Genomic DNA, 57,671 nt, shown 5'->3' on the forward strand with positions numbered 1-57,671 from the left:
AGGAGCTGGTTTAGATTTTGCAGGTTTTCCATATATTTTACGCTTTTTTAAATAACCTGCTTCCACCAGTTCATTTCTGATTTCTTCTATTTCTTCAACAGAATCGGCATTTCCAATAAAAACAGAAATGGATTCCAAATAATCAATATCGATAGTGGTTTCATCCAGTTGTATTGCTTTCTCTTTTATAGCTGTTTTAGATTTACCATATTTTTTAAAATAATTTTGTGCGTTCTTAGAAGGAGAAATTTTTTTATCTAAAGGGATGGTTATTTCGTTGCCATTATAATAGTTTATTAGGGTGACTTTGCTGTCACCTGTATTAAACAGATGAAGGTTGGCCGTAAGCAGTTCACCAAATAACCTGTATTCCTCTGAATTTTCAGCTTTCAGAAGATCTTCTGAAAGGCGTTGCTTTTTTAAATATAATTTATCCAGATTATTTTTTACAGCTTTTTCTAAATCAGTACTCTTCTGTCTGATTCGATTGGAAGAAGTCCTGTGAGAGTAAAAGAATTCAATGGCACTGGATATTTCACAGAAATTTTCTGTTTCATAAATTCCTTCTAATGACATAATTGGAATCGCATGAAATTCAACAGGAATATGATTTTTATCAAGATAAACCACTGGAGATAAATTTCCATTCAACAAATTTCCGGTAAGCTGTGATAAGTTTTGGTATACCGTCTTTGAAGTCTGTCTGGCTTCTTCTATGTTATATGGAATTTCAGATGAAATTTCCAAACCCTGTGTAAGCTGTTCTGCTATGATGGGACTTATACCCTGTATACCGTTAAGCAATGATTTAGCCAGTTTGCCTGGTGTGCACTGACAAAGCCGTTCTATCTCTTCCAGCGTGATCTGACTGAAAGGAATTTTGTCCTGTGAAGGTGGATATTCATAAAGTTTCCCAGGAAGAATCTGCCTGATTCTGTTGACATCAATAGAGATTCGTTTAATACTGTCTATAATTTTGTTGCTTTCTACATCTACAAGGATAATGTTACTATGCTTACCCATTATTTCTATAATAAGTTTTTTGTTTACATTGAAACCAAGTTCGTTAACGGTCTCAAAGGGTATTTCTACAATTCTTTCACAATCCTTCTGAGTAATTTCAGTGATACGTCCTCCCTGAATGTGTTTACGTAATAGCATACAGAAAGTCATTGGAGCTGGTGGATTGGGAACGGATTCTGTAATCAGATTAATCCGGGCATTACTGCTGTTACAAGAAAGATACAGTTTAAAATTTCCTTCTTTTGAATGAATATGAAAGACTAGTTCATCGTTTTCCGGCTGGTATACTTTTTCCAGTTTACCCCCCGAAAGTTTTTTATTCAATTCATGGGTTACCGCATGAACTGCTATGCCGTCAAAAGCCATATGAATACCTCGTTTTCTTATTTATGAAGCAATATTGCATATTAATATAGTTTTTTATTTTCTAAATATTGTTTAGCAATACGGCCTGTTTTATTGTATAATTAATACCAGTGGACTGTCTAAAGAATTACTGGCTCACTAATGTAGTATAAAGTATACATGCGGATAAATCAACTGAGGAGAAGAATGCCCATGATAAAAAGTATGACAGGCTTCGGCAGAAGCGAATATAGTGATGGAAAAAGGAACATAATCGTAGAAATAAAATCTGTAAATCACAGATATGGTGACATAAATATTAAAATGCCCAGACGTTATTCTTTCGCAGAGGATAAGGTAAAGAATACTGTAAAAGATATTGCAAGGCGTGGAAAAATAGATGTATCTATTATTGTGGAGAATGTTACAGAGGATGATACTACTGTTAAATTGAACAGTATGGTAGCCAGACAGTATTATGATAATTTAAAGGCTTTACAGTCAGAGTTTAACTTAAGCGGTGACATTACACTTCAGTTCCTGGCCACATTGCCAGATGTAATGAAGTCTGTGCCTGATGTGGAAGATGAAGAGGAAATTTGTAAAAGTCTTTTGGTACCAGTCAAAGCAGCAGCTCAGAAGTTAGATGAAATGCGTATTGTTGAGGGAAGTAAGCTGGCTGAAGATTTAATTATGAGGGGCGGACTGATCAGAGATCTGGTTAAGAGTATTGAAGACCGGTCTCCACAGGTTACCGTGGCATATACAGAAAAGCTAAGAGAAAGAATTAAAGAACTAATCGGGAACAATGTGATAATTCCCGAAGACAGGATTTTAGTTGAAGCAGCAATATTTGCAGATAAGTGCAGCATTACAGAAGAACTGGTAAGACTGGACAGCCATACGATACAACTTTCCAGTATTATCACAAAAAGTAATCAGCCAGATGGAAAGAAACTGGACTTCCTGGTGCAGGAAATGAACCGGGAGGCTAACACCATAGGTTCTAAAGCCAATGATATAGAAATTACGAATCTCATGCTGGAGATAAAAAGTGAAATAGAAAAAATCAGAGAACAGGTACAAAATATAGAGTAATTCCATTATTCATATTGAATATAAGACTTGTTTATGTTATAATATTCATTCCAATATAAATGATAAGGAAGGAAGCTAAATGGATAAAGGACGATTATTTGTTGTTTCCGGGCCATCTGGAGCAGGAAAAGGTACTATATGCCAAAAACTAGTGGAAGACACAAATATTGAACTGTCTGTGTCCATGACCACCAGAAATCCCAGATCTTTTGAAAAAGATGGTATAAACTACTATTTTGTTACGAAAGAAGAGTTTCAAAAAACAATAGCAGAGGATGGACTGTTGGAGTATGCAGAAGTTTATGGCAACTACTATGGGACACCGAAAGAAATGGTTATGCAGAAATTGAATGAAGGCAAAGATGTTATACTGGAGATTGATATTCAGGGTGCAATGAACGTAAAACAAGCATATCCAAAAGGAGTATTTATCTTTATTTTGCCTCCATCCATGGCAGAACTTCGTAAGAGGATTACAGGGAGGGGTTCTGAAACAGAGGATGCAATAAATATGAGATTAGGAGAGACCTTAAAGGAAGTTTCCTATATAGATAAGTATGATTATTGTGTTGTTAATGGAGAACTTTCGGAGGCGGTAGAGAGAGTCAGAGCGATTGTTAAGGCTGAACATTCCAGAGTTTCTGAAAGTATACTTCACTTGATAAAAAAGTATGAGGAGGAGATATAAATGTTATATCCATCAATTAATGAAATAAGAAAGAAAGCTGACAGCAGATATACGCTGGTGATTTTAGCAGCAAAGAGAGCCAGGGACATTATTGACGGTAAGCCAAAACTTACACAGGCTCTTACGGAAAAGCCCGTATCCATTGCGGCAAATGAAATTGCAGAGGATTTGATTACTTATACTAGAAATAATTAATTTAAAGCGAGTTTTACTCGCTTTTTTCTTTTGTCCTGTAAATAAATCTATAAAGCATATTAATTTAACCAGCTCTCCTGATTAAAATAAAGGAGTGTTTATGGAGGACCGTTTTATTGTTTTAAAATTTAAGGGCGAAGTCAGAAAGATCATTCCTCAGGAAATTGTTTTTGTTGAACAGAATTTGAGAAAAGTTTTGTTTCATTTGAATTCTGAGGTTTGTGGTACCTACGGAAAAATTGAAAATTATGTAGAGCATTTACCACGAGAATTTTACCAATGTAATAAAAGCTATGTGATTAATCTTGATAAGGTAGTTAAGATGGGAAATCAGGTTATATATTTTTCAGATGGAAAAGATATAAGAATAGGAAGACAGAGTTTTCATGGGGCAAAAAAAGCATTTTTAAAGTTTGCATCACAGTCTGAATCATAAGATATTACAAATAAGTTTTGGCTTGGAGAGCAGGCGGAATTAATATACTGCAACAAAAAACTTTATATTTAGTAAAGTTTTTTGTTGCAAATACTGTGTTTTTATAGTATAGTATTTGATGGTTATTTGTGTAAACAACATTGTCACAATAAAGTTTGCATAAACCAATAAAATTTTATTATTTTGCACACCGGATGACTTGAAAACAGGTGCCGTAATGGTTGTTTCCAAGGTAAATCCCGGTGGAAGTAAAACCAGGAGGAAAAAACAATGGCAGTAATTTCAATGAAACAATTACTAGAAGCAGGTGTACATTTTGGGCACCAGACAAGAAGATGGAACCCTAAGATGGCTCCTTACATTTTTACAGAAAGAAACGGAATCTATATTATTGACCTTCAGAAGACAGTAAGAAAAATCGATGAAGCTTATGAATTTATGAAGGAAGTAGGAGCATCCGGAAAGCCCGTTTTATTTGTAGGAACAAAAAAACAGGCACAGGCTGCAATTGCTGATGAAGCAAAGAGATGCGGCATGTATTTCGTAAACGAAAGATGGCTTGGCGGAATGCTTACAAACCACAAAACAATTGCTGGAAGAATTAAGAGATTATATGAAATTCAGGAAATGGAAACTAATGGAACTTTTGAAAAGCTTTCAAAGAAGGAAGTTGGTAAGCTTAAGCTTGAATTAGAAAAACTTGAAAAGTTCTTAGGCGGTATCAAGGAAATGAAGGGGATGCCTGGCGCATTATTCATCGTTGACCCTAAGAAGGAAAGAATTGCAGTTAAAGAAGCAAGAATTCTTGGAATTCCTATCATCGGTATTGTAGATACAAACTGCGATCCAGACGATGTTGACTATATTATCCCTGCAAATGATGATGCTATCAGAGCTGTAAAGCTGATCGCAGGAAGAATGGCAGATGCTATTATTGAAGCTAACCAGGGCGAAAGCTTTGATGAAGGCGTAGCAGCTGTTGAAGAAGAAACAGCTCCAACTTCTATTGAAGAAGTAGTTGCTGCAGAAGAAGCATAAAAGATTAATTTGAATTGTGAATTGGATTCGTGCAGTTTTTTCTGCACGAATCTGTCAGATTTGAGGAGGAAATACAGATGGCTGTAACAGCACAGATGGTAAAAGAACTGCGTGAAATGACAGGCGCAGGAATGATGGATTGCAAGAAGGTTTTAGTAGAAGCTGATGGAGATATGGATAAGGCAGTAGACCTTTTAAGAGAAAAGGGACTTGCTAAAGCTGCTAAAAAGGCTGGCAGAGTTGCTGCAGAAGGTCTTGTAAAGTTTGCTTTTTCAGGAGATGCAAAAAAAGCTGCTATTATTGAAGTAAATTCAGAAACAGATTTTGTTGCGAAGAATGATGAGTTTGTTGAATTCGTATCAAAATTAGCTGATATGGCATTAGAAACTGCGGATGATTCACTGGAAAACTTTATGGCTCTTTCCTATGACAATGAAGGCACTGTTCAGGATGCCCTTAACAATAAGATAGCTAAAATCGGTGAAAATATGAACGTTAGAAGATTTCACAAGATGGAAGCTCCAGGATGTGTTTATGTTGGATACAGTCATGGCGGCGGCAAGATTGGTGTAGTAGTAGGTCTTGAGACAGAAGCTTCCGCAGAAGAAGTTGCTGTTGTTGGTAAAGACGTAGCTATGCAGGTTGCATCCATGAATCCTCAGTTTGTTGATGAAACTGCTATCAGTGAAGAACATCTTGAACATGAAAAAAATATTTTAGTTCAGCAGGCTCTTGCAGAAGGAAAACCAGCAGACATCGTAGACAAGATGGTAATGGGAAGACTGAAGAAGGAACTTAAAGAAACTTGTCTTGTGGAACAGAAATTCGTTAAGAACGGAGATCTTTCTGTAAAGCAGTATGTTGATGAAGTTGCAAAACAAATTGGTAAATCAATCAAGGTTGTTTCAATGGTAAGATTTGAAGTTGGCGAAGGCATCGAAAAGAAAGAAGAAGACTTTGCTGCAGAAGTTGCAGCACAACTTGGTAACTAATTAAATCAATTAAACAACGATATGAATATTAAAGGCTGCCGGGAATTTCCCGGCAGCCTTTTTGTGCATTGTATAGTTGTAGATTTTATAATAAAATTAAGAAAAGCAGCCAGCAAAAAATAACTTAAAGAACGTAATATGCTTTATCTTAATAAAAATATTGTTTACAAATATATCCACAGGGTAGATATTAATAGTAAAAACAAGAAAGGTCGTAAAAGAAAATGAAGCTGAGTTTTAATGATATGTTATATGCTTTTTCTTATGCTTTAGATTGTGTAGAACATGAAATGCTGGGCGTTACTACGAACCATGGTAAACGTGTGGCATATTTATGTATTTTAATGGGGAAATATCTGAATCTGCCAGAGTCCCAGTTGATTGATCTGGGGGCATGTGCCGTGTTACATGACAATGCATTAACGGAGTACATTCAGTCTGAGTATATTAAAGGAATTAATATTTACGAAGAAAAACAATATTTTAATAAAGGGACACACTGTATGATGGGGGAAAGAAACCTGAAGAAACTTCCCCTGTGCAGGGAAGCTCAAAATGCTATTATGTACCATCATGAAAATGCTGATGGAAGTGGACCTTTTGGAAAAACGGCGGAAGAGACTCCATTGTTTGCACAGTTTATACATATGGCTGATCAGATAGATGCCAATTGGGACTTAAGCATGATTAGTGAAGAAAAGTATGAGAAGCTTATGCAGTTTATTGCTGAAAATAAAAGCATTCTTTTTCCGAAAAATGTGTGGACACGTTTCAGGGGGCCATCAACTATAAAGAAATAGCTAACCTTCAAGATGAAAAAATAGAGGGATTTTTAGGGGCATCTCTTAAAAATACGGAGAGGGATTATTCAGAAAGGGAAATAAAAGATTTTGGTGAATTTTTTGCAAACATTATAGATTATAAATCTAAATTTACTAGAAAACATTCTTTGGGTATTGCAGAAAAAGCTGCCTATATGGCAAAATATTATGGCTACGATGATATGGATGTGGCAAAAATGTTTTTGACCGGAGCCGTTCATGATATTGGCAAATTAGTTGTTGATAAAGATATTCTGGAAAAACCCGATAAGCTTACAGAACAGGAATACAAACATATTCAGAACCATGCGTATTATACATATGAAATCTTACGAAAAGTGAAAGGTCTGGAAGATATAACAAAGTGGGCTGCCCATCATCATGAAAAACTGAATGGGAAGGGGTATCCTTTTGGAAAAACTGCTGACCAGCTGGGATTCAATGAACGTCTTATGGCTTGCCTGGATGTTTATCAGGCCCTGACAGAAGAACGTCCTTATAAAAAAGGATTCTCCCACGAAAAATCTATGGAGATTTTAAGGAAGATGGTGGAAGACGGGAGCTTAGATGGCAGCATTGTTGAAGATATTGGAAAAGTTTATGGTAATTGTTCAATAAAAAATTCTTAAAATAGGTGAACCATAAAATAGTTTATGGTATAATGTTGAGGATATCGGTAAGGTATCCTCAATTTTTATACAAGGAGAAAAATATGGAGCCTAAATATAAAAGAGTTCTTATAAAAGTAAGTGGGGAAGCACTTGCGGGACCAGATAAATTTGGCATATCCGATGAAATGTTACTTGGAGTTGCCGCACAGGTAAAAGAGATTCATGATTTGGGAGTTCAGATTGCTATTGTAGTCGGAGGCGGAAACTTTTGGAGAGGCAGAACTGGTCAGAGCATAGACAGAGCAACTGCTGATTATATGGGAATGCTGGCAACCACAATGAATGCGATGGCACTTCAGGATGCTTTTGAAAAACAGGGATTGCCTGTTGTGGTGCAGACAGCTATTGCGATGACACAAATAGCAGAACCGTATAACAGAAAGAAAGCAATCAAATATTTAGAGGAAAACAATATTGTTATTTTTGGAACGGGAACGGGAAGCCCTTTCTTTTCAACAGATACGACATCTGCTCTAAGGGCTGCTGAAATAGATGCAGATGTGATTCTTTTAGCCAAAAAGGTTGATGCAGTATATTCTGCAGATCCTGAAAAGGATCCCAATGCAGTAAAATATGAACAGCTCACTCACAAAGAAGTTGTTGAAAAAGAACTTGGAGTGATGGATATTACAGCCGCTACCCTGTGTATGGAAAATAATATTGCCATACATGTATTTGGTGTAGCAGAAAAGGGAAACATGTTAAAAGCCGTAAATGGTGAAAAAATAGGCACGATTGTAAAATAAAGTTTAAAAGAGTGTAGGAGGAGAATGAATTATGAGTATGAATGTGCAGGAAGTCCTTGAACAGAAAATGTCTAAAACTATTTCTGTTTTAAAGGAAGAGTTAAACACAGTGAGAGCAGGAAGAGCCAACCCAGCCTTATTGGATAAGGTTATGGTAGATTATTATGGAAGCCCAACACCGCTTAAGAATCTAGCCAATATCTCTGCTCCAGAACCAAGAACTTTATTAATTACACCTTTTGATCAAAAATCAATTTCGGATGTTGAAAAGGCTATCAATAATGCTAATCTTGGAATGGCACCTTCAAACGACGGGAAAGTGATAAGACTGGCAGTACCGCAGCTTACAGAAGAAAGAAGAAAAGAATTGTCCAAATCTGTAAAGAAGTATGGTGAAGATGCAAAAGTTGCTGTAAGAAACGAGAGAAGAGATGCCAACGAGGAACTGAAGAAACTGGAAAAATCAGGCGAAATAACAGAAGATGACTTAAAGAAACAGCTGGATCAGATTCAGAAGAAAATTGATAAAGCAGTGAAAGATATTGATGATATCATTGCTGCAAAAGAGAAAGAAATCTTAGAAGTTTAATATGATTTTACGGCGGATATGGCTGATGTCAGCCATGTCCGTTTTTAAAGAAAAGGGTAATCAGATGTTAGATATGGACAGAATCCCAAGACATGTTGCTATAGTCATGGATGGTAATGGCAGGTGGGCCGCAAAAAATAATGTACCCAGAATGGCGGGACACAATGCAGGCATGAAAGCAATGAAAGAAATTGTAAAAAGATCGTCAACTCTTGGAGTAGAACATCTTACCGTTTATGCATTTTCTACGGAGAACTGGAAACGTTCATTTGACGAAGTAAACGGCATTTTTAAACTTATTATTATTTATGTGGATAAAGAATTGAAAGAACTCCACAAAAACAATGTAAAAGTAAAAATATTGGGTGATTATTCAAAATTACCAAAAGAATCTGTAGAAAGACTGAATAAAGCTTTGAAAACTACAGAAAACAATACTGGTCTGCAGTTTAATATTGCATTAAATTATGGCAGCAGGGATGAAATTACAAAGGCTGTAACTTTAATAGGAGAGAAAATAAAGGCAGGGGTAATGGAACCTCAGGACATTACAGAGGATACCATCAGCCGCCATTTATATACAGGAGAACTCTTTAACAATATTCCAGACCCTGATTTAGTAATCAGAACCAGTGGAGAAAAGAGACTCTCTAACTATCTGCTTTGGCAGATTGCGTACAGTGAATTCGTATACACTGATGTACTATGGCCTGATTTTTCACCACAAGTATTTGAAAAGTGTATAGAAGAATACCAAAGCAGAGACAGGCGCTTTGGCGGGAGGTAAATAGTGAAAACAAGAGTATTATCAGGGTTGATTATGCTGCCCTTTGGTATATTGGTCATTTTAGGAGGCAGAGTACTGCTGCTTGCCTGTTTTGCAATAGGCATTATGAGTGTCAGGGAATTTTTCAACGGATTTAAATCCATGGATGTTAAGCCCGCTTATACACTGGCATATATCAGTGCACTGGCATTATACGGGATTAATTTGTTTACCACGGAATCCAGATGGTATATGTTATGGTTCTTTGGTGTAGTTCTTTTAAGTCTTTTGTATTTATTTAAGATGGACGAACGAAAACTTGAAGATGGTATGGCAACTATTACAGGTATCTTTTATACGATTTTCTTCTCTTTCCATGTTGCTTTAGTGGATCAGACCGGGGAGTACGGCATTCTGGTATGGCTTATATTCCTGACCGCTTTCGGAACGGATGTTATGGCCTATTTTACTGGTTATGCTTTTGGAAAACACAAGCTTTGCCCTTCAATCAGCCCGAAGAAGACTATAGAAGGTTCCGTTGGCGGTATTTTGGGAAGTGTAATCTTATGCGGCATATTTGGATATTATATGATTCCAAGACTGATAATACATTGTATTATCATAGGTGTTCTGGGAGGCGTGGTTTCTCAGTTTGGAGATTTAACGGCGTCAATTTTCAAAAGGAAGATGGGAATAAAAGACTATGGCAATCTGATTCCAGGTCATGGTGGTATACTAGACCGGTTTGACAGTGTATTATTTACAGCACCAATGGTATATTACTATATAGTATTAGTTTTATAGGGGACAGACAATGAAAAGAATCGCGATTTTAGGAAGTACTGGATCCATAGGAACACAGGCATTGGATATAATTGACAGGAACCGTAATCTGTTAAAGGTTACGGTACTTTCATGCGCAAGTAATATCCAGTTGCTTTGCCAGCAAATTGAGAAGTTTTCACCAGAAATGGTTATAGTGGATAAAGAAGATGATGCATTGCATCTAGCGGGGAAATATCGTAATCTTGAAATGTTTTATGGCATGGAAGGCCTTATAACGGCAGCGGAGTCCCAGTATGATTTGCTGCTCAATTCCCTTGTAGGAATGAGGGGACTTATACCTACATATCATGCTGTTTGCCAAGGAAGAGACATTGCACTGGCTAATAAAGAAACCCTTGTAGCAGGGGGAGAAATTGTAATGGATATGGCAGAAAAAAATCATGTTAAAATGCTGCCGGTAGATAGTGAACATAGTGCAATTTTTCAGTGTTTACAAGGAAATAAAAAGGAGCAGCTTAAAAAGATTTATCTGACAGCCTCCGGAGGTCCCTTCAGGGGCTATAACCTTGAACAGCTGGAAAGTGTGTCTTTAGAGCAAGCTCTGAAACATCCAAACTGGAGTATGGGCAGTAAAGTAACCATTGATTCTGCCACCATGATGAATAAAGGGCTTGAAGTAATAGAAGCAAAATGGCTCTTTGATGTTCCTGTATCTAAAATACAGATTGCCGTTCATCCTCAGAGTGTCATACATTCTATGGTGGAATATGCAGATAATTCTATTATAGCCCAGCTGGGGGCCCCGGATATGAGGGTACCCATCAGTTATGCTTTTGGTTATCCTGACAGAATTGAAAATACTTTTGAACCACTGGATTTATTTGGGTTAGGTTCACATCTGACTTTTGAAAAACCGGATGTAAAGGTTTTTAAAAATATAGCCATTGCATATGAAGCAGCAGAAAAAGGAGGAACCTATCCGGCTTTAATGAATGGAGCTAATGAAGCTTTAGTCCAATTGTTTTTAGAAAAAAAGATTAAATTCACAGATATTCAGAATACTATAGAAAGAATAATGAATGCACATGTGCCAACATATAATTTGGGGTTAGAAGATATTTTAGAAGCTGATAAAGCTGCTAGAAAAATGGTATATGAGCTGTTGAAATGAGGGGGTAGTAATTATGACGATTGTTTATGCATTGATAATGTTCTGCATATTGGTACTTGTACATGAGGGCGGACATTTTATTGCAGCAAAAGCAGTAGGTGTTAAGGTAAACGAATTTGCAGTAGGAATGGGACCTGTACTGCTTAAGAAAATAAAGGGAGAAACTCAGTATTCAGTGCGACTCTTTCCCATAGGCGGGTTCTGCGCCATGGAAGGAGAAGATGATGAATCGGAGGATGAACGCGCTTTTGGAAAAAGACCCATTTGGGCAAAAGCTATCATTATAGTTGCCGGTTCCTTTATGAATCTGATTTTAGCCATTGTTGTCCTGGCATGCATTGTATTTTATATTGGAATGCCTACGACGACTGTCAATGGATTTAGTGATGTGAGTCCTGCCAGAGAAGCAGGTCTGCTTTCAGGAGATAAAATCGTAAGTATCGAGCAGCATCAGGTAAAAAGCTGGAATGATATAACGGATGCTATTTCAAAGGAAAAAGGTGAAAAGATTACTATTGGCATTGACAGAAATGGCAAAGACCTGAGTTTTAGTATGGATTTGGCAAAGGAAGAAGGCACAGGCAGAAAGATAGTTGGCATATTGCCTGAAGTGTCCAGAAATCCGTTCACAGCTCTTGAAAAAGGGGCAGAATCCACCTGGATTATGACGGTTAAAATGGTAGAGGTAATAGGACAACTGGTAACAGGAGAAGTATCCACAAAAGAACTGACTGGCCCTATTGGTATAACTGTAGCAGTAAGTGATTCGGTGCGATATGGATTTATATATGTGGCAAATCTTGCTGCATTAATAAGCTTAAATCTGGCTATTGTAAATATGCTCCCATTTCCAGCTCTTGACGGTGGCCGTTTAGTATTTTTATTTATCCGTAAAATCACAGGAAGGGCCATAACGGATGATATAGAGGCAAAAGTGCATTTTGTAGGGATTATGTTGCTGTTTGCTCTGATGATTTATGTCACATGGCAGGATATTGGCAGATTTATTTTAAATTAAAAGCAGAAATATGAGGCAGAGGAAGATTTTTCTCTGTCTTTTGAATATGGAGGATATATGAAAAAAAGTGTAAGGTGCGGTGATGTTATTATCGGCGGAGGAACCCCCATATCTATTCAGTCAATGACAAATGTAGATACCAGGGATGTAAAAAAAGTAACGGACCAAATCAAGGCTCTTGAAGAGGCGGGCTGTGATATAGTCAGACTGGCAATCCCTGATATGGAGGCAGCTGAAGCATTGCTGCAAATAAAAAAGAATATAAAGATCCCCCTGGTAGCAGATATTCATTTTGATTACAGACTAGCCATTGCTGCCATAAAAAATGGGGCAGATAAAGTAAGAATAAATCCAGGAAATATCGGAAATGAAGAACGGGTGAAAGCTGTGGTGGAAGCAGCAAAGGAAAGAAAAATCCCTATTCGGGTAGGGGTTAATTCAGGATCCCTTGAAAAGGACATTTTACAAAAGAATGGAGGGGTAACGGCAGAGGGCCTGACAGAAAGTGCATTACGGCATGTGGCAATGCTTGAACAAATGGATTTTGATGATATTGTTATTTCACTTAAATCCTCAGACGTCAGACTGAACTATGAAGCCCATAAGCTGATATCTGAACAGACAGACCATCCTCTCCACATAGGTATAACGGAATCTGGAACGGTAAACAGTGGTAAACTTAAATCTGCCATTGGAATAGGAGGACTTCTGCTTGCTGGAATCGGTGATACCATGAGAGTTTCCTTAACCGGAGATCCTGTGAAAGAAGTTTATTTTGCAAGAGATATATTAAAGTCTATAGGAATAAGACCTTCTGGTATTAATCTTGTTTCATGTCCCACTTGCGGCAGGACCAGAGTTGATTTAGAAAAGATTGCCCTGCAGGTAGAAGAGGCTATTGGTAAAATTGGAGCAAAGAGGGAAGCCAGAGGGTTACCTCCTATAACTGTAGCGGTCATGGGGTGTGCGGTCAACGGACCAGGAGAGGCCAGGGAGGCTGATTTTGGAGTAGCTGGGGGAGATGGAAGAGGAATCTTGTTTGCTAAAGGTGAAATCATTAAAACTGTTTCTGAAGATAAAATTGTTGAAGAATTGGTCAAACTGATAGAAATGGCTGACAAAAAATAATTGGAGGACAAAGGCTGATGAAAACATATAAAGCAACACATATGGTAAAAATGGAAGATTTGAATCATCATCAAAGTTTATATGCGGGCAGAGGGATTGAATGGATGGTGGAAGCAGCTTTTATCGCTGCTGCTCTGGAACATGGAGAAAGGCATGGACTCCTTTACAGAAATACCCACCAGTTCAGCTTTAATAAATCTGTAGAACCAGGAGAAATAATCAGCTATTGCAGTATGCTGGTAAGGACAGGGACCACAAGTCTTACCATGAGAGTAGCCCTTATCTCTGAAGTAACAGGTGAACTGTGTGCAGAGGGATACGTTACTTTTGTTACAGTAAAACCTCATACGCATGAAAAGATAGAGCATGGGATAAAACTTGACGAAACTCATGACCAGAATGAACTGGCATGGAGGTCTAAAGCCCAGTCCTTTTTCCACAACCCGGAAAAGCCTAAATTTTAAACGTTGAGTTACTTTTCCACATACTTGGATAAAATTGTATACAATTTTATCCAGTGAGCCATGTGGATAAATAAAAAGCGTCCAAGCCTTGAAAATACCTAATTGTGGATGGATGAGATTTATTTGCGCCGAGTTATCCACAATAGGAGAGAATACTGTACAGGTATAGGGATCAAAAGCAAGTGTACAAAATCGTGGATTAGGTTTATAATATATATGGCTGTTTTACAGTATATAGAGGAAAAAATAAATTACGAACAAGGAAAACATTACATAATGAAAAATCTGATAGAAGGGATTATCAATTGGAGTAAGCTTGGAGATCATCCAAGAGAAAGTTATAAATTTTCATTGGGAAGAGCTCAGATGTCACAGGAAAGTGCAGCACTTATCCTAGATATCGAGCTCAATTTTGTTATGCCCTTTGAAGATACAGAGAAAATAAAGGCCATAGTATTAAACCAGATACAGGGCTTAAAAGAAGTGAAGCTGATTTTCAGATATAAAGATCTGGTGCAGACCCAGGAGGAAATCATAAAACTTTGCATCGACCATATGATTGATGAAGTCAATGGTGAATATGCAAGGAGTACAAAAACCATATTTTCAGAAGAATCCGTTCTAAAGGATGGGGTTCTGACGGTATATGCTCTAGGGGCAGTAGTTGTAAAAGACCTTAATGACAGAGTGGCTCAATTATTTGAACGTATATTGAAAAGAGATTTTGGGCTGGAAGTTAAGGTGGTTTTTGAGAACCATAAAGATGAATACGAAAAACTGGCAAACCAGAAAAAGAATATGGAAAAGCTGGAAGAAAAGCAGATTCTTGAGGAACAGAAAAAAGCTGCAACGCTGGTAGCTTCAAGGCCAGCAGCTGTATCCCATTCCAATAATGAAAGCGGATTTTCGGGAAATAGCAGTGGAAACAACGGTAATAAATGGCAAAAACGCAGAAAGGAAGAACCAGTAGTAGGAAATAAAATACTGGGAAATCCTATTAATACCATGCCCGTGAAGCTTTCCAGTGTAACTCAGGATAGTGGAGCGGTAACTGTAGAGGGAATTCTTTTCCGAAAAGACAGCAGAACCATTAAAAATGAAAAAAAATTAGTAACCTTACTGATAACGGATAAAAGTACTTCCCTTTGCATTAAAGCCTTTACTTCTGAAAATAAATGGAACGAAATAGATGAACATCTGAAAAATGGGAACTTTGTTAAAATCAGGGGAAATGCTGAGTGGGATACCTATGAAAACATTGTGGTAGTAATGGCTCAGGATATTGAGAAAGGCGAAATTAAAAAGAGAAAAGATACATGTGACAGAAAAAGAGTGGAACTTCATGCCCATTCTAAAATGAGCGCCATGGACGGACTTAATGAAATAAAGGACATGGTAAGAATCCATGAAGAATGGGGACATAAAGCTATGGCTCTTACAGATCATGGTGTGGTACAGGGATTTCCAGAAGCGTCCCATTCTTTAAGCAAGGGTTCAGAAATGAAAATCATATATGGTATGGAGGGATATGTATTTGATGACAGAGACTGTATCAATGCCGACGGTACTATAGATTACAAGAAAAAGCCAACCAATCATATCATTATTCTTGTAAAGACTCAGGAAGGTTTAAAAAATCTATATAAATTAGTGTCTATTTCACATCTAGACTATTTTTATAAAAGACCCAGAATTCCTAAATCTGTTTTAACATCACACAGAGACGGTTTGATTATTGGGTCTGCCTGTGAAGCAGGAGAAGTGTTCAGAGCCGTTCTTGAGAACAAGAGTGAAGAGGAGATAGAATACTTTGTAAATTATTATGACTATCTTGAAATACAGCCCATTATCAATAACCAGTTTCTCATTGACAAAGGTACAGTAAAAGATAAAGAAGGACTGAGAGACTTAAACAGGCAGATTATAGCTTTAGGCAAAAAATATAATAAACCTGTGGTTGCCACTACGGATGCACACTATCAGGAACCTGAGGCAGCGCTATACAGAAATATTCTTATGGCTGGTCAGGGTTATAAGGATGGAGGAGGACAAGGGCTGTACCTGAGAACAACTCAGGAAATGCTGGAGGAATTTGAATATCTTGGCAGGGAAATGGCAGAGAAGGTGGTTATAGATAATCCAAATATGATTGCAGATATGATTGATGTAATAAGGCCGGTGCCAAAGGAGAAATATCCCCCTAAGATTGAAAATGCGGAAGAAACCTTGAAGACTAAATGTTATGAGCGGGCATGGAGCATCTATGGCAACCCGTTGCCTCCTGAAATTCAGGAAAGGCTTGATGCTGAGCTTGTGCCCATTATCCGTGAAGGTTATGCTGTCATGTATATCGCTGCAGAAATGCTGGTGCAGAAATCTTTAAGCGATGGATATCTGGTTGGTTCCAGAGGGTCTGTGGGATCCTCTTTTGCAGCCACAATGGCGGGTATTACAGAAGTTAACCCATTGCCACCACATTACATATGCCCAAACTGCAAATATCTGGAATGGGGAGATAATAAAGAGTATGACTGTGGTGTTGACATGGAAGACAAAGACTGTCCAAAATGTGGGACAAGGCTGAAAAAGGATGGATTTTCTATACCGTTTCAAACATTCCTGGGGTTTGAAGCAGATAAGGAACCTGATATCGACCTTAACTTCGCAGGGGAATACCAGCCTGTTGCACATAGGTACGTAGATGAAATATTTGGAGCAAAAAATGTTTATAAGGCGGGGACCATAGGCACTGTAGCTACAAAAACAGCGTTTGGTTTTGTCATGAAATATTTTGAAGAGCGGCAGATTCCTGTGAATAAATATGAGGTAGAACGTCTGGCGGAGTGCTGCACAGGAGTGCGAAGGACCACAGGACAGCATCCCGGAGGTATTATAATCGTACCGGATGATCACGAAATTTATGAATTCTGCCCAGTCCAGCACCCAGCTAACGATGTGAATTCTGATTTTATTACCACACATTTTGATTATCACTCCATTGACCAGAATCTTTTAAAACTGGATATACTGGGACACGATGTACCGTCCATGATCAGGCATCTTCAGGATATGACTGGTCTGGACCCACTGACCCAGGTGCCTTTGTCGGACCATAAGGTCAATAGTATATTTAACGGTATTGAGGGGCTTGACATAAAAGATCCAGACTACAGGTTCGTACATGGAAGTTATGGAATACCTGAATTTGGAACCAAGTTCACCAGACAGATGCTGGACGATACTCATCCTACCAGATTTGCTGATTATGTGCGAATCTCAGGTTTTTCACATGGTACAGATGTTTGGATTAATAATGCTCAGGAGTGGATTAAATCCGGACAGACTACTATTAAAGATGCCATTTCTACTCGAGATGACATCATGAACTACCTGATATTGAAGGGACTTCCAAAGAAAAGTGCTTTTACAATTATGGAAAAGGTAAGAAAGGGCAAAGGGGTAACAGACGAGGATGTTGCTTTAATGCAGGAAAACGATGTGCCGGAATGGTATATCGAATCCTGCAGAAGAATTAAGTATATGTTCCCAAGGGCTCATGCGGTGGCTTACGTTATGATGTCTTACAGAATTGCGTATTTCAAAGTCTACTATCCTGCAGAGTTTTATGCCACATATTTTACTACCAAAGTAAGTGAATTTGATGCAGATACCATTTTAAAAGGGTCAGCAGCAGTTCTTGAAAAAATGGATGGAATTCTGGCAAAAGGGAAAAATGCCACCAAGAAGGAAGAAGATGAAGTTATCGTACTTGAAGTAGCCTATGAAATGTATGCCAGAGGCTATGAATTTATGGAGGCTCAACTGGGTCTGTCTCATGCTACAAAGTTTTATGTTAAAGATGGGAAGGTTCTGCTGCCATTTGTGGCTTTAGGCGGAGTAGGAGAAAATGCTGCCAGAGCTATTGTAGAAGAATATGAAAAACAGCCTTTTGAGACTATAGATGAAATCAGAGAAAGGGCCAAAGCCAATAAGACTGCTATAGAAGCGTTGAGAGACCATGGGGTGTTAAAGGGACTTCCAGAATCGGATCAGCTTTGCTTGTTTTAATTAAAATGCAATACCCATACAAATGAAGTATTACGGTGTTTTGTGAATTATCACAAAAAATATATAGAAATTTGTTGAGTAATCTGATAAACTTTATATAATGCACATTTAAATATGTAGAATAGTAGGAAACGTAGGAGGAAGAAAAATGGTGCAAGCAAGAATTTGGAACAAAGAAGAAACTTTAGAACGGGAGCAGTTTAGAGAGATACAGCTAAAAAGGCTAAAAGCCACTGTAGAGCGTGTATATAATAATGTCCCTCATTATAAAGCTAAATTTCGTGAAAGAGGCATTCTTCCTGGAGATATAAATACACTGGAAGACTTAAAAAAGCTGCCATTTACTGTAAAAGCTGATTTTAGAGATACATATCCCTGTGGGCTGTTTTCAGTGCCGAAAAAGGAACTGGTCAGATTCCATGCCTCTTCCGGAACTACAGGAAAGCCTACAGTAGTAGGATACACGAGAAATGATATGTCCCTGTGGAGAGAAATGGTAGCCAGGATTGTTACTATGGCAGGGGTTACGGAAGAGGATACTGCACAGATTTCTTTTGGATATGGTTTGTTTACAGGAGCGTTAGGACTTAATCAGGGTCTTGAAGAAGTAGGAGCAGCAGTCATACCAATGTCTAGCGGAAACACGAAAAAGCAGATTATGATGATGCAGGATATGGAAACTACAGCATTAATCAGTACCCCTTCTTATGCACTTCACATGGCTGAAATAGCTAAAGAAATTGGTATTGATCCAGCCAAAGATTTACATTTAAAATGGGGATTGTTTGGGGGAGAAGGTTCTACTGAGGCAATGAGAAAAGAACTGAATGACACCTGGGGTTTATTTTCTACCGAAAATTATGGCATGAGTGAACTGATGGGGCCGGGAGTTGCGGGAGAATGCCAGGCTCTTTGTGGAATGCATATTAACGAAGACCATTTCCTCCCTGAAATTATTAATCCTGAAACGGGAGAAGTCTTAGGCGAAGGAGAGGTCGGAGAACTGGTTATTACTACCATAAGTAAAGAAGGTTTACCGATTATAAGATACAGAACAAAGGATATTACTTCCCTTAGTTATGATAAGTGCCAATGTGGGAGAACCACAGTGAGAATGGCAAAGATTCAGGGGCGCTCTGATGATATGCTTATTCTTGGAGGAGTAAATGTATTTCCGTCACAAATAGAAGAAGTACTGATCAGTACCAAGGGTATCGGGCCCCATTATCAAATTAAAGTGTTTAAAAAAGGTTATCTTGATAAGATAGAAGTTGTTGTTGAACTGGCAGATGCAGATTTCTTAGATTCCTTTGGAAAGCTTGAAAACCTGAATAAATTAATAAAAAACCGGTTAAAAACAGTTCTTGGGCTGGATGCTAAAGTAACACTGGTACAACCAAGAACTTTAGAGAGATTTGAAGGCAAAGCCAAAAGGGTTATTGATTTGAGAAAAGAGGAGGCTAAGTAAATGGCTATTAAGCAATTATCTATTTTGATTCCCAATGAAAAAGGAGCCTTAGCTGAAGTAACGGAGGCGTTTTGTGATGCTGATATCGATGTAAGGGCTATATCTGTTTCAGATACAACAGAATATGGTATTCTGAGGACAGTTGTGGACGATACAGAAAGGGCAGTTAAATGCCTGGAAGAAAGAGGTATTGTTGCTAAGAAAAGTGATATATTAGCCTTAAACCCAGAAGATAAGAAGGGCAGTCTGACTGAAATATTTAAACTACTGGGTCAAAATGGAATAAATATTGATTATGTATATTCTTTCGTTGTTAGAAAGAATGAGGCACAATATTTTGTACTTAAGGTAGATGATTTAGCCAAGGCTGAAACTTTACTGGAAGAAAAGGGTATCGAAGTAATAAAGAATATTTAACTATAAATTTGTTGACAAATACAAAAAAATGAGTTAATATTAGGCAAATAGAATAAATTTTGAAATGCGATGATAGGGTAAAGTAAATTATTGTTACATCTACAGAGAGTCGGAGAAGCTGGAAACCGATGGTGACGCTCTAATTGAAGTTCCCCCTTGAGCTGGCATGCTGAACAAGCTGATAAATCAGACAGTAGGTGTGCACGGGTTCTCCCGTAACAGAGATAAGGATGTTTGTCCTGAGTGGCCTTTGAAGGGCAATAAGAGTGGTACCGCGGACTTTCCGTCTCTTAGGAGATGGAAAGTCTTTTTTGTTATTTTAAACGATTGGACAATAGGGGTGCATACTTTCAGGATAAAAGCAGGAATGGAATTATGTGATAAAAGAAAAGGAGAATGAAAAATGATTTGGAATGAAACTGCTGAATGTATGGATATTGAACAGAGACGTGGGGTACAGAGCCGCAGACTTAGAGACACGGTTGCCAGAGTTTATCAGAATGTAGAGTTTTATAGAAAAAAGATGCAGGAACTGGGTGTAGAACCAGGTGATATAAAAACCATTGAAGATATTGTAAAGCTGCCTTTCACAACAAAAAAGGATTTAAGAGATAATTACCCCTTCGGTCTTTGCGCAGCACCAGAAAGCCAGTTTGTAAGAATCCACGCTTCTTCTGGTACTACAGGAAAACCTACAGCTGTTCCCTATACAAGAAAAGACTTAGATAACTTTTCAGAGTGTGTAGCCAGAGCTATTTGCTGTGCAGGTGGAACAAATAAGGATGTAATACAGATTGCATATGGCTATGGATTATTTACAGGAGGCCTTGGACTTCATGATGGAGCAACCAAGCTGGGAGCAGGTGTAATACCTATTTCTGGAGGTAATACAAGAAATCAGCTTACACTTATGAAAGACTTCAAATCTACGATTTTAGCATGTACCCCTTCCTATGCAATGTTTTTAGCTGAATCACTTCGGGAGGCTGGCATTAAGAAGGAAGAACTTTCTCTTAGAATTGGTATTTTTGGTGCAGAACCCTGGAGCAATGAAATGAGGAAAAAGATTGAAGAAGGTCTTGGATTAACTGCATATGATATATATGGACTAAGTGAAATCATGGGACCGGGTGTTGCAGCAAGCTGCAGTGAGCAAAAAGGACTTCATGTAGCTGAAGATCATTTCTATCCTGAAATTTTAAATCCGGACACGCTGGATCCTGTAGCTGATGGTACTGTTGGAGAACTGGTATTTACTCACCTTACAAAAGAAGCTATGCCTCTTTTACGATATAGGACCCGTGATTTAAGCAGTATCACCCATGAAATCTGTGAATGCGGCAGAACCAATGCCAGGATGGGAAAAATACTGGGCAGAAGTGATGATATGCTAATCATAAGAGGTGTTAATGTATTCCCTTCACAAGTTGAAAGTGTGCTTCTGGAAGTTCAAGAGGTTTCACCAAATTATGTAATAATTGTTGACCGTCAGGGAACTATGGATACAATAGAAGTAAAGGTAGAACTTAACGAAAAGTATGTACCCGATGAAATGGGTGATCTGGAAAGAATAAAGGATACTATAAAACACAAACTGAACAGTGTACTTCGTATAGGTGTAAAAGTAACTCTGGCTGAACATAAAACTATTGAAAGAAGTGAGGGTAAGGCTAAAAGAGTTATTGACAGACGTCATATTTAATAGTTGAAGGGAGCATGAACATATGAAAATTATAAAACAGGTAACCGTTTTTTTGCAGAATGAGGCAGGAAGGCTGGAAGAACTTACTGAAATACTGAGCAGAAATAATATAAATATTTCCGCAATAAGTATTGCTGAAGCTGCTGAATTTGGCATTGCCAGAATGATAGTAGATGATTATGAGAAGGCTATGAATGTACTTAAGGAACAAGAACTTTCTGCTAATTTAGTTGAAGTATTATGCGTGGAAACCCCTGATACACCGGGAGCTTTGTATGAAGTGCTGAAAAACTGGCTTCTGCAGGCATAAATGTTTCATATATGTATGGTTATTCAAATCATGGAACTGCACCTATGATAATGAAGGTAAATGATCCCCACAGGGCATTGACTATTTTAAATATGCAGGAGTGATGGTAATATAAATAAAAGGCTTGCTTTTGCAGGCCTTTTATGTTATTCTTATATAAGTTGTTAATTTTAGACTTATTTTTAGAAGAGTGGGCTTTGTCCACTCTTCTACTTTTGTAAAATCAAAAAGTAATAGAAGAAAGAATGTGAAGGGAACAATATGGCTAAGGTAAAAATAAAAGACTTAGTTGAGGAAATACTGAATTCATTTTTAATGGAAAATAATCTGGAACTTTATAATGTTGAATTCGTAAAGGAAGCAAAAGATTGGTTCTTAAGAGTTTATATAGATAAAGTTCAGGGAACTGAGGAACAATATATCAGTACAGATGACTGTGAAAAGGTAAGTCGGTTTTTGAGCGAAAAACTTGATGAAACGGATCCTATTGAACAAAATTATTATCTGGAAGTTTCTTCACCTGGAATGGACAGAGAATTAATAAAGGAAAAAGATTTTATAAGATACGCAGGTAAACAGGTCGATGTTAATTTATATCAGGCAGTTGACGGAAAGAAAAAGTTTACAGGCGAGCTTGTGGGCGTTGTAGATGATAATTTAGTTATTATTGATGAAAAAACTAAACGTATAGAAATCCCTGTGACCAAGGTAGCTAAAACAAAATTGGCAGTGATATTTTAAAAGGAGGTTTTGCGGAAAAATGAACAGAGAATTTATAAAGGCCATTGAGGAACTTGAAAAGGAAAAAGAAATTTCTAAAGATGTCCTTATTGAAGCTATTGAATCTGCATTAGTATCAGCTTATAAAAAGAACTATGGAACTTCTCAGAACGTAAGAGTGAATATTGACAGAGAAACCGGTGACATAGACGTTTTTATGAAGAAGGATGTAGTAGAAGAGGTATGGGAGGACTTAATAGAAATCTCTCTGGAAGATGCCCTTGAAATAGATCCAAGATATAAAATCGGAGATGCCATTGAATATCAGGTTACTCCGAAGGATTTTGGACGAATTGCTGCACAGACAGCCAAGCAGGTAGTCGTTCAAAGAATCAGAGAAGCTGAACGTGGAATGATTTTTGATGATTATATTAACAGACAGGGTGAAATTATTACAGGACAGATTCATAGAATAAGTAATGATACAATCTTTATTAATATGGGTAAAACTGAAGGTATTCTGGCAGCAACAGAACAGGTACCTGGTGAAACTTATGAAATTAATGGAAGAATTAAAGTTTACATCATGGATGTTAAAAAGACTACGAAAGGGCCTCAGGTATATCTTTCCAGATCCCATCCAGGACTTGTAAAAAGATTATTTGAACTGGAAGTTCCTGAAATTCAGGACGGCGTTATTGAAATAAAAAGCATTTCAAGAGAGGCAGGATCCAGAACAAAAATGGCAGTATACGCTTTGGATGAAAACGTAGATGCGGTAGGAGCCTGCGTAGGACCGAGAGGAAGCAGGGTTCAGGTTATCGTTGATGAATTATTTGGGGAGAAAATCGATATCATTAACTGGAGCGAAGATCCGGAGAAATTGATCAGCAGCGCACTGAGTCCTGCAAAAGTTGAGAAAGTGCTTGCCAATGAAGAAGAAAAGACTGCAGTGGCTATTGTTCCGGATTATCAGTTGTCTCTTGCAATAGGTAAGGAAGGGCAGAATGTCAGACTGGCAGCAAAGCTCTGCGGATGGAAAATAGATATCAAGAGTCATTCCCAGTATTTTTCAGATTCTGTTGAAATTGTTGAATATGATGAGCCTGAAATGATACTGGATGATTTTGAGGATGAAGAATAAGGATTGGGGTGAATGCCTTGAAGACTAAGAAAATACCTATGAGACGTTGTGTTGGATGTATGGAATCCAAACCTAAAAACCAGTTAATCCGAATCGCTGGGTTTGAAGGGGAGGTGTCTATTGATTTAACGGGAAAGGCAAAAGGCAGAGGCGTTTATCTGTGCCCCGATACGGAGTGTTTTGAAAAGGCACAGAAGAAAAGGGCAATAGGCAGAAACCTGGAAATGGAATTAAAAACTGAACAGATTGAAAAGCTGTTTGAGGAATTAAAAAAATATGAGAAAAAAGATTGATAGTTATTTAGGATTTGCTAAGCGTTCAAGAAATCTGATTATGGGTTATAACACATGCCTTTTGGCTATGAATAAAAAAAAGTTAAAGCTTTTAATTCTGGCAGGAGATGTTTCAGAAAATACTATGAAAAAGCTTGTCAGTACGGCAAATGAATGTAAAGTAGTATATCGTGTGTATGGGACCTGTGATGAACTTTCACAGGCTTGTGGAACTACAGGAAGGGGAGTATTTGGCATAACTGATCAAAATTTTGCAAACGTAATTTTAAAAGAGATTGATGAAGATCAGTCTATATAGAAGGAGGTGTTCTAATGACAATAAAAATCCACGAACTAGCAAAAGAATTGAACATGAACAGCAAGGAACTGCTGGAGAAAATCAATGCAATGGGGATTGAAGCAAAAAGTCATATGAGCGGACTATCTGATATTGATGCAATTTCAGTAAGAAATACAATAAACAGGAGCAGATCGAGTGCTGAAACAAAGATTGTTAAAGCGGCACCTAAGAAAATAGAAAAGGAAGAAATAGAGGAGGAACCTAGGATAGTAGTTAAGGCAGCAGCAAGGTTGACGGTAAGTCCTGCATCTAAACCTGCAAAGGCACAGCAATCAACTAAAAGTCAGGAAAAAAATGTATCGGTGCAAAAGCCGCCGGTAGGAAAACCAGTACCAAAGGATATGGAAGCAGCAAAATCCAGACCGCCGGTAGGGAAGCCAGTGGTTCCAAAAGAGTTTGAAGATAAAGCGGCAAAGCATCCAGCAGAACCAATTAAAGCATCTGAAGTAAAAAATAATGATGTAAAAGAAAAAATAGATGTTCCAGAGGTAGCAGTTAAGCCTGAACCAGTTCAGGAAGGACCTCAGAGGTTAAAGATTATCAAAAAGTATGATCCGGAAGCTGAAAGGGCAGAAAAAGAAAGAGCAGAGGAAAAACGGAAGGCCGAAGCCCAGAGAAGAGAGCAGGCCAAGACGGAAGATAACAGACAGGGATCAAGAAACGACTATCAGAGAAGAGATAACAGAAATGATAATCATAATGGCCCAAGGAGAGATAACACAAACGATAATGGTCCAAGAAGAGATTATAGAAATGATAATCATAATGGTCCAAGAAGAGATAACGCAAACGATAATGGTCCAAGAAGAGATTACAGAAATGATAATCATAATGGTCCAAGAAGAGATAATACAAACGATAATGGCCCAAGAAGAGACAACCGAAGTGATAATAACAGGGGAAATTATCAGAGAAATAATGAAAACAGACCTCAAAGACCAGCATCAGACAGACCTTATTACAATAAAGATAAAGATTCTGATGGAAGAGATCATAAAAATGGTGAAAAAAAGCCATATCAGAAAAATGACAGAGCTCATGAAAAAAGTGGTGATATTCCAGCACCTATCGTTTCAAAGCCTACAATAAAGAGAGAAGATAAAGAAAAAGATAAGGAAAGAGATAAATTTGCCAAGCTGGAAAAGGGCGGAAAACCAAAGCAAGGTACAAAAACAAGATCTCTTGAAAAAGCGCCTAAGCCAAAGAAACATCAGCAGAAACCAAAGGTAGTAGAGGAGCCGGAAATAAGTATGGATGAACTTCCAGTAGGAACAAAAGTTATAAATGTACCAATAACAGTAGCTGGATTCTGTGAACAGCTTGAAATATCTACTTCGACCGTAATCATGAAACTGATGAAGCTGGGTATCATGGCAAATATAAATCAGAACATTGATGAAGATACCGTGATGGTGTTAGCAGATGAAGTAGGTGTTAGTGTAGTAATTGGTAAAGTAGAAGAAGAGGCTGTAGAAGAAGGTCTTGAAATGTTTGAGGATAAACCGGAAGATCTAAAGCCAAGACCTCCAATTGTTACGGTTATGGGTCACGTTGACCACGGTAAGACATCCCTTCTTGACGCAATTAGAAAAACCAACGTTACAGCATCTGAATCTGGTGGCATTACGCAGCATATTGGTGCATCAGAGGTTATGATAAATGGGCAGAAGATAGTATTTCTTGATACACCGGGACATGAGGCCTTTACTGCCATGAGAGCCCGCGGTGCTCATGGTGCGGATATTGCTATCTTAGTAGTTGCTGCTGATGACAGTGTTAAACCACAAACAATAGAATCAATCAGTCATGCAAAGGCTGCTGGAGTTCCTATTATTGTGGCGATTAATAAGATTGATAAACCTGGAGCAAATCCAGACAGAGTAATGCAGGATCTGACGGAACATGGTATCCTTGTTGAAGCATGGGGCGGTGACACTATTGCAGTTCCAGTTTCAGCAAAATCAGGAGAAGGCATTGTTAATTTATTAGAAATGGTACTACTACAGGCAGAAGTTATGGAGCTTAAAGCAAATCCAAACAGGCTTGCCATGGGTTCTGTCATAGAAGCCAGACTGGATAAATCAAAGGGTCCGGTTGCTACATTGCTTGTAACCAATGGTACCCTGCAGTCAGGTATGAGTGTAGTTGCAGGAACAAGCAGCGGCAGAATCAGACTGATGACCAACTTTAAGGGTGATACAATCAAAAAAGCCGGTCCTGCTACAGCAGTTGAAATCTTAGGATTAACAGATGTTCCAGAAGCCGGAGACGTATTTAATGCAGTCAAAGAAGATAAAGTTGCCAGAGAAATTGCAGACTCAAGGAAATCTAAACTGAGAGAAGAAGTACTTGCAAGAAACTCCAGTACAACACTTGAACAATTATTCTCCCAGATTCAGGAAGGTGAAATAAAAGAACTGAACCTGATTATAAAGGGTGACGTACAGGGTTCTGTAGGAGCATTGGAATCTTCTCTTGAAAAACTTAAAAATGAAAATGTCAGAGTTCGAATTATTCATTCCGGAGTAGGGACTATAACGGAATCTGATGTAATGCTGGCCGGTACCTCCGGAGCGGTAATTATTGGATTTAATGTAAGACCTAGTACCGCTGTTTCCAATATGGCAGAACGAGAAGGCATTGAAATCAGAACATATAGAGTAATCTATAATGTTATAGATGATGTGGAAGCCGCTATGAAGGGCATGCTGGATCCTGAATTTAAAGAAGAAGTTTTGGGCAAAGTAGAAGTACGAACTACATTTAAAGTACCAGGAGTAGGCACTATTGCAGGAGCCTATGTACTTGAAGGCAAAGTGGTAAGAAATGCAGACATCCGTCTGGTTCGTGATGGAATCGTATATCACGAAGGTAAGATTTCATCTCTTAAGAGGTTTAAAGACGATGCCAAAGAAGTTCAGCATGGCTTTGAATGTGGTATTGGATTTGAAAACTACAATGACCTTAAGGAAGGTGACATTATTGAATGCTTCCATATGGTAGAGGTAGAGAGAAAATAGGAAGGTAATTGATAAATGGGAAAAGGGTATAGACAAGGCCGTCTCGGTGAAGAAATTAGAAAACTTATTGGAGAATTGCTTCTAAGAGAAATTAAAGACCCCAGATTATCAGGATTAGTTAGCATATCTGCTGTAGAGGTTACCTCTGATGGCAGTTATGCTACCATATATGTTACTGTACTTGGCAGCAGCAAGGACGAGGAAAAAGCCAAAAAAGAAAAAGAAGAGGTGCTTGCTGCTTTTAAAAGTGCCAAGGGCTTGATAAAAAGGGAAATTGGTAAAAGTATAAAATTAAGACATGTGCCAGATCTCATATTTAAAATGGATGAATCTATGGAATATGGCAGACACATTTCAGAAATAATCAGTAGTTTGGGAATAGAAAATTATAAAGAAGAACCGGATGAAGAAGATGAATAGAGAAAATAATACATTAAAACAAATTGCAGAGTTTTTAATGGCTTCTAAGAGTGTGCTGCTGTTCACACATATAAATATGGATGGCGACACTCTGGGCTCTTCTGTAGCACTCTGTATAGCACTCCGAAAACTGGGCAAACAGGCACATATCCTTATTGAAGATGATATAGCGGCCTTTTTGCGGTTTTTGGACAAAGATTATTGTACTTATGATAATCATGTAATCGAAAATCCTGATATCTGTTTATGCATTGACTGTGGTGATGTGGACCGATTTAAGGAAAGAAAAGATAAGTTTTTTGAAGGAAAGCAAAAGGGATGTATCGACCATCATGTTACAACAGAACCTTTTGCTGATTTTAATTTTATTGATCCTACAGCTTCTGCTACGGGTGAAATTATTTATGAATTACTGAAAGAGTTACCTGTAGAAATTGATAAAGATATTGCCTCAGCTATTTTTGCAGCAATCACTACTGATACTGGAAATTTCCAGTATTCAAATACAACTAAAAAAACTCATCTGATTGCAGCAGAATTGTGGGATTATGGCGTTGATTATAACGAAATAAGTGTTGAGCTTTATCAAAATAACAGATTAGAAAAACTTCTCCTGCAAACCAAAGCCCTACAGGAGCTAAATGTATTCGCTGGGGGCAGGCTGCTATTTGTGGCGTAACCCAGGAAATGTTTGAAGAAACCCAGGGCAAAATGGAAGAAACAGAGGGAATGATAGAAATATTACGTAATATTGCGGGAATTGAAGTGGCTGTATTTGTAAAAGAGGTTCAGAAAAATAAATGCAAAGTCAGCATGCGCTCAAAAAAATATGTAAATGTAGCAGAAATGAGCAAAAAACTCAATGGAGGCGGTCATGCAAGGGCGGCTGGCTGTACTGTGCAAAAAAGTTATGAGGAAACAATACAGGTAATGATAAAATTAGTGGAAGAGTATCTGAAAGGTTAGTGGATGATTAAACAGGGAATTATCAATATTAATAAGCCAAAAGGCTACACTTCTCATGATTGTGTAAATGTTATAAGAAGTCTGACAGGAATAAAACGCGTTGGGCATACGGGAACACTGGATCCAATGGCTGAAGGTGTTTTACCCGTTTGTATCGGAAGTGCTGCAAGGGTTATGGAATATCTTGATCTGGATTTAAAAAAGTATTCATGTGAGATTCTGTTAGGTATTGAAACAGATACACTTGATATCTGGGGAGAAGTCGTTGCAGAGAACATAAAAGAAACTCAACAGCTTATAGCAGAGGGAAGTATTTCAGAAGATAGAATAAAAGAGGTTCTGAAAGGATTTTCAGGAACCATTACCCAACTGCCACCCAGATATTCTGCTCTTAAAGTGAATGGACGTAAACTTTATGAATACGCCAGAGCTGGGGAAATGGTTGAAATCGCATCAAGACAGGTGTATATTAATGATATAAGATTAACAAACATTTCCTTAGATGAAAGAAAATTCAGTTTTGAAGTTGTATGCTCCAAGGGAACCTATATTCGTTCAATATGCAGAGATATAGGAGCTGCTTTAAAATGCGGGGCGGCTATGAGCGGTCTTACCAGAACGGCCAGTGGGAAATTTACGTTAGAAGATTCTGTTAACATGGAGGATTTAAAAGCCTTAAAACAGGGGGAAGATAAAAGGAATCCGGATACTGGTAAAATAATACAATATGCCCGGGCATTACCTGAAGAATTAAACCCTTTTATAGTAGATGTAGATTTTCCCTTAGTAAATTTCGGAAAAATTGTTTTAAATGATGACAGAGTAAAATGGTTTTGTGATGGTGGATATGTTAGTGAAAAACAGGTAGAACTTAAGCAATATCCTACATTTAAGGATGGACATCCACATATGAAAATCCGAGAGGAATTTAGACGGGCATACAATGCTTATATGTGCTCAGACAAACAGGAAATATTTCTTGGAGTGGCTTTTTTTAATGAAGAAACAAAGAGTTTTAAAGCAGACAAAGTTTTTGGCAGAGGGTAAAGAATGATTATTTTTAATAGTTTAGATGGAATTAAGAATATAGAAAACACTGTTGTGGCCTTGGGAAATTTTGATGGAATCCATAAGGGACATCAAGCCCTGATTACCAGAACTGTTAAAACCGCCGAAGCGGCAAATCTAAAAAGTGCAGTTTTTACTTTTTCAAATCACCCTAAAAATGTTAATTCAGGGGAGTTAATAGTAAAGAATATTTTATATTTTGATGAAAAAGCAAAGATAATTGAAAATTTAGGAGTAGACTATTTATTTAATATTCCTTTTAATGAAGATATACGCCATATAAGACCTATTGACTTTATAGATAATATCTTAATAGGAAAGTTTAATATGAAACAGGCTTATTGTGGATTTAATTACAAATTCGGATACAAAGCGCAAGGTACCCCGGAGATTTTAATGCATGAAGGTATAATAAAAGGCTTTGGAATTCATGTGTTAGAACCTTTTCAGATTGATGGGAATCTGGTGAGCAGTACGTTTATAAGAACACTTATAGCAGAGGGAAAAGTGGACCAGTGTATGAAATACATGGGTAGGAATTATGCTATAGGCGGTGAAGTAGTTGTGGGAAATAAATTAGGAAGAACTTTTGGGTTTCCTACATCAAATCTTATTATTGATGAAAATATGGTTACACCTTCAAATGGTGTATACGTTACATATTGTATATATAACGGCGTCAAATACCCTAGTATTACTAATGTAGGGGTAAAACCTACAATTGGGGATTATAAAAAGAATGTGGAAACTCATATTTTTAATTTTAATAAGGAATTATATGGTAAGACCATTCGAGTTGAATTTTTGGAAAAGACAAGAGATGAAAGAAAATTTGCAAATGTAGAAGAACTATCTAAGCAAATTACAAGCGATTGTATTATGGCAAAAGATTATCATAGAAGAACTAAATAGTGGTGAGGTATATGATAAAAAATTGGATTAAAAGTACAATAGCTTTATTAGTTATAGTGATATTGATTATCACTAATTTACCGTGCCTGGAATCTTATGCACAGGATTATAACCAGCTGAACCATAGAGTGGTAAAAGTGGGATATTATCCGGATTATGCTACCATATTGGAACCTGCCAGTGATGGAAACATGGGATATGGCTATGATTATCTCAAGGAAATTGCAAAATACACTGGTTGGAAATACGAATTTGTAAAGTGCTCCTGGGATGATGGTGTAAAGCTTCTGCAGGAAGGCAAAATAGATATATTCGGGCCTATGCAGAAAACGGAAGAACGGGAAAAGATCTTTGATTTTCCCAATGTACAAATGGGAACAGAATATGGAGTACTGTTTGCAAATAAAAATAGTGGAATCTTATACGAAGATCTGGACTTTTTCAATGGAATGAAGGTTGGGACGGAGAAAGAAAACTACTATACAGAGGTAATGAATCAATATTGCAAAGACAAAGGCATAAAAGTTAACTATGTATATACTGATTCAGAGGACATTGGAAGAGAGCTAAAGGAAGGTCTTTATGATACATATTTAACAGGGGATTTACAGGCCATTCCTAATACTACTGTTGTAGCACGTCTGTCATCCGAACCCTATTATTATGCTACTACAAAGGGAAATACAGAAATAATAGCGGGTTTAAATTATGCGCTAAAAAATATTTTTAAAAATGATAAGTATTTCGAACAGAAACTATATGAAAAGTATTTTAGTAACAGGGATATAAGTAAACCCAGCATTACTAAAAAAGAAATTGACCTGATTAAGAAAACTAAAAAACTAATTGTAGGGTGTCAATCTGACAGCAAGCCGCTACAGTATTTTGACAAGAAAACGGGACTGCCAAGCGGTATCTGTACGGACATATTGAAAGAAGTTGGCAACATTAGTGGTATTGAATTTGAATTTGTTCCTGTAGAGGTTAAAAATGGTACTATTTCAAAGGAGCAGCTTGACGGAATTGATTTATATGCCTGTTATCATGATGTCAGCCCGTTAAAGTCTTTGAAATATACAGACGCATATTTAAATGTTCCCATGATGATTGTATCAAATAAGCAACTTAATTTATCGGACAAATTAAATGTTGTTGTGTATTCTTTTGACGAAAAAAATCAAGGCCAGTTTAAAAAGGAATATCCGCAGTTTTCCATAAAAAAAACGGAAACAATAGAAGAAGCCTTAAGCGTTTTGGAAAAAAATAAAGCAGATGCTATGCTTATTCCAGCATATACATATGACGAACTGGAACAGACAGATAATCAGAATTTTTATGTTTACTCTACGGACATTAAATGCAGAATGGATCTTGGCATATCCTCAAAGTTACCAGCAGAGATGACTTACATTTTAAATAAAAGTATTGCCAGATTAGATAATGATGTGGTTAACACGATTATTTATAAAAATACTTCCACCAGAGCCTATGATGTGTCTTTTGCAAAGCTGGTAAAGGACAATTCCTGGGTAATACTTGGACTTCTGACTCTCTTTTTTGCTATATTGCTGATTGTAATTGAAACGAGTAACCGGAAGCTTAAATCAGTCTTATATGTGGACAGCAGCACGGGAAAAGCATCTTTGGCCAAATTCAGGATAGATGCCAGAGGATTACTTGATAATGCAAAAGCAGATGAATACATGCTGGTCAGTATTGATGTTAATAATTTTAAATATATTAATGACATCTATGGATATGATGCAGGAAATAAAGTTTTAAAAATTCTTGCAGATCATATAGAAATGATATTGCCTGGTGAAATCATGCTGACAGCAAGAAGAGCGGCAGATAATTTTGTTTTTATCAGTAAAACCTGCAATAAGGATAAGGTATTTAATGCAATGTCCGATGACAGCTTGTTAAAGAAAGATGTACAGCTTGTTTTAGGTCCAGATTATGATCTGACATTAAGCATTGGGGCTTACATCATTCATCAGCCATTTAAAAACATATCCGTGATGCTGGATTATGCCAATATAGCAAAGAAAACCGTAAAAGGAAAAGTAGGAAATCCTATTGCGGAATATACCCCAGAGATGAATGAGCACATGGAACTTAAAAAAAAGGTTACAGTAGGTATGGAGGCCGGGCTTTTACATGGAGAATTCATTACTTGTCTGCAGCCGAAATACTCCTTAGCTGATGAATCACTAATAGGAGCTGAAGTTTTAGTAAGGTGGAAACACCCGGAACTGGGAATGTTATCTCCTATGCTTTTCATTCCATTATTTGAAGAGAATGGGTTCATTGAGAAGCTTGATATGTACATATTTGAAGCTACCTGTAAACTGATACAGAAGTGGAATCAGGCTGGATTAACAAAGATCCCGAGGATTTCAGTAAATATTTCAAGAGTTACGCTGTGCAGAAAAAATTTAGTAGATGAACTTAAAGAAATTGCCCAGAAATATCATATTAATACCAGACAGCTGGAAATAGAAATAACAGAGGGTACATTAGAAAGAAGTACAGAAAGAATCATTAAGATTATCAATAATTTAAAAGCTGTTGGATTCTATGTATCCATAGATGACTTTGGTAGTGGATATTCTTCCCTGAGTATTCTGAAAGATATGCCTGCGGATATTATAAAAATTGATAAAGAGTTTCTGTCAGAGACTTTTGACAGCCAGAAAGGTAGAAAAATTATTAACAGCATTATCAAAATGTCAAAAGAACTGAATTTGGAAATCGTGGCAGAAGGAATTGAAACAAAAGAACAGGCGGAAGCATTAAGAGCAATGAATTGCGATGTGGCCCAGGGTTATTACTTTGCCAGACCAATGAAACCTGAAGCTTTTGAGCATATGATTATTAATGGCAGATAAAAATACTAGACAATATTATGAAGCTATGGTATGATTAGTTGTCAATGTATATATGCCTTTTGCCTAGTTTCTCGAAACTCCGACGAAGACTCAGCAAAGGTGAATGAAGAAAAGGAGAATTTAAAATGATTGATCAGACTAAAAAAGCAGAAATTATTAAAGAATATCAGTTAAAAGAAGGAGATACTGGATCCCCTGAAGTACAGGTTGCAGTTCTTACTTATAGAATTAACGATTTGAATGAACATTTAAAGATTCATAAGAAAGACCATCACTCAAGAAGAGGTCTTTTAAAGATGGTTGGACAAAGAAGAAACCTTCTTAATTACCTAAAGGATAAGGATATTGAAAGATACAGAAATCTTATTGCACGTTTAGGATTAAGAAAGTAATCAAGGAATACAAGCGGGGCATAACAGCTCCGCTTTTATTTATAACGAAGGAAATGTCTTTTACGATATGGACGGAGTTTCATAAAAGCTACCATTGAGATGCGACCGAATGGGAGCTAAAGGCGCCTCGCAGAGGCTTTTTTTTATATAATGCATAATAAGATGCAAGTTGGCAAAAATAGAGCAAGGATTAACAGGAGGTAGTTGTTAATATGGCGAGATTTGAAGATTATAGAACTTTTAGAACAGCATTGGGCGGGAGACTGCTGCAAGTAGAAATCGGTAAGGTTTGTGAGCAGGCCAATGGACAGGCTATGCTTAGATATGGTGATACAGTAGTAAACGTAACATGCTGCGCATCAAAGGAACCAAGGCAGGATATTGACTTTTTCCCACTTAGTGTTGATTATGAAGAGAAAATGTATGCGGCAGGAAAAATTCCTGGGGCTTTATTAAAAGAGAAGGAAGACCAAGTGAAAAGGCAATCTTAAGTTCAAGACTTATAGACAGGCCAATCAGACCACTTTTTCCAAAGGGATATTATAATGATGTAGTAGTTATTGCTACAGTTATGTGTGTTGATCCTGACTGTGCACCTGAGATTGTAGGAATGTTAGGGTCATCAATTGCCCTTTCGGTTTCAGACATTCCTTGGGAAGGCCCTACAGCATCAGTTCTAATTGGTATGATTGATGGTGAATTTATTGTAAATCCTACACTTGAACAGAGAGAAAAATCAGAAATGCATTTGGTTGTATCTGGTACGAAGGATGCGATTATGATGGTTGAAGCTGGAGCTAAGGAAGTTCCAGAAGAAACAATGTTAGATGCTATCATGTTTGCTCATGAAGAAATTAAAAAGTTAGTTGAATTTATCGAAGAAATTATTGCAGAAGTAGGTAAGCCTAAGAAGCAAACTGAACTTTATAAAGTTTCAGAAGAAATAGATCAGGCGGTAAGAGCATTTGCAGTAGATAGAATGAAAGCTGCAATTAAGACTGTAGACAAGCTTGAAAGACTTGATAAAATGGATGCAGTTGAAGTTGAGACAAAGGAGCACTTTGCAGAGATTTATCCAGAAAATGGTAAAGATATTGCGGCAGTTCTTTATAACATTACAAAGGAAACTGTACGTGCAATGATTTTAGATGAAGGCATCCGACCGGATAACAGAAAGACAACAGAAATAAGGCCTATTTGGTGTGAGACAGGTATATTACCAAGAACACATGGTACAGGATTATTCAAGAGAGGCCAGACTCAGGTTCTTTCAGTTTGTACTTTAGCTCCGGCATCAGAATCACAAACAATTGACGGGATTACAGAAGATACAGAAAAGAGATACATGCATCACTATAACTTCCCATCATATTCAGTAGGTGAAGCAAGAACTTCAAGAGGTCCGGGAAGAAGAGAAATTGGACATGGTGCTTTAGCAGAGAGAGCATTAATTCCAGTTCTTCCAAGTGTAGAAGAATTCCCTTATGCAATTAGAGTGGTATCAGAAGTTCTATCTTCAAACGGTTCTACTTCTATGGGATCAACTTGTGGTTCATGCCTAGCTTTGATGGATGCTGGTGTTCCTCTTAAGAGACCTGTTTCGGGTATTGCAATGGGACTTATTGAAAGAGTTGAAGAAGATGGAAGCAGCAAGATTGCTATTCTTTCTGATATTCAGGGCATGGAAGACTTCCTTGGTGATATGGACTTTAAGGTAACGGGTACTGAAGTGGGTGTTACGGCTATTCAGATGGATATAAAGGTTCACGGACTTTCAAGACAAATTTTACAGGATGCTTTAAAGCAGGCTCATGATGGAAGAATGCACATCATGAAGGAAATGCTTGATGAGATTCCAGCTCCAAGAACAGAGATGTCAGCTTATGCTCCAAGAGCTATTACTTTAAATATTGATCCAGATAAGACCAGAATTGTAATCGGTCCTGGAGGAAAAACTATAAATAAGATTATTGACGAAACAGGAGTTAAGATTGATATCTCAGATGATACTCCTGGATTAATCAGCATTTACAGTCCAAATATGGAAGGAGCAGAAGCTGCTAAAAAGCAGATTGAACTTCTTACTAAGGATGTAGAAGCTGGGGAAACTTATGAAGGTAAGGTTACCAGAATTATGAATTTTGGTGCTTTCATAGAGATACTCCCTGGTAAGGAAGGTCTTCTTCACATTTCAAAGATGGCAAAAGAAAGAGTTGAAAAGGTTGAAGATGTTATGAACATTGGTGACACTGTCACCGTTAAAGTTACTGAAATTGATAGTCAGAACAGAATTAACCTTTCAAGAAAAGAACTATTATAATAATTAAATCAATTCATTATAATAAAGGCAGAGAGTCTATGATTCTCTGCCTTTTGACATATAATTCCTTGTGCAGTATAATCATCTTATTTAAGAAAAAGGAGTATACCTGGTATGGCGCTAAGTTTGGATATAATCTGGATTGTTATTTGTGGCTGCTTTGTTTTTTTTATGCAGGCAGGGCTTACTTGTCTGGAAGTAGGTTTTATTCAAAGTAAAAATATTATATTTGTATCCATCGAAAACCTGCTTACATTTATGGTTACTACTATATGTTTTTGTATGGCAGGATTTCCACTTATGTTCGGAAAAACTTTTCATGGCATAGCAGGCATGAGCCTATGGGGACTTCAGGATATTACCTCCAAAAACAATTTGGGATTTGCCTTTGTTTTTATCCAGTTAATGTTTGCAGGGGTGGCAGTAACAATATTTGCAGGAGCTATGTCCGAGAGAACAAAGATTATTCCTTTACAGATTGCAGCTTTTATAAGCAGTATACTTATATATCCAGTATTCGGGCACTGGGTCTGGGGTGGAAACTTTTTAAAACAGAGTACATGGTTACAGAACATGGGGTATATTGACTGTGCAGGAGCTTCTGTCGTACACGTTACAGCTGGATTTATTGCCTTAGCAGGTATATCAGTAGTAGGTGGGCGGAAAAAAGCTACTTCGGGCCGGTCTAATATTCCTATAGCCACTTTAGGTGTGTTTATCTTATGGTTCGGATGGATGGGTTTTAATGGGGGAAGTACATTCCGGTTTTCTGAAGAAGTGGGACTTGCCGTTTTAAATACGAATCTATCTGCCGCAGCCGGCATGGCTGGAGCTTTAATTTTAAATTTTCTAATGAAAAAAAATGGAGGTTATCTGATATCATTATTTAACGGAGTCCTTGGTGGACTTGTAGCAATTACGGCAGCAGCATTTTATTGTACTCCCGCAGCGGCTATAGAAATAGGGTTTATTACTGGAATAATAGTAGATCTTTCAAGGTATCTGCTTGAAAGATGGAAACTGGATGATGCCGTAAACGCCATCCCCGTTCATTTGGTAGGTGGGATTACAGGCTGCCTGCTGCTGCCCTTCTTTATTGAACAGCAATATCTTAATCTCCCAGACAGAATTTCACAGTTTGGTGTTCAGATCGTTGGAATTGTGGCAAATTTTGTCTGGGTGTTTGGACTATCTTATATTATGTTTTCTATCCTGAATAGAACGGTTGGACTCAGGGTTACTCCGGAGGAAGAGGAGAAGGGACTGAACATTGTTGAGTTCGAAGATTATTATTCATGGGAAAAATACTTAGAGATATCAGGATTTGAAACAGAAATAAAAGAAAAGAACAGCTTATTGAGAAAACAGGCAAGGCTTCTTGTTGTTACAGAAGAACAGGAAAGAAAAAAACTGGCCAGGGATTTGCACGATGGGGTAGGACAAAGTCTGGCCGCATTAAAATTAATTCTTGGTTTAGCCAAAAAGCAGATAAATGACAATGATGGGCTTTTACTAAACATGGAGAAGGCATCAAAACTGGCAGAAACTTCTATAGTGGAAATGCGTGAAGTATTAAATAATTTAAATCCTAAAATACTGGAAGAGAAAGGACTGGCAGAAGCAGTCCGGTTACTGGTTCAAAAGGTAAATGAATTAGATAACATTACATGTAACTTTATCATTGAAGATGAATTGCCTTCTATTGACGATACTATTGCATTAAATATTTACAGAGTGCTCCAGGAAGCGCTCACAAATGTGATAAAACATTCTAAGGCAGAGAACGTCTTTATAAACATTTCTTACAATGAGGAAAAGAAGCTTTCTGTTTTTAAAGTTGTTGATGATGGTATCGGATTTCAAATAAGCGAAAATGACATGGGACTTGGGATTTTATCCATGGAGGACAGAGTGAAAATGCTGGGAGGAAGGTTTGAAGTTATAAGCAGAATGGAAGGTGGAACAAAAGTAATTATGGAGGTACCTGTTCATGATGGGAAATAAGATAAAGATATTTTTGGCAGATGATCATAAAATGTTCAGAGAATCTTTAGAAATACTGCTATCACAGGAAGATGACATTGAAGTTGCTGGTCAGGCGGATGATGGGATTGAAGCTGAGCTGTTTTGTTTGCAGAAAAAAGCAGATATCTTACTTTTAGATATTTCTATGCCAAGAAAAAGTGGTCTGGATGTATGTAAAAATCTAAAATACTCTTGCCCTGAATTAAAAGTTATATTTTTGACTATGCATAAAAATGAAGAAATGCTGGCAGAAGCATTTAACAATGGTGCGAAAGGATACGTTCTGAAAGAAAATGCTTTTGAAGAACTGATTACAGCAGTGCGAAAGGTTATGGATGGGAAAATATATATATCCTCTGTTCTTGCTCCAGTTATGCTGAATGGATTTTTAGAGAATGAAAAGTCAAATAAAGAGTTATCCGGCAGGGAACGAGAAGTACTTAAACTGCTTGCAGAGGGATTCAGCAATAAGGAGATTGCGGACTTTCTTATGATATCTGTTAAAACGGTGGAAACACACAGAGCAAATATCATGAGAAAACATAACTTTAAAAACGTTACAGAACTGGTGTTATATGCAGCACGAAACCATATCATTGAGATTTAAAGTTTTTTCCTGAGTAGATTAGGGGTTTTATGGTATTTAAACTGTATCTTTATTTTTATACACTTTACCTGTTAGATTTATTATTTATTATCGAAGGGAAGTGTAAAAATGATTAATTCAGGAGATACAGCTTTTGTTATAGTATGCGCTGCTCTGGTCTGTTTAATGACGCCAGGACTGGCATTTTTTTACGGAGGATTAGTATCAAGGAAAAATGTATTGACTATTATGATGCAGAGCTTTGTATCTATGGGAGTAGTTACTATTATATGGTTCTTGTTTGGTTTTTCACTGACATTTGGGCCAGACGTACACGGTATTATAGGAGGTCTTAAATATTTGTGCCTCAATGGTGTAGGAATGAGTCCAAATCCAAACTATGGTTCCACCATTCCTTTTATAACGTTTTTCAGCTATCAGCAAATGTTTGCAATCATTACTCCAGCACTGATTACGGGAGCTTTTGCAGACAGAGTGAATTTTAAAAGTTATTTGGTATTTTTGATTGCGTGGAGCATTTTGATTTATATTCCCCTTGCCCACTGGGTGTGGGGAGGCGGATTTTTACAGCAGCTGGGTGTTGTTGATTTCGCAGGAGGTATAGTTGTCCATGCCAGTGCAGGACTTGCTGCTTTAGCTTCCGTATTCTTTGTGGGAAAAAGGAAACACATTAGTAAAGCAGATCTGGAGCCCCACAATATAACACATGTTGCACTAGGTACAGCTCTTTTATGGTTTGGATGGTTTGGATTTAATGCAGGAGGAGGTCTGGCTGCAAATTCATTGGCTTCAATTGCATTTATTAATACAGATATCTGTGCTTCTGTTGCAATGGTCACATGGCTTGTTATTTCTTGGATTAAGGAGAAAAATCCAAGTTTTGTAGGAATACTGACTGGTTCTGTGGCTGGACTTGCAACGATTACCCCGGCTGCGGGTTATGTAGAACCTTGGGCAGCAGCACTAATGGGCCTTGCGGCAGGTGCTGTATGTTACTATGCAGTACAGTTCAGACAAAAGGTACATTGGGATGATGCTTTGGATGTATGGGGTGTACACGGTGTTGGAGGTATACTAGGCAGCATTCTGGTAGGTGTATTTGCAGTTAAATCAGTAAATGGTGTGGACGGCTTATTTTATGGAGATTTTCATCAGTTTGGAATCCAGCTATTTGCAACGGTATTTGCGTCCGTATATGCTTTTGTTATAACTTATTTGATACTAAAGGTTATTAATTGTTTTATGCCTGTACGTGTTAGTGAGGAAGAAGAAAAAATCGGACTGGATATTTCAATTCACAGAGAAGAAGCATATCGTATTTAATATTCTTATAAAAACTTAATAAAACATAATAAAACCAGGGGCTTTCAAATGAACCAAAGATGGCAGATAGAATCAGACTACCATCTGAGGTTCATTTTGTTTTATATACGTAAGGCAAAGAATGAAAACAATATTAACACAGCAAAAAAGGTCATCAGTCAGAAAACATAAAAATATAGAACTTACACTGGAGAATTCAGATAAAATGTCGTAAAATATATGTAGAAAACTAATTTATAAAAGAAAAATTTAAGATAGCCAGCTGTATTAAAGAGAAGGAAGTGGATGGGAATGTATGAAAAAATAATCATGGGTTTTGCACTTGCAGCACGGGATGTGTTTAAAATGATGCTGGATTTAGAAACTGTTATCATTTCACAGGAACCAGCCATTATTCCCATTAGAACCAACGATGAAATTGTTATTTCAATAGGACTTGTTGGAGATATATGGGGTGAAACCTATTTTTATTTTCCCCAAGAAACAGCTCTGGAAATTGTTAAGATGATGAGCGGGATGGAAGTCAGCAAAGTGGATGATTTTGTTATTTCTGCACTGGGTGAAATTTCAAATATTATCAGTGGAAATGCTGCTACAGAACTTTCCCATCAAAAAATAACTTGTGAGATTCTTCCCCCTCGGATTTGCTTTGGGAACGATAATACTATGTGTGCTGGAAATATTTTGAAAACAATAAATTCCATCATACAAACTTCCGTGGGCAGTCTTTGTGTATCAGTTAGATTGGACAATTTGTAAAGGACAGGTGAAAATTGGGTGCAGTTAAAGTAAAAGAAATTAATTTAGAGCGGGGAAAGCCTGCAGTGGATGAAGCTATGCGGAAATTTGTTAATGAACTGACTACGGCTAAAAGGATGGGATTCAGAGCCTTAGTAGTGGTTCATGGATATGGGTCTTCAGGCGTAGGAGGGACTATAAAAATTGCACTGCAAAGTAAGCTGAAAGAAGGTAGTCTCAGGGGCGTAATAAGAGATTATGCTGGTGGTGAAGAATGGATAAACTGCAAAAGAAGGTTTATAGAGGTATGCCCTCAATTGAAAGATTTCAGCACTTATGTTGAGGGAAACAGAGGTTTAACTGTAATTCTTTTAAAATCTTAATGATATAACAAAGGGGTTGTCTCAAAATATGGATTTATAGGCATTAACATAAAGATAAAAGATGTCATTAAATCCATTTTGAGAAAGCCTTTTTTTGTGTGAAGGTTTTATGAAAAAAGTGTACAGTTGTTGAACGCTAACCTGATTTGTGATATAGTTATCGGGTTAGATTAATGAATTTGGAGACAGATATGGATAAGATAATCAGTTATATAGAGAAAGTAAAGCAGTTTATAAAAGAATTCAAAGATAAATATGGAACTATAGGATGTGCAGCAGTTGTGCTAGCTATTATGAAATTTATCGTTTTCTATATTTTAATGTCAGTGAAATCAAACTTCATTTTGATATGTATTATTTCCTGGGTAATAACCTATTATTTATTTAAATCATTCAGAAATAAATATATTCCATCAGCTATATATTTAATTCTGGCAATCTTGATGTTTGCAGACGTGACCTATTGCAGTTATTTTAATAAATATCTTTCTGTAGCCATGCTTGGGTCTGCCGGAATGCTGGGAGATGTAACCGCAAGCATAAAGCAAATTATGAGACCGGTTAACTTTTTTATGTTGCTGGATGCAGTTGTAATCCTGGCCACGGTGGTATCATACCATAGAAAAGAAGGCGGGCAAAGATTCACGAGTTTCTTCAGGAGAAAAGAAAGAAACGCAGACATAACGGAAACAGAAGGGCAGGAAAAACCAGTCCGTGATATTCTGGCTGAACTTGATGCCATGGCACTGGAAGAGTCTATGGATCAAATCCAGGAGGAAACAAGCAAAGAAGTATTAGAAAAGGACGGTGAAGAAAAGGGTTCTGTAACAGACAGGACAGAACTAGATTATGAAGATGAGCTGGAAAATAATCTATATCAGGGAAGAGTCAGAAGAAAAAGAGCTGAACGAAAAAGAAAAAGAGAAAAATTAAAACGTCTGAAAGTACATAGAAATCAGGCTATTCCAGTTGTTATAATCATTCTATTGATTGTGACAAGCACTTTCTCACCTTTTATGCAGTCCCTTGCCAAACAGGAGTTTTATACATATCATGTAGGGGATGTGGCTTCAGGAGCCCTTGGATTATCTGAACAAAAAAATATAATGAAGTTCGAAGATAATTATGAAACAGAAAAAAATGGGCCGTTGTTTGGTGTGGCTAAAGGGAAGAACTTAGTAGTTATACAAGTGGAATCTTTACAAAATTTCACTATTGGTATGAAATATAATGGACAGGAAGTAACACCTTTCTTAAATAGTTTATTAAAAGATAAAACGGTTTACTTTGATCACTATTATCAGCAGGTAGGAACAGGAAATACTTCTGATGCAGAGTTTGCAACGAATAATTCCATTATGGGATCTATAGAAGCCTTTACCTATCAATTATATGAAAAAAACTATTTCAGAGGCTTACCATGGCTTTTAAAGGATCAGGGCTATGAGACAGCTGTACTTCATGCCCATGAAAACAGAGACTTCTGGAATAGAGACGATATATATCCAGCCTTAGGCTTTGATCACTATTATGGTGGATTGATTGGAGATACGGCCCGCCCAGGGGGTAACTTTAAAATGACAGAATGGATGGGATGGGGACTGACTGATTCGGAGTTCTATCCTCAGGCCATGGATTACATCAAAGAGCTTCAGGAACCATTCTATAGCTTTGTTATAACACTTTCCAACCATCATCCTTATGAAATGCTGGATAAGTATAAATTTATTAAACTGGCACCAGAAGAAAAAGGAACTTTAGTAGGCAATTATCTTAACAGCGTGTCTTATACGGATTATGCTCTTTCCAAGCTGTTTGATGAGTTTAAAAAGGCAGGGCTTTATGACGATACGATTTTTGCAATTTATGGAGACCACATGGGACTTCCTGCATCTGATGAAACCAACGAGGTAATGGGTAGACTTCTGGGACATCCATATGATTGGGATGACAGGATGAATATTCCTTTAATTATTCACATTCCATCTGCAGATAAAAGTGTTACCACTACAATACATAATACTGGGGGACAAACTGATTTCCTTCCAACCATCTCCTACTTATTGGGATTAGATCATTTGGATACAATTTATCTGGGACATAATTTATTTACTTATGATAAAGGAATAGTTGCAGAACACGCTTATCTTCCGTATGGTTCATTCTTTATAAACGGTTACGGATTTGAAATGGCACGGGATGGAGTCTTCAAAGATGGCAGGGCATGGAATATAAAAACTAGAAAAGATGTGGACGTAAATCAGTTCTATGATTATTATATGAAATCCAGGGGAATATCAGATACATCTGTTTATATCCTTCAAAATGACATACTGAGAAAAGTCTATAAAGATGGAAAGAGCAGAGAAGAAGTTCTTTAGTTCCAGTTTCAGGACTTTGGGTAGTAAAGACAAAATAGATTTATATAAAAATAGGGTGACATTAATGTCATCCTATTTTTTTATACTTATATTGAGTTATATTGTTATAAAATTGACACATCTATGTCAATTTTGTAACAATATGAATATGCCCACAAAAATCAATAAATGTATAGTCAATCTATAGATCGAATTACAAGAAGTTTACCAGATTCTACAGAAATTTCACACTCAGAAGTTAAGAATTCATTACTTATACCTAAAGCAAACGAACTTGTCAGGTGAGCATTGGTCAGTTCCCACTTTAGTTTTTTTGTAGTCACATTTATACAGTTGTCCGAATAACTGATTAAAGAAATTTTTTCTCCAGGCCGACCTGCTATTTTGGCCGAGCCATTCATGATGATTATGACTTCATTTTGACTGTCATGCATACTTATCTTTTTATTTTTAATATGATTGGAGTGCCAAAAGTCAATACACCATGCCATACTTTGGAGGTTTGATATGGTATGGTCCAGCCGGCCACCCATGCCACCAACAAGACATATCTCCCTGAATTCTCTTTCTGCTGCATATTTGATACAAAGCAGGGTATCCGTATCATCTTTTTCCACAGGATGGATTATAGTCGGTATGTTTAGCTCTGGAGATTCAGTAAAAGAATCAAAATCACCAATAACCAGGTGAGGAATAATACCTTCTTTTTTTGCTAATTTATATCCTCCATCTGCGCAGATTATATAATCATCTTTGGATATATGAGCGATATCCCTGATATGGCCATTAATAAAGGCTGTAATAATAATGCATCTATTCATTTATTTACCTCTTTAATCTGAAATCTATAAAAAATAAAATGATATAGTAACACTTTGTCGTAAATAACGGAATCTTCATACAAACACAAACTGTTTTCAAAGACAAGTATAACATAATGAAGAATCATGTTATACCTTTATTATTCACAGTGTTTGCCATTACTATGATGTTTAACAAAAAATACATCTAAATGAGAGAATATCTCTGATAATTGTCTTGAAAATTATTTTTTTTAAGTCTATACTATAGATAAAAATTGAGAAAAATTTAACATATAAATCCAGAGGAAATAAGATGATTGTGAAGAAATAGATTAGTAAAGCAAAAACAATTAAATAACCAGACTTAAGTCTGCTGACAGCTAGTTTTAGTATGCCGCCCGGTCTTTTTGCTGAGCGGTTATTTTTAAACATCATAAACAGTTTTTATGAAGGGGACTGCTTATTATAGCGTTTAATTTTGCAGTAAATGCAATCCAGGTTATGACAAAGGTTATGCTCTGATGCTCTTGAGGAAAAGCATCTGGGTGAAGCCAGTTTTGTTATAGCTGATAAAATGCTTTGCATCAATTACTGCGCCTAATCAGGAGTGCATAATTACTGTACTTCTATGATTGTTTATAACCAAGGAAGGCATTATAAAATGTGGGATGAAACACAATTTGCCTGAAGGTTAATAAATAAAAAAGAAATAAAAAAGAAATAAAAAAGAGATGGAGGATTCCGATGATGGATTGGAAAGAAATTTATGAAAGCAGAAAATGCACTGCTGATGAAGCTGTGCAGAGAATTAAGAATGGCGACAGAGTAGTGCTTGCTCATTGTGTGGCAGAACCAATAACACTAGTTGATGCAATGGTAGCAAATGCAGAAAATTATAAAGATGTTACTGTGTCTCAGATGGTTACTCTGGGCAAAAGCGAATACACAAAACCTGAATACAAAGATCACTTTAGATTTGAAGGGTGGTTTACCAGTGCAAGTACCAGAAACTGTTTAGCTGAGGGCTATGGACAATTTGTACCTGTATATTTTCATGAAGTGCCTAAATATATAAGAAAAGGGATTTTCCCGGTAGATGTGGCTATGATTATGGTATCATCACCTGACCGTAATGGATTTTGTTCTGTAGGTGTATCTTGTGATTTTACTATGCAGGCCATAAAATCGGCTAAGATAGTGCTGGCTGAAATTAATGACCAGGTTCCGGTTGTTTATGGGGAAACCTTTGTTCATATAAGCCAGATTGATGCTTTTGTGGAAACTTCCCATCCACTGCCAGAATTGAAGTTGCCGGATATATGTGATGTTGAAACAGCTATTGGAAAACACTGTGCTTCTCTTATAGAAGATGGATCTACATTACAGCTTGGTATAGGGGCTATTCCAGATGCTGTATTATCCCAGCTTAAAGATAAAAACATTTAGGAATTCATTCGGAAATGATTTCTGATGGGGTGGTAGATTTGTATGAAGCAGGAGTTATAGACTGCACAGAAAAATCTATTGATAAGGGTAAAATGATAGTTACTTTTTTAATGGGAACAAAAAGGCTGTATGATTTTGTAGCTAATAACCCAATTATCGAAATGAAACCTGTAGATTATGTGAATAATCCTGTTATTGTATCACAGTGCTCAAAAATGGTTTGCATTAATGCTTGTTTGCAGGTAGACTTTATGGGACAGGTGGTGTCTGATACAATTGGAACAAGGCAGTTCTCAGGAGTAGGTGGTCAGGTTGATTTTGTAAGAGGAGCAGCCATGTCTCTTGACGGAAAAGCAAAGGCTATCATTGCTATGCCGTCTATTGTTGAAAAAAAGGATGGAAGTATGATTTCTAAAATAGTTCCATTTATTGAACATGGTGCAGCTGTTACCACCAACAGGCATGATGTGGATTATATTGTAACAGAATATGGCATTGCAGAGATGAAAGGAAGAACTCTTCAGGACAGAGCAAGAGCGCTAATTAAAATTGCACACCCTGAATTTAGAGATGAATTAAAAGATGAATTTGAAAAAAGATTTCATACAAAGTTCTGAATGAAATCTCAAGCCATATATATAAGTTAGCCAGGGAGGTAATTTTGTGCAGGCTTTAAGAGTGGTACCAAAAATATTTTATTTCGATACTTTCAGAGAATTTAATGAAGAATTTAAAATAGGCAGTAAAGACGTTTTAGTCACCAATCAGTGGATGTATAGACCATACGTTGAACCCCTTGATATAAAAACAAATGTTATCTATCAGGAGGCATTCGGAATGGGAGAACCCTCCGATGAAATGATTGACGCCATGGCTGAAGAAATGAAAAAGTATGATTGTGACAGAATTATTGCTTTTGGCGGTGGAACTATAGTTGACATCTGTAAGATATTAGCTCTTGATATACCTGAAAAATCACAGGACCTTTTTACGGGAACTGTAAAGCCGAAGAAACTTAAAAAAGTTGTGGTAGTACCAACTACTTGTGGGACCGGTTCTGAAGTAACGAATGTAGCCATTGCAGAGTTGAAATCCTTACATACCAAAAAAGGTATTGCTGCTGAAGAAACTTTTGCAGATATGGCAGTATTAATCCCTGAATGTTTAGACGGCCTGCCAGACAAGGTATTTGCAACAAGTTCCATAGATGCACTGATTCATGCGGCAGAATCCTATTTGTCTCCAAAAGCTTCTTCTTTTACTGAGATGTATTCTTTGAAAGCCATGGAGATGATATTGGATGGGTATAAGAACATCACTGCTACAGGAAATAACAGAGAGGCAAGAAAACCCTTCCTGAAAGATTTTTTACTTGCTTCTAATTATGCTGGCATTGCCTTTGGTAATGCAGGATGCGCTGCAGTACATGCATTATCCTATTCTATTGGAGGGACTTTTCATGTGCCCCATGGGGAAGCTAATTATCAGTTCTTCACGGAAGTCTTTAAAATGTATATGAGGAAAGCGCCGGAAGGTAAAATCGCACTGATAAATCAGATATTTGCTGATATACTGAATTGTCCTGTAGAAAATGTGTATGAGGCACTGGAATGCTTACTAAATCAGTTGATTTCCAGAAAGCCATTAAGAGAATATGGAATGACCAAACCACAAATCCATGAATTTACCAAGATGACTGTGGAAAACCAACAGAGACTACTCGCAAATAACTATGTTTCTTTAACCAATGAAGAAATAAGACAAATCTTTGCTAATTTATATTAAAATGTATTAAAATAGCCAGAGTCGGATTAATTCTGGCTATTTTTTATGCAAAAATATTAATAAAATATTAACAGAACCTTAATAATCTATATTGGACTTGGAAAACTCTTGAAATAGTAAAAGCGAAAAGTTATAATGGAAAACTAAGGGTATATAAGGGTACGAAATGTATACAATAAAAAAAGGGAAGGAAAGAGAAGGAATATGAATCAAAATATTGTAACAGAAACCAGTAAAAATATCAGGGCGCTAGCACGCGTATCGTTGCAGGGTAAATGGAAAATGGCAGTTATTGCAACTGCTGTTTATATGGTTGCACTTATGCTGCCAGCAGCTATTTTAGATGTTATTTTCAGCGGAAAGGCTAGTGCATCACTATTATCCAGCTTGTATACAATCCTGGTGACAGCACCATTCACTATAGGCTATTCTATTTTCTGTTTAAATCTATTCAGAAGAAATGAATGTGAAGTGGCTCAGGTATTTTATGGATTTGAGAAATTCTTCAAGGCTTTTGGTCTTTACTTTATGATGTGCCTGTTCATTTTTTTATGGACTTTATTATTAGTGGTTCCTGGAATCATAGCTGCATACAGATACAGCCAGGCATTTTTAATTATGGCAGACCATCCTGAATATGGAATTATGCAGTGTTTATCCGAAAGTAAACGAATGATGATTGGAAATAAGATGAAATTTTTCTGCTTAGAGCTTAGCTTTATTGGATGGGCACTATTAGCATCCATTCCGATGATGGCTATTTCTGGAGTAATTACATTTACAAATCCTGCACTGGCAGGTTTTGGTTCTTTAGTAGGAAGCATTGCCTATTTCTGGCTAACACCTTACATATGCGTAGCAGGTGTTGCATTTTATGAGCTTGCTAATGGAAACCTGATGCCAGGTGTGATTGAATGTGAGCCAATGTCTTTTGAAGGAGAAACTTTCAGAAGTGATGTAGAAGTACATAATAACGAGGATGAGAACAAAGAGAACTAATATTGACATGTGAAATTTATTATGTTAATATGAGTTAGAAAAAAAGAATAATATGTCTTCAGGGCAGGGTGTGATTCCCTACCGGTGGTTATAGCCCACGAGCCGCAAGGCAGATTCGGTGTAATTCCGAGGCCGACAGTATAGTCTGGATGAAAGAAGATAAGTGCAGGTTTTATATTGCGTTTAGTTTTTTTGCTCTGAAATGTTTACATTTCAGAGCTTTTTAAATTTAAACGGCTTTAGATTTAAGATAGAACCTGAAAAGAATTATGAGTATATGTTGTTAATATATAAAGCATAATAAAGATGCCCTGGAGAATTATCCAGGGTATTTTTTTATATAAGTTAAGTTATAGATTTGGAGGTGATATCTTGACAGATGAAAAATACATGCAGCTTGCTATAGAACTGGCAAAAAAGGCAGAGGGGTGGACAAATCCTAATCCCCTAGTGGGTGCCATCGTTGTAAAAAACGGAAATATTATTGGGCAGGGTTATCATGAAAAATTAGGGATGCCTCATGCAGAACGAAATGCCCTTGCAAATTGCACTGAGGACCCTAAAGGGGCAACCATATATGTTACCTTGGAACCTTGCTGTCATTACGGAAGAACTCCTCCTTGCACAGAGGCTATTATAGAAAAGGGAATATCCAGAGTTGTGGTAGGTGTTCAGGATCCAAATCTAATTGTAGCTGGAAAGGGTATAGGAATATTAGAAAAATCAGGTATTCAGGTTACTCTTGGAATTTTAGAAAAAGAATGCAGAGAATTAAATAAGGTCTTTTTTCATTATATGATTGAAAAAAAACCGTTTGTAGCTATGAAATATGCAATGACTATGGATGGAAAAATTGCTGCATATACAGGAAAATCAAAATGGATAACGGGAGAAACAGCCAGAGACCATGTTCATATGCTGCGGCATAAATATATGGCCATAATGGTAGGAATAGGAACCGTACTGAAAGACAATCCAAGACTGGATTGCAGACTTCCAGGGCTGAAGAATCCAAAGAGAATAGTTTGCGATACAAACTTAAGAATACCAGTAGATTCTTACATTGTTTCTACAGCAGGGAGCATAGAAACTTATATAGCTACAGCATCTGATGATAATGAAAAAATCAAGAGGCTTACAGAAGCAGGATGCTTCGTTTTATCCATTCCTAAAAGTCATAATCATATTGATTTAAATATTCTTATGCAAATCCTTGGAAAGAAAGGAATCGACAGTATACTTCTTGAAGGAGGTGGCACATTAAACTATGAAGCTTTGAATAAAGGTCTGGTGGATTATGTTTATGCATATGTGGCACCAAAAATATTTGGAGGGAAAGATGCTCTTACAGCTGTTGAGGGCACAGGGGCGGAGAACCCGGAAAAAGCATTCTTACTGAAGAACAGAAAAATCACATTACTGGGCGATGACATATTGATGGAATATGAAGTTTAAAGGGGGCAGATAAATGTTTACTGGAATCATTGAAGAAAAAGGAACAATAATATCTGTTATAAAAGGCAGGAATTCATCCAGGCTTGTTATTAAAGGCAATAAGATTTTTAACCAGATAGAGCTTGGTGACAGTGTGGCTGTAAATGGAGTTTGTTTAACGGTGACAAAATTAGGAAGTAATACCTTTGAAGCAGATGTAATGGGAGAAACTCTTTCCAGGAGTTCTCTGGGCAGTTTAAATCAGGGGAGTCCGGTTAATCTGGAAAGAGCCATGGCAGCAGGTGGAAGATTTGGAGGGCACATGGTTTCCGGACATATTGATGGAACAGGAACTGTTGAGAGCAGGGTTCCTGATGAAATAGCTACATGGATAACCATTACTGCAGGAACGGACATAATAAAATATATTGTACAAAAAGGCTCCATTGCCATAGACGGGGTGAGTCTGACTGTAGCAAAAGTGGACAGTGACAGCTTTCAGGTTTGTCTGATACCTCATACTGGAAAGGAAACTACCTTACTGGATAGAAAAGTGGGTGAAATAGTAAACCTGGAAAACGATATCATAGGAAAATATGTGGAAAGATTTCTTGGTTTAAAAGGTGAGACAACTAGAGTACAAAGTCATATTAGTATGGAGTTTCTTGAAGAAAACGGATTTTAGGAATCAGGTAATAGGAGGATAAGAGAATGTTTAAATATAACACAATTGAAGAAGCTATTATAGCCCTTAAGCAGGGTAAGATGATTGTTGTGACGGATGCGGAAGACAGAGAGAATGAAGGAGACTTAATCTGTGCGGCAGAATTTGCCACTACAGAAAATGTGAACTTTATGGCAGCCCATGCAAAGGGATTAATATGTATGCCCATGGGCAAAGCTATGGTGGATAAACTGGGTCTGCATCAAATGGTTCAGAAGAATACAGATAATCATGAAACCGCTTTTACTGTATCTATAGATCATGTGGATACTACTACTGGAATTTCAGCAGTTGAGCGGTCAATAACGGCCATGAAAACCGTAGAAGAAGGAGCAAAACCTGAAGATTTCAGAAGACCGGGACATATGTTTCCCCTACTGGCAAAGCCCTACGGTGTTCTGGAAAGAGAAGGGCATACGGAAGCAACGGTGGACCTTCTGAGGCTGTCGGGACTCAAAGAATGCGGCTTATGCTGCGAAATAATGCGGGAAGATGGAACAATGATGCGGACTTCAGAATTAAAAGGATTTGCACAAAAATACGGACTTGTCTTTATTACCCTTGAAGCACTTAAAGACTACAGAAAGCGTACAGAAAAACTGGTAGAAAAAGTTGTAAAGACTAAACTTCCAACCAGGTATGGGGATTTTACAGCATATGGATACGTAAACGATATAAATGGAGAACATCATATTGCACTGGTTAAAGGAAATATAGAAAAGGGGGGACCGGTGCTCTGCAGAGTTCATTCTGAATGCCTTACAGGAGATGCACTGGGATCAATCAAATGTGACTGTGGGGAGCAGTATGACGCTGCTATGAGGCAAATTGAAAGTGAAGGACGTGGTGTGATGCTGTATATGAGACAGGAGGGTCGTGGAATCGGACTGATCAATAAGCTCAAAGCATATGCTCTTCAGGATAAAGGGATGGATACTGTAGAAGCAAATCTGGCATTGGGATTTGAAGAAGATTTGAGAGATTATTTCATGGCTGCTCAGATTCTGAAGGATTTAGGAATAAAGGATGTGCGTCTCATGACAAATAACCCGGATAAAGTACAGCAGCTTTCTAAGTACGGTATAAATATTTCAGAGCGGGTGGGTATTGAAATTGAAGCAAATCCAAATGATCTTTTTTATCTAAAAACAAAACAGGAAAAAATGGGTCATATTCTGAGTTATCATTAAAATTTCATTTTAAGGGTTATAAAACAAAAGAAATAAGGAGAATATAAAATGAAGGTATTTGAAGGAAATCTGGTAGCAAAAGATATAAAGGTAGGCATTGTAGCAGGAAGATTCAATGAGTTTATTGTGTCCAGGCTGCTTTCAGGGGCTATTGACGGACTCACAAGACACAGTGTGGAAGAGGATAATATTGAAGTGGCCTGGGTGCCAGGAGCTTTTGAAATTCCTTTGATGGCGTCTAAAATGGCCAAATCTGGCAGATACGATGCGGTCATCTGTCTGGGGGCAGTCATCAGAGGAAATACGACTCATTATGACTATGTCTGCAGCGAAGTTTCAAAAGGCATTGCTCATGTAGGGCTGGAGACGGGTATACCTGTAATGTTTGGGGTTATTACTACAGAAAATATAGAACAGGCTATAGAACGTGCAGGCACAAAAGCTGGAAACAAAGGGTATGACTGTGCCCTGGGAGCAATTGAAATGGTCAACCTTATGCAACAGTTTTAAAATATAGAACAAACATAGCAAATACAATTTCGGAACATTTAAACCGTTTCTTTCATATTATAGCGAGAGTAGTAATTTGAAAGGGGCGGTTTTTTGTGGCTTTAGAAAGGCATATTTATCCGGGCAATAACACAACTGAAGGTTTTTATTCTTATTATAATTACATATTGGGACAACGTGAGGCAAACAGAATTATTTGCATAAAAGGTGGGCCAGGGGTTGGAAAGTCCACCTTTATGAGGAAAATAGGTGAGACATACCTGGAAAAGGGAGAAGATGTAGATTTTATGCATTGTTCTTCAGACAATAACTCGTTAGACGGCGTGGTTCTTAAAAACAGGAGAATAGCGCTTATTGATGCTACCAGCCCTCATGTGGTGGATTATAAATGCAAATCATTATATTGGACAAGCAAGTATATTAACAGAAGAGAAACCTCCCGCCGTAGATATATAATCGATACGGTCAGGAGGTCTAAAAATTCTATTTATTATATCAGGTATACAAAATAAATATAAACGGAGCAGATTACTATGGTTAATAACATAATAGGAAAGGCTAGTTTAAAATATTGTCCAAAAGTTATTTTATGCCCATGCTGTTCAGACATACCCGTTGCAATAACGTTTGCACTTGCACCAATGATTGTCCCATTTCCCCCAAGGCATGCGCCCAGAGCTAATGCCCACCAAAGTGGATCCAGGGTCATACCAGAGAGTGCGCCCATATCCTTTATCATCGGAATCATAGTTGCAACAAATGGTATATTATCAATAAATGCAGATGCAATGGCGGAAACCCATAGAATGGCAAAAGCAGTCAGCATAAGGTCCCCATTTGTCAGGTTCAGTACATTTTCAGCAATCAGTTTGATGATACCTGTTTCCTGAATACCCCCAACCATTATAAATAATCCAGCAAAGAAAAATATTGTTTTCCATTCTACTTCCTTGAAAACTTCTTCTATATTTTCTCCAGAAATGAACATCAGAATCACAGCGCCGGTCAGAGCAATGGTTGCAGATTCATAATGAAGCACTCCGTGGAGTATAAATCCTAATACGGTTAGGCCCAGTACTACCAGTCCTTTATTCAGAAGAACTTTATTTTTTATACATTCTTTTTCATTAACAGCCATAACTTTAGCTTTCAATTCTTCTGTAGTGATAAGTGCTTTTTTATATATAAAAGCGAATATTAGTGTTGTTAAGATTAATATTGGAAGTATAATAACTCCCAGATTCTTTGCAAAATCTAAAAAGGTTAATCCTACGGAACTGCCAATCATAATATTTGGCGGGTCCCCAATAAGTGTTCCAGTTCCTCCCACATTGGATGCGAAAACAGATGAAATAATAAACGGAATCGGGTTAACTTTCAATTCCTCTGCTACGCTGAGGGTAACAGGGAGAATCAGAAGTATTGTGGTAACATTATCAAGAAAAGCTGAAACGATTCCCGTAATCAGGGATAAAAGAATTAATATTATAACTGGTTCTGCTTTGGCTACCTTTACTGTTTTAACTGCAAGATATTCAAAGACTCCTGTTCTCTTTACGATCATTACAATCAGCATCATACTAATCAAAAGCACAATTGTATTAAAATCAATGTGTCCAAAAGCGCTTTCCTGACTGGTAATCCTTAATAAAACCATCAGCGATGCGCCCGTTAGCGAAACAATCGTTCTGTCAAACTTGTCCCAGATGATGAGTGCATATGCACCAACAAATATAACTGCCGATAAAATTAATTCACTTGATACTCCTTCCATTGTGTCCTCCTTTATAAATGATATATAAAAATGCAGTGCATTTATTATATTTAAGTAGTTAACAAATATAACTAAGATTGCTGGAAATATGAAGCCAGAATGATAATAAAAAAGGTGAAGAACCCACTAAGTGAGGTTCCCACCCAAGAAGTCTAAAACTCTTGAAGAAAAGTTAACATTTGTTATCACGATACTAACACGAACTAATTTGAAATATTTTATATAAAATATTATATTCTGTTATATTTATCCTGTCAATAATTTGAAAAAACTTTAGCTTGTTAGCAAATTAAAATATGTGGGCCCATTTGGATTTTAGACATATAAACCCAAGTGCATTGAATATGATGTAATTTAGAGGAGGTGTATACATGGAAGTAGAGGTAGATGGAAATATATATATTGTGAATGAAAGCTATGAGATACCAGATAAAGAAAGAAGAGAGCAGATTATAGCAGAGAAACTGGCTTCAATTATTGTGATAGAAAATCACAGAGAACTCGAATAAAAATATGTTTAGGGGAGAGCTGATATGAACAGAGTAGCAATATATTGCAGGCTCTCAGATGAGGACAGAATCAAAGAAAGAAATAAGGACTCAGAGAGTATTCAAAATCAGAAAAATCTTCTCATGGATTATGCACTAAATCAAGGGTGGGAAATTTATAAACTATATAGTGATGATGACTGGTCTGGTATGGATTCAGAAAGGCCAGAATGGAATCAGATGATTTCAGATGCACAAAACAGCCATTTTAACATTGTATTATGTAAAAGCCAGGCTAGATTTACAAGGGATATGGAAATGGTTGAGAAATATCTGCATACTTTATTCCCTATGTGGGGAATTCGTTTCGTGGGGTTTGCAGACAATGCTGATACAGAGAATAAAGGCAACAAGAAAGCCAGGCAGATCAATGGTCTTGTAAATGAATGGTACTGTGAAGATATATCAGAAAATATTAAAGTAGTTTTTGATAAAAAAAGACGTGATGGCCTGTATATAGGAGGGATTGCTCCATATGGATTAATGAAGAAACCAAATGCTAAGGGAAAGTTAATAATTGACCCGGAGGCAGCTGTAATTGTCAGACGCATTTTCCAACTGTACCTAGAGGGATATGGGGCTTTAAAGATTGCAAAGGTTTTAAATGATGAAGGAATTCCTAATCCGACCAAATATAAAATGATGCATGGTATCAACCTACAAAAGAGAGAAAACCTGGGTTTGTGGACTGGAGTCACGGTGCGAAAAATATTGAAAAATGAAATGTACATAGGAAACATGGTGCAGGGGGTTCACAGAAAGATTAGTTATAAATCAAAAAAATGTATTTTGGTACCAAAGGAAAAGTGGTATATTGTGGAAAACACTCATGAAGCCATAATTGATAAGGAAACCTTTAAACTGGTGCAAAAAATCATGACCAGTAAGCGGCGTTCAGACGGTTCAGGAAAACCACACATATTATCCGGTAAGGTAAAGTGCAGAGAGTGCGGAAGCACCATGGTACGTTTCACTCCCCATAACCGGACAGGAGAATCTCTGTCCTACAAATATCTAAAATGTGGTATGATAGATAGAAAGAAAGGTGTATGTACAGGACATTACATAAGGCTGGACAGACTGGAAAAACTTATTGCATACATGTTTAAAGAATACCTTAAGGATATTAATGAAGTACTATTAAGAGAAGAATGTAAGAAAATACCATTAACTGAGCAAAAAATAATGAACAGCTTTGACAGAGAACTGTCATATATTGATAAGCAGATTCTACAACGGGAAAAAGCAATAGAAGTTTTATATATGGATAGGCTCAATGGTGATATTACCATGCAGCAGTGGATTCAGATGAAATCAAACTTCCAGCATAAATTGGAAGCATTATTAAATAGAAGAAAAATACTTCAGAATAAAAAAGTCCAGGCATTATCGGACTCGAATAAGGATAGCATGCTGATTGAGAAGATAAAAAAATATAAAAATATGGAGGAATTAGATGTAGGTGTGGTAAATGAATTTATTGAATACATAACTATTGGCGAAAAGAATAAAGAAAATGGAAAGCAGGAAGTAAATATAAAATGGAGATATTAATTGTTTACATTTATGAACCAGCTGCCATGTGGTAGATCCAGTGAATCCAGGGGCAGTGGATCAGATTATCCATTTAGGAGATTACTGGAATGAAAGAGGAATCAGAGAGAACAAACTGGCAGTAATTGAAACTAATGAAAGAATAAAAAGTATGTTCCAATATGCCTATAACTATTTCCGTGCAGCCGGAAAGCTTTACGATAATGTTACAGCTATGTATGACACAGCCATAGAAAGGGCCGAAATCTACAAGCTTACAGCAGCCGTTGTAGGGAATGAGCTGGCACACAAAGAAATCTGTCTGAATCCAGGAAATGTTAAGAAATATTTCGCCAGTGCTATTACCCCAATGGGGATTACCAATTACATAAAAAGCCTTATTAGTGGATATAAAAAAGTATATATCATCAGCAGTCCGGTAGGTCTTTGTGCTACCAGTTTACTGAATGTATTTGCGGAAAGTGTAATTTACAGAGGATATGATGTAGAATTGTATTACTGCCCGATGAAACCGGAAAGTAAAATTGAACATCTGCTGGTACCTGAAATAGGCGTTGCATTTATAAGTGTAAATAAATATCATGATCTGGAACCTTGGGAGATTGCAAATGATGAAGAGGGAAAGAACAACCCAGAGATTGTTCATATTGACATGAATGATATGATTGTAAGAAGAAAGCTGGAAAAACTGGAGACGTTAATTGAAAATAATTGTGTCAGCATGGATAAATTGATTTGTGATGGGATTGAATGTTTAAAACTTGCCAAACAGGAGCATGATTATCTTGAGAGCTTTTATATCCCGAATATGGACTTTAAAAAAATAGATGAATTAAGAAATGAAATTATTGCTAAAATTGGTTAATAAGATGTATAATTAAGGGTAACATATTTTTTGATATATACGAACAATTAAGGAGAACATAAGATGAAAAATAAGTTTATTCCATTGCTTTTTGCAGGGGATATTAATGTATATAGTGTAGCAAGAGCTTTTCACGAAGAATATGGCATTAAGCCA

Annotated in this window: 55 protein-coding genes, 1 pseudogene, 1 riboswitch and 1 other annotated feature (2 of these 58 running past the window's edge); of the genes and pseudogenes, 53 read left to right on the forward strand and 3 right to left on the reverse strand. The window is 37.1% G+C overall.

Features of this window, described 5'->3' with window-relative positions:
- Window positions 1-1,389, reverse strand: the 5' portion of a protein-coding gene (locus Ami3637_RS13300; RefSeq protein ID WP_162362981.1) for an Rqc2 family fibronectin-binding protein. It extends 366 nt beyond the left edge of the window; the window shows 1,389 of its 1,755 coding nt (coding positions 1-1,389); the start codon lies at window positions 1,387-1,389; the stop codon falls past the left edge of the window.
- Between the two features lie 192 nt (window positions 1,390-1,581).
- Between Ami3637_RS13300 and Ami3637_RS13305 the strand changes: the two genes are divergently transcribed.
- The 40 genes and pseudogenes from Ami3637_RS13305 (at window position 1,582) to Ami3637_RS13500 (ending at window position 43,883) form a co-directional block, all read left to right on the forward strand.
- Window positions 1,582-2,466 (forward strand): YicC/YloC family endoribonuclease, encoded by an 885-nt coding sequence (locus Ami3637_RS13305; RefSeq protein WP_162362982.1) that lies wholly within the window; start codon window positions 1,582-1,584, stop codon window positions 2,464-2,466.
- A 79-nt stretch (window positions 2,467-2,545) separates the two neighbouring features.
- A complete protein-coding gene (gene gmk / locus Ami3637_RS13310; RefSeq protein ID WP_162362983.1) occupies window positions 2,546-3,154 on the forward strand; it encodes a guanylate kinase in 609 nt (202 codons plus the stop codon).
- Window positions 3,155-3,349 (forward strand): DNA-directed RNA polymerase subunit omega, encoded by a 195-nt coding sequence (gene rpoZ, locus Ami3637_RS13315; RefSeq protein ID WP_162362984.1) that lies wholly within the window; start codon window positions 3,155-3,157, stop codon window positions 3,347-3,349.
- A 100-nt stretch (window positions 3,350-3,449) separates the two neighbouring features.
- The gene (locus tag Ami3637_RS13320; protein ID WP_162362985.1) at window positions 3,450-3,785 is read left to right on the forward strand and encodes a LytTR family DNA-binding domain-containing protein; all 336 of its coding nucleotides are present in this window, start codon (window positions 3,450-3,452) and stop codon (window positions 3,783-3,785) included.
- 270 nt (window positions 3,786-4,055) lie between these two features.
- Window positions 4,056-4,823, forward strand: a complete 768-nt coding sequence (gene rpsB / locus Ami3637_RS13325; RefSeq protein ID WP_162362986.1) for a 30S ribosomal protein S2 — start codon at window positions 4,056-4,058, stop codon at window positions 4,821-4,823.
- Window positions 4,824-4,900: 77 nt separating this feature from the next.
- A complete protein-coding gene (gene tsf / locus Ami3637_RS13330) occupies window positions 4,901-5,815 on the forward strand; it encodes a translation elongation factor Ts (RefSeq protein WP_162362987.1) in 915 nt (304 codons plus the stop codon).
- Window positions 5,816-6,039: 224 nt separating this feature from the next.
- Window positions 6,040-6,615 (forward strand): HD-GYP domain-containing protein, encoded by a 576-nt coding sequence (locus Ami3637_RS13335; protein ID WP_162362988.1) that lies wholly within the window; start codon window positions 6,040-6,042, stop codon window positions 6,613-6,615.
- Window positions 6,576-7,265, forward strand: a complete 690-nt coding sequence (locus tag Ami3637_RS13340) for an HD-GYP domain-containing protein (protein WP_162362989.1) — start codon at window positions 6,576-6,578, stop codon at window positions 7,263-7,265. Before Ami3637_RS13335 ends, Ami3637_RS13340 begins: the two co-directional genes overlap by 40 nt.
- Window positions 7,266-7,348: 83 nt before the next feature.
- Window positions 7,349-8,053: a UMP kinase gene (pyrH, locus tag Ami3637_RS13345; RefSeq protein ID WP_162362990.1), complete on the forward strand. Its 705-nt coding sequence runs from the start codon at window positions 7,349-7,351 to the stop codon at window positions 8,051-8,053.
- 31 nt (window positions 8,054-8,084) lie between these two features.
- A complete protein-coding gene (gene frr / locus Ami3637_RS13350) occupies window positions 8,085-8,642 on the forward strand; it encodes a ribosome recycling factor (RefSeq protein ID WP_162362991.1) in 558 nt (185 codons plus the stop codon).
- Window positions 8,643-8,676: 34 nt separating this feature from the next.
- Window positions 8,677-9,429, forward strand: coding sequence for an isoprenyl transferase (locus tag Ami3637_RS13355; RefSeq protein ID WP_334297054.1), 753 nt, complete (start codon window positions 8,677-8,679; stop codon window positions 9,427-9,429).
- 3 nt (window positions 9,430-9,432) lie between these two features.
- Window positions 9,433-10,212 carry a phosphatidate cytidylyltransferase gene (locus Ami3637_RS13360; protein WP_162362992.1) on the forward strand — a complete coding sequence of 260 codons (780 nt, stop codon included), beginning with the start codon at window positions 9,433-9,435 and terminating at the stop codon, window positions 10,210-10,212.
- Window positions 10,213-10,222: 10 nt separating this feature from the next.
- Window positions 10,223-11,365 (forward strand): 1-deoxy-D-xylulose-5-phosphate reductoisomerase, encoded by a 1,143-nt coding sequence (locus Ami3637_RS13365; RefSeq protein WP_162362993.1) that lies wholly within the window; start codon window positions 10,223-10,225, stop codon window positions 11,363-11,365.
- Between the two features lie 13 nt (window positions 11,366-11,378).
- Entirely contained in the window at window positions 11,379-12,383 is a 1,005-nt protein-coding gene (rseP, locus tag Ami3637_RS13370; RefSeq protein WP_162362994.1) for an RIP metalloprotease RseP, read from the forward strand.
- A 57-nt stretch (window positions 12,384-12,440) separates the two neighbouring features.
- A complete protein-coding gene (gene ispG / locus Ami3637_RS13375) occupies window positions 12,441-13,511 on the forward strand; it encodes a flavodoxin-dependent (E)-4-hydroxy-3-methylbut-2-enyl-diphosphate synthase (protein ID WP_162362995.1) in 1,071 nt (356 codons plus the stop codon).
- Between the two features lie 17 nt (window positions 13,512-13,528).
- Window positions 13,529-13,975 carry an acyl-CoA thioesterase gene (locus tag Ami3637_RS13380; RefSeq protein ID WP_162362996.1) on the forward strand — a complete coding sequence of 149 codons (447 nt, stop codon included), beginning with the start codon at window positions 13,529-13,531 and terminating at the stop codon, window positions 13,973-13,975.
- Between the two features lie 276 nt (window positions 13,976-14,251).
- Window positions 14,252-18,043 (forward strand): PolC-type DNA polymerase III, encoded by a 3,792-nt coding sequence (locus Ami3637_RS13385; protein ID WP_162362997.1) that lies wholly within the window; start codon window positions 14,252-14,254, stop codon window positions 18,041-18,043.
- 148 nt (window positions 18,044-18,191) lie between these two features.
- Window positions 18,192-19,511: a phenylacetate--CoA ligase family protein gene (locus Ami3637_RS13390; RefSeq protein ID WP_162362998.1), complete on the forward strand. Its 1,320-nt coding sequence runs from the start codon at window positions 18,192-18,194 to the stop codon at window positions 19,509-19,511.
- The gene (locus Ami3637_RS13395) at window positions 19,512-19,928 is read left to right on the forward strand and encodes an ACT domain-containing protein (RefSeq protein ID WP_162362999.1); all 417 of its coding nucleotides are present in this window, start codon (window positions 19,512-19,514) and stop codon (window positions 19,926-19,928) included.
- Between the two features lie 60 nt (window positions 19,929-19,988).
- Window positions 19,989-20,222, forward strand: a binding site (T-box leader).
- Window positions 20,223-20,331: 109 nt separating this feature from the next.
- The gene (locus Ami3637_RS13400; protein ID WP_162363000.1) at window positions 20,332-21,630 is read left to right on the forward strand and encodes a phenylacetate--CoA ligase family protein; all 1,299 of its coding nucleotides are present in this window, start codon (window positions 20,332-20,334) and stop codon (window positions 21,628-21,630) included.
- 22 nt (window positions 21,631-21,652) lie between these two features.
- Entirely contained in the window at window positions 21,653-21,940 is a 288-nt protein-coding gene (locus tag Ami3637_RS13405) for an ACT domain-containing protein (RefSeq protein WP_162363001.1), read from the forward strand.
- 261 nt (window positions 21,941-22,201) lie between these two features.
- Window positions 22,202-22,681 carry a ribosome maturation factor RimP gene (locus tag Ami3637_RS13410; RefSeq protein ID WP_162363002.1) on the forward strand — a complete coding sequence of 160 codons (480 nt, stop codon included), beginning with the start codon at window positions 22,202-22,204 and terminating at the stop codon, window positions 22,679-22,681.
- A gap of 19 nt (window positions 22,682-22,700) precedes the next feature.
- Window positions 22,701-23,804: a transcription termination factor NusA gene (gene nusA, locus Ami3637_RS13415; RefSeq protein ID WP_162363003.1), complete on the forward strand. Its 1,104-nt coding sequence runs from the start codon at window positions 22,701-22,703 to the stop codon at window positions 23,802-23,804.
- A gap of 17 nt (window positions 23,805-23,821) precedes the next feature.
- Window positions 23,822-24,097 carry an RNase P modulator RnpM gene (rnpM, locus tag Ami3637_RS13420; RefSeq protein WP_162363004.1) on the forward strand — a complete coding sequence of 92 codons (276 nt, stop codon included), beginning with the start codon at window positions 23,822-23,824 and terminating at the stop codon, window positions 24,095-24,097.
- Entirely contained in the window at window positions 24,081-24,395 is a 315-nt protein-coding gene (locus Ami3637_RS13425) for a L7Ae/L30e/S12e/Gadd45 family ribosomal protein (RefSeq protein WP_162363005.1), read from the forward strand. The genes rnpM and Ami3637_RS13425 overlap by 17 nt, the downstream gene beginning before the upstream one ends.
- A 14-nt stretch (window positions 24,396-24,409) precedes the next feature.
- Window positions 24,410-27,457, forward strand: a complete 3,048-nt coding sequence (gene infB / locus Ami3637_RS17995; RefSeq protein ID WP_162363006.1) for a translation initiation factor IF-2 — start codon at window positions 24,410-24,412, stop codon at window positions 27,455-27,457.
- A 15-nt stretch (window positions 27,458-27,472) separates the two neighbouring features.
- The gene (gene rbfA / locus Ami3637_RS13435) at window positions 27,473-27,877 is read left to right on the forward strand and encodes a 30S ribosome-binding factor RbfA (RefSeq protein WP_162363007.1); all 405 of its coding nucleotides are present in this window, start codon (window positions 27,473-27,475) and stop codon (window positions 27,875-27,877) included.
- Window positions 27,861-28,556, forward strand: coding sequence for a DHH family phosphoesterase (locus tag Ami3637_RS13440; protein ID WP_162363008.1), 696 nt, complete (start codon window positions 27,861-27,863; stop codon window positions 28,554-28,556). The genes rbfA and Ami3637_RS13440 overlap by 17 nt, the downstream gene beginning before the upstream one ends.
- A gap of 8 nt (window positions 28,557-28,564) precedes the next feature.
- Complete coding sequence (locus Ami3637_RS13445) at window positions 28,565-28,843, forward strand: DHH family phosphoesterase (RefSeq protein WP_162363009.1); 279 nt, start codon at window positions 28,565-28,567, stop codon at window positions 28,841-28,843.
- 3 nt (window positions 28,844-28,846) lie between these two features.
- A complete protein-coding gene (truB, locus tag Ami3637_RS13450; protein WP_162363010.1) occupies window positions 28,847-29,890 on the forward strand; it encodes a tRNA pseudouridine(55) synthase TruB in 1,044 nt (347 codons plus the stop codon).
- Window positions 29,891-29,893: 3 nt separating this feature from the next.
- Window positions 29,894-30,823 (forward strand): bifunctional riboflavin kinase/FAD synthetase, encoded by a 930-nt coding sequence (locus tag Ami3637_RS13455; RefSeq protein WP_162363011.1) that lies wholly within the window; start codon window positions 29,894-29,896, stop codon window positions 30,821-30,823.
- A gap of 11 nt (window positions 30,824-30,834) precedes the next feature.
- Window positions 30,835-33,714, forward strand: a complete 2,880-nt coding sequence (locus Ami3637_RS13460; RefSeq protein WP_162363012.1) for an EAL domain-containing protein — start codon at window positions 30,835-30,837, stop codon at window positions 33,712-33,714.
- Window positions 33,715-33,839: 125 nt separating this feature from the next.
- On the forward strand, window positions 33,840-34,106 hold the full coding sequence (rpsO, locus tag Ami3637_RS13465; RefSeq protein ID WP_162363013.1) for a 30S ribosomal protein S15: 267 nt from the start codon (window positions 33,840-33,842) through the stop codon (window positions 34,104-34,106).
- 212 nt (window positions 34,107-34,318) lie between these two features.
- Window positions 34,319-36,426 (forward strand): annotated as a pseudogene (locus tag Ami3637_RS13470) (polyribonucleotide nucleotidyltransferase).
- A gap of 114 nt (window positions 36,427-36,540) precedes the next feature.
- Window positions 36,541-38,430: a histidine kinase gene (locus Ami3637_RS13475; protein ID WP_162363014.1), complete on the forward strand. Its 1,890-nt coding sequence runs from the start codon at window positions 36,541-36,543 to the stop codon at window positions 38,428-38,430.
- On the forward strand, window positions 38,417-39,058 hold the full coding sequence (locus Ami3637_RS13480; protein ID WP_243158020.1) for a response regulator: 642 nt from the start codon (window positions 38,417-38,419) through the stop codon (window positions 39,056-39,058). Before Ami3637_RS13475 ends, Ami3637_RS13480 begins: the two co-directional genes overlap by 14 nt.
- Before the next feature lie 108 nt (window positions 39,059-39,166).
- Window positions 39,167-40,381 carry an ammonium transporter gene (locus Ami3637_RS13485; protein ID WP_162363015.1) on the forward strand — a complete coding sequence of 405 codons (1,215 nt, stop codon included), beginning with the start codon at window positions 39,167-39,169 and terminating at the stop codon, window positions 40,379-40,381.
- 285 nt (window positions 40,382-40,666) lie between these two features.
- On the forward strand, window positions 40,667-41,140 hold the full coding sequence (locus tag Ami3637_RS13490; protein WP_162363016.1) for a chemotaxis protein CheX: 474 nt from the start codon (window positions 40,667-40,669) through the stop codon (window positions 41,138-41,140).
- 14 nt (window positions 41,141-41,154) lie between these two features.
- Window positions 41,155-41,502, forward strand: a complete 348-nt coding sequence (locus tag Ami3637_RS13495) for a Smr/MutS family protein (RefSeq protein ID WP_162363017.1) — start codon at window positions 41,155-41,157, stop codon at window positions 41,500-41,502.
- Between the two features lie 191 nt (window positions 41,503-41,693).
- On the forward strand, window positions 41,694-43,883 hold the full coding sequence (locus Ami3637_RS13500; protein WP_162363018.1) for an LTA synthase family protein: 2,190 nt from the start codon (window positions 41,694-41,696) through the stop codon (window positions 43,881-43,883).
- A gap of 176 nt (window positions 43,884-44,059) precedes the next feature.
- On the opposite strand, the gene Ami3637_RS13505 is transcribed toward Ami3637_RS13500, so the two are convergent.
- Window positions 44,060-44,704: a thiamine diphosphokinase gene (locus Ami3637_RS13505; RefSeq protein ID WP_162363019.1), complete on the reverse strand. Its 645-nt coding sequence runs from the start codon at window positions 44,702-44,704 to the stop codon at window positions 44,060-44,062.
- 726 nt (window positions 44,705-45,430) lie between these two features.
- On the opposite strand from Ami3637_RS13505, the gene Ami3637_RS18710 reads away from it, so the two are divergent.
- The 9 genes from Ami3637_RS18710 to Ami3637_RS13545 all read left to right on the forward strand — a co-directional run bounded on the left by Ami3637_RS18710 (window position 45,431) and on the right by Ami3637_RS13545 (window position 53,286).
- Entirely contained in the window at window positions 45,431-46,132 is a 702-nt protein-coding gene (locus tag Ami3637_RS18710; RefSeq protein ID WP_330586640.1) for an acetyl-CoA hydrolase/transferase family protein, read from the forward strand.
- Between the two features lie 14 nt (window positions 46,133-46,146).
- Entirely contained in the window at window positions 46,147-46,749 is a 603-nt protein-coding gene (locus tag Ami3637_RS18715) for an acetyl-CoA hydrolase/transferase family protein (RefSeq protein WP_330586641.1), read from the forward strand.
- Window positions 46,750-46,795: 46 nt separating this feature from the next.
- A complete protein-coding gene (locus Ami3637_RS13515; protein ID WP_162363020.1) occupies window positions 46,796-47,917 on the forward strand; it encodes a 4-hydroxybutyrate dehydrogenase in 1,122 nt (373 codons plus the stop codon).
- A gap of 204 nt (window positions 47,918-48,121) precedes the next feature.
- Window positions 48,122-48,916 (forward strand): DUF975 family protein, encoded by a 795-nt coding sequence (locus Ami3637_RS13520; protein ID WP_162363021.1) that lies wholly within the window; start codon window positions 48,122-48,124, stop codon window positions 48,914-48,916.
- 50 nt (window positions 48,917-48,966) lie between these two features.
- Window positions 48,967-49,081, forward strand: a riboswitch (FMN riboswitch).
- Between the two features lie 207 nt (window positions 49,082-49,288).
- Window positions 49,289-50,371 (forward strand): bifunctional diaminohydroxyphosphoribosylaminopyrimidine deaminase/5-amino-6-(5-phosphoribosylamino)uracil reductase RibD, encoded by a 1,083-nt coding sequence (gene ribD, locus Ami3637_RS13525; RefSeq protein ID WP_162363022.1) that lies wholly within the window; start codon window positions 49,289-49,291, stop codon window positions 50,369-50,371.
- Window positions 50,372-50,384: 13 nt separating this feature from the next.
- Window positions 50,385-51,035, forward strand: coding sequence for a riboflavin synthase (locus Ami3637_RS13530; RefSeq protein WP_162363023.1), 651 nt, complete (start codon window positions 50,385-50,387; stop codon window positions 51,033-51,035).
- Between the two features lie 26 nt (window positions 51,036-51,061).
- On the forward strand, window positions 51,062-52,264 hold the full coding sequence (locus tag Ami3637_RS13535) for a bifunctional 3,4-dihydroxy-2-butanone-4-phosphate synthase/GTP cyclohydrolase II (RefSeq protein ID WP_162363024.1): 1,203 nt from the start codon (window positions 51,062-51,064) through the stop codon (window positions 52,262-52,264).
- Window positions 52,265-52,312: 48 nt separating this feature from the next.
- A complete protein-coding gene (gene ribH, locus Ami3637_RS13540) occupies window positions 52,313-52,774 on the forward strand; it encodes a 6,7-dimethyl-8-ribityllumazine synthase (RefSeq protein ID WP_162363025.1) in 462 nt (153 codons plus the stop codon).
- Window positions 52,775-52,869: 95 nt separating this feature from the next.
- Complete coding sequence (locus Ami3637_RS13545) at window positions 52,870-53,286, forward strand: hypothetical protein (RefSeq protein WP_243158021.1); 417 nt, start codon at window positions 52,870-52,872, stop codon at window positions 53,284-53,286.
- On the opposite strand, the gene Ami3637_RS13550 is transcribed toward Ami3637_RS13545, so the two are convergent.
- Window positions 53,265-54,548, reverse strand: coding sequence for an ArsB/NhaD family transporter (locus Ami3637_RS13550; RefSeq protein ID WP_162363026.1), 1,284 nt, complete (start codon window positions 54,546-54,548; stop codon window positions 53,265-53,267). The genes Ami3637_RS13545 and Ami3637_RS13550 overlap by 22 nt on opposite strands.
- 371 nt (window positions 54,549-54,919) lie before the next feature.
- Between Ami3637_RS13550 and Ami3637_RS13555 the strand changes: the two genes are divergently transcribed.
- The 4 genes from Ami3637_RS13555 to Ami3637_RS13570 all read left to right on the forward strand — a co-directional run.
- Entirely contained in the window at window positions 54,920-55,057 is a 138-nt protein-coding gene (locus tag Ami3637_RS13555) for a hypothetical protein (protein WP_162363027.1), read from the forward strand.
- Between the two features lie 24 nt (window positions 55,058-55,081).
- Window positions 55,082-56,650, forward strand: coding sequence for a recombinase family protein (locus Ami3637_RS13560; RefSeq protein WP_162363028.1), 1,569 nt, complete (start codon window positions 55,082-55,084; stop codon window positions 56,648-56,650).
- A gap of 28 nt (window positions 56,651-56,678) precedes the next feature.
- Entirely contained in the window at window positions 56,679-57,515 is an 837-nt protein-coding gene (locus tag Ami3637_RS13565) for a hypothetical protein (protein ID WP_162363029.1), read from the forward strand.
- Between the two features lie 63 nt (window positions 57,516-57,578).
- Window positions 57,579-57,671, forward strand: the beginning of a protein-coding gene (locus Ami3637_RS13570; protein ID WP_162363030.1) for a carboxylate--amine ligase. 1,113 nt of this gene lie beyond the right edge of the window; only the first 93 of its 1,206 coding nucleotides appear in the window; the start codon lies at window positions 57,579-57,581; its stop codon lies off the right edge, out of view.

The organism is Aminipila terrae (genome assembly GCF_010120715.1).
GTDB lineage: Bacteria > Bacillota > Clostridia > Peptostreptococcales > Anaerovoracaceae > Aminipila > Aminipila terrae.

Bases quoted from the DNA above. Each gene is read 5' to 3' on its own strand.
- Ami3637_RS13305 (WP_162362982.1), top strand. From the start codon at position 1,582: ATGATAAAAAGTATGACAGGCTTCGGCAGAAGCGAATATAGTGATGGA.
- gmk (WP_162362983.1), top strand. From the start codon at position 2,546: ATGGATAAAGGACGATTATTTGTTGTTTCCGGGCCATCTGGAGCAGGA.
- rpoZ (WP_162362984.1), top strand. From the start codon at position 3,155: ATGTTATATCCATCAATTAATGAAATAAGAAAGAAAGCTGACAGCAGA.
- Ami3637_RS13320 (WP_162362985.1), top strand. From the start codon at position 3,450: ATGGAGGACCGTTTTATTGTTTTAAAATTTAAGGGCGAAGTCAGAAAG.
- rpsB (WP_162362986.1), top strand. From the start codon at position 4,056: ATGGCAGTAATTTCAATGAAACAATTACTAGAAGCAGGTGTACATTTT.
- tsf (WP_162362987.1), top strand. From the start codon at position 4,901: ATGGCTGTAACAGCACAGATGGTAAAAGAACTGCGTGAAATGACAGGC.
- Ami3637_RS13335 (WP_162362988.1), top strand. From the start codon at position 6,040: ATGAAGCTGAGTTTTAATGATATGTTATATGCTTTTTCTTATGCTTTA.
- pyrH (WP_162362990.1), top strand. From the start codon at position 7,349: ATGGAGCCTAAATATAAAAGAGTTCTTATAAAAGTAAGTGGGGAAGCA.
- frr (WP_162362991.1), top strand. From the start codon at position 8,085: ATGAGTATGAATGTGCAGGAAGTCCTTGAACAGAAAATGTCTAAAACT.
- Ami3637_RS13355 (WP_334297054.1), top strand. From the start codon at position 8,677: ATGTCCGTTTTTAAAGAAAAGGGTAATCAGATGTTAGATATGGACAGA.
- Ami3637_RS13365 (WP_162362993.1), top strand. From the start codon at position 10,223: ATGAAAAGAATCGCGATTTTAGGAAGTACTGGATCCATAGGAACACAG.
- rseP (WP_162362994.1), top strand. From the start codon at position 11,379: ATGACGATTGTTTATGCATTGATAATGTTCTGCATATTGGTACTTGTA.
- ispG (WP_162362995.1), top strand. From the start codon at position 12,441: ATGAAAAAAAGTGTAAGGTGCGGTGATGTTATTATCGGCGGAGGAACC.
- Ami3637_RS13380 (WP_162362996.1), top strand. From the start codon at position 13,529: ATGAAAACATATAAAGCAACACATATGGTAAAAATGGAAGATTTGAAT.
- Ami3637_RS13385 (WP_162362997.1), top strand. From the start codon at position 14,252: ATGAAAAATCTGATAGAAGGGATTATCAATTGGAGTAAGCTTGGAGAT.
- Ami3637_RS13390 (WP_162362998.1), top strand. From the start codon at position 18,192: ATGGTGCAAGCAAGAATTTGGAACAAAGAAGAAACTTTAGAACGGGAG.
- Ami3637_RS13395 (WP_162362999.1), top strand. From the start codon at position 19,512: ATGGCTATTAAGCAATTATCTATTTTGATTCCCAATGAAAAAGGAGCC.
- Ami3637_RS13400 (WP_162363000.1), top strand. From the start codon at position 20,332: ATGATTTGGAATGAAACTGCTGAATGTATGGATATTGAACAGAGACGT.
- Ami3637_RS13405 (WP_162363001.1), top strand. From the start codon at position 21,653: ATGAAAATTATAAAACAGGTAACCGTTTTTTTGCAGAATGAGGCAGGA.
- Ami3637_RS13410 (WP_162363002.1), top strand. From the start codon at position 22,202: ATGGCTAAGGTAAAAATAAAAGACTTAGTTGAGGAAATACTGAATTCA.
- nusA (WP_162363003.1), top strand. From the start codon at position 22,701: ATGAACAGAGAATTTATAAAGGCCATTGAGGAACTTGAAAAGGAAAAA.
- Ami3637_RS13425 (WP_162363005.1), top strand. From the start codon at position 24,081: ATGAGAAAAAAGATTGATAGTTATTTAGGATTTGCTAAGCGTTCAAGA.
- infB (WP_162363006.1), top strand. From the start codon at position 24,410: ATGACAATAAAAATCCACGAACTAGCAAAAGAATTGAACATGAACAGC.
- rbfA (WP_162363007.1), top strand. From the start codon at position 27,473: ATGGGAAAAGGGTATAGACAAGGCCGTCTCGGTGAAGAAATTAGAAAA.
- Ami3637_RS13440 (WP_162363008.1), top strand. From the start codon at position 27,861: ATGAAGAAGATGAATAGAGAAAATAATACATTAAAACAAATTGCAGAG.
- Ami3637_RS13445 (WP_162363009.1), top strand. From the start codon at position 28,565: ATGTTTGAAGAAACCCAGGGCAAAATGGAAGAAACAGAGGGAATGATA.
- truB (WP_162363010.1), top strand. From the start codon at position 28,847: ATGATTAAACAGGGAATTATCAATATTAATAAGCCAAAAGGCTACACT.
- Ami3637_RS13455 (WP_162363011.1), top strand. From the start codon at position 29,894: ATGATTATTTTTAATAGTTTAGATGGAATTAAGAATATAGAAAACACT.
- Ami3637_RS13460 (WP_162363012.1), top strand. From the start codon at position 30,835: ATGATAAAAAATTGGATTAAAAGTACAATAGCTTTATTAGTTATAGTG.
- rpsO (WP_162363013.1), top strand. From the start codon at position 33,840: ATGATTGATCAGACTAAAAAAGCAGAAATTATTAAAGAATATCAGTTA.
- Ami3637_RS13475 (WP_162363014.1), top strand. From the start codon at position 36,541: ATGGCGCTAAGTTTGGATATAATCTGGATTGTTATTTGTGGCTGCTTT.
- Ami3637_RS13480 (WP_243158020.1), top strand. From the start codon at position 38,417: ATGATGGGAAATAAGATAAAGATATTTTTGGCAGATGATCATAAAATG.
- Ami3637_RS13485 (WP_162363015.1), top strand. From the start codon at position 39,167: ATGATTAATTCAGGAGATACAGCTTTTGTTATAGTATGCGCTGCTCTG.
- Ami3637_RS13490 (WP_162363016.1), top strand. From the start codon at position 40,667: ATGGGAATGTATGAAAAAATAATCATGGGTTTTGCACTTGCAGCACGG.
- Ami3637_RS13500 (WP_162363018.1), top strand. From the start codon at position 41,694: ATGGATAAGATAATCAGTTATATAGAGAAAGTAAAGCAGTTTATAAAA.
- Ami3637_RS13505 (WP_162363019.1), bottom strand. From the start codon at position 44,704: ATGAATAGATGCATTATTATTACAGCCTTTATTAATGGCCATATCAGG.
- Ami3637_RS18710 (WP_330586640.1), top strand. From the start codon at position 45,431: ATGATGGATTGGAAAGAAATTTATGAAAGCAGAAAATGCACTGCTGAT.
- Ami3637_RS18715 (WP_330586641.1), top strand. From the start codon at position 46,147: ATGATTTCTGATGGGGTGGTAGATTTGTATGAAGCAGGAGTTATAGAC.
- Ami3637_RS13520 (WP_162363021.1), top strand. From the start codon at position 48,122: ATGAATCAAAATATTGTAACAGAAACCAGTAAAAATATCAGGGCGCTA.
- Ami3637_RS13530 (WP_162363023.1), top strand. From the start codon at position 50,385: ATGTTTACTGGAATCATTGAAGAAAAAGGAACAATAATATCTGTTATA.
- Ami3637_RS13535 (WP_162363024.1), top strand. From the start codon at position 51,062: ATGTTTAAATATAACACAATTGAAGAAGCTATTATAGCCCTTAAGCAG.
- ribH (WP_162363025.1), top strand. From the start codon at position 52,313: ATGAAGGTATTTGAAGGAAATCTGGTAGCAAAAGATATAAAGGTAGGC.
- Ami3637_RS13550 (WP_162363026.1), bottom strand. From the start codon at position 54,548: ATGGAAGGAGTATCAAGTGAATTAATTTTATCGGCAGTTATATTTGTT.
- Ami3637_RS13555 (WP_162363027.1), top strand. From the start codon at position 54,920: ATGGAAGTAGAGGTAGATGGAAATATATATATTGTGAATGAAAGCTAT.
- Ami3637_RS13560 (WP_162363028.1), top strand. From the start codon at position 55,082: ATGAACAGAGTAGCAATATATTGCAGGCTCTCAGATGAGGACAGAATC.